At 40.7% G+C, this 57,671-nt stretch carries 58 protein-coding genes, 1 tRNA gene, 3 pseudogenes and 1 other annotated feature (1 of these 63 running past the window's edge); of the genes and pseudogenes, 59 read left to right on the top strand and 3 right to left on the bottom strand.

What is annotated here, in order from left to right; genetic code table 11:
• From ACSLGF_RS07255 to ACSLGF_RS07135, 25 genes and pseudogenes are all read left to right on the top strand, one after another.
• Positions 1-208, top strand: a pseudogene (locus ACSLGF_RS07255) (terminase large subunit domain-containing protein); its annotated part reaches 419 nt to the left of the window's first position; the annotation flags it as partial.
• Between the two features lie 130 nt (positions 209-338).
• Positions 339-1,253: a GIY-YIG nuclease family protein gene (locus ACSLGF_RS07250; protein WP_456003888.1), complete on the top strand. Its 915-nt coding sequence runs from the start codon at positions 339-341 to the stop codon at positions 1,251-1,253.
• Positions 1,254-1,436: 183 nt separating this feature from the next.
• Positions 1,437-2,522: pseudogene (locus ACSLGF_RS07245) on the top strand (terminase large subunit); the annotation flags it as partial.
• Positions 2,522-2,701: a hypothetical protein gene (locus ACSLGF_RS07240; protein WP_456003886.1), complete on the top strand. Its 180-nt coding sequence runs from the start codon at positions 2,522-2,524 to the stop codon at positions 2,699-2,701. The pseudogene ACSLGF_RS07245 and the gene ACSLGF_RS07240, both read left to right, overlap by 1 nt.
• Positions 2,702-2,705: 4 nt before the next feature.
• A complete protein-coding gene (locus ACSLGF_RS07235; RefSeq protein ID WP_456003883.1) occupies positions 2,706-3,986 on the top strand; it encodes a phage portal protein in 1,281 nt (426 codons plus the stop codon).
• Positions 3,949-4,572: an HK97 family phage prohead protease gene (locus ACSLGF_RS07230; RefSeq protein ID WP_003216716.1), complete on the top strand. Its 624-nt coding sequence runs from the start codon at positions 3,949-3,951 to the stop codon at positions 4,570-4,572. Before ACSLGF_RS07235 ends, ACSLGF_RS07230 begins: the two co-directional genes overlap by 38 nt.
• A gap of 39 nt (positions 4,573-4,611) precedes the next feature.
• Entirely contained in the window at positions 4,612-5,910 is a 1,299-nt protein-coding gene (locus ACSLGF_RS07225) for a phage major capsid protein (RefSeq protein WP_456003880.1), read from the top strand.
• Positions 5,911-5,937: 27 nt separating this feature from the next.
• Positions 5,938-6,345 (top strand): collagen-like protein, encoded by a 408-nt coding sequence (locus ACSLGF_RS07220; protein WP_456003877.1) that lies wholly within the window; start codon positions 5,938-5,940, stop codon positions 6,343-6,345.
• A gap of 12 nt (positions 6,346-6,357) precedes the next feature.
• Complete coding sequence (locus ACSLGF_RS07215; RefSeq protein ID WP_456003874.1) at positions 6,358-6,660, top strand: head-tail connector protein; 303 nt, start codon at positions 6,358-6,360, stop codon at positions 6,658-6,660.
• Complete coding sequence (locus tag ACSLGF_RS07210; protein ID WP_456004116.1) at positions 6,650-6,970, top strand: phage head closure protein; 321 nt, start codon at positions 6,650-6,652, stop codon at positions 6,968-6,970. Before ACSLGF_RS07215 ends, ACSLGF_RS07210 begins: the two co-directional genes overlap by 11 nt.
• Entirely contained in the window at positions 6,970-7,374 is a 405-nt protein-coding gene (locus ACSLGF_RS07205) for an HK97-gp10 family putative phage morphogenesis protein (protein WP_456003871.1), read from the top strand. Before ACSLGF_RS07210 ends, ACSLGF_RS07205 begins: the two co-directional genes overlap by 1 nt.
• On the top strand, positions 7,371-7,790 hold the full coding sequence (gene gp17 / locus ACSLGF_RS07200) for a tail completion protein gp17 (RefSeq protein ID WP_456003870.1): 420 nt from the start codon (positions 7,371-7,373) through the stop codon (positions 7,788-7,790). The genes ACSLGF_RS07205 and gp17 overlap by 4 nt, the downstream gene beginning before the upstream one ends.
• Entirely contained in the window at positions 7,772-8,383 is a 612-nt protein-coding gene (locus ACSLGF_RS07195; RefSeq protein WP_017358184.1) for a major tail protein, read from the top strand. The genes gp17 and ACSLGF_RS07195 overlap by 19 nt, the downstream gene beginning before the upstream one ends.
• 56 nt (positions 8,384-8,439) lie before the next feature.
• Positions 8,440-8,784: a phage tail assembly chaperone G gene (gene gpG, locus ACSLGF_RS07190; RefSeq protein WP_456003867.1), complete on the top strand. Its 345-nt coding sequence runs from the start codon at positions 8,440-8,442 to the stop codon at positions 8,782-8,784.
• Positions 8,785-8,990: 206 nt separating this feature from the next.
• Positions 8,991-13,424 carry a phage tail tape measure protein gene (locus ACSLGF_RS07185; RefSeq protein WP_456003864.1) on the top strand — a complete coding sequence of 1,478 codons (4,434 nt, stop codon included), beginning with the start codon at positions 8,991-8,993 and terminating at the stop codon, positions 13,422-13,424.
• Complete coding sequence (locus ACSLGF_RS07180; protein WP_456003861.1) at positions 13,425-14,261, top strand: phage tail domain-containing protein; 837 nt, start codon at positions 13,425-13,427, stop codon at positions 14,259-14,261. It begins immediately after the preceding gene.
• 11 nt (positions 14,262-14,272) lie between these two features.
• Positions 14,273-16,027, top strand: a complete 1,755-nt coding sequence (locus ACSLGF_RS07175) for a phage tail protein (RefSeq protein WP_456003858.1) — start codon at positions 14,273-14,275, stop codon at positions 16,025-16,027.
• A gap of 41 nt (positions 16,028-16,068) precedes the next feature.
• Complete coding sequence (locus ACSLGF_RS07170) at positions 16,069-17,943, top strand: right-handed parallel beta-helix repeat-containing protein (RefSeq protein WP_456003855.1); 1,875 nt, start codon at positions 16,069-16,071, stop codon at positions 17,941-17,943.
• A gap of 13 nt (positions 17,944-17,956) precedes the next feature.
• Positions 17,957-19,591, top strand: coding sequence for a BppU family phage baseplate upper protein (locus ACSLGF_RS07165; protein ID WP_456003852.1), 1,635 nt, complete (start codon positions 17,957-17,959; stop codon positions 19,589-19,591).
• 15 nt (positions 19,592-19,606) lie between these two features.
• A complete protein-coding gene (locus tag ACSLGF_RS07160) occupies positions 19,607-19,888 on the top strand; it encodes a hypothetical protein (protein WP_456003850.1) in 282 nt (93 codons plus the stop codon).
• Positions 19,885-20,064: an XkdX family protein gene (locus tag ACSLGF_RS07155; protein WP_144468793.1), complete on the top strand. Its 180-nt coding sequence runs from the start codon at positions 19,885-19,887 to the stop codon at positions 20,062-20,064. The genes ACSLGF_RS07160 and ACSLGF_RS07155 overlap by 4 nt, the downstream gene beginning before the upstream one ends.
• Positions 20,065-20,122: 58 nt before the next feature.
• Positions 20,123-20,335 (top strand): BhlA/UviB family holin-like peptide, encoded by a 213-nt coding sequence (locus tag ACSLGF_RS07150; protein WP_099682843.1) that lies wholly within the window; start codon positions 20,123-20,125, stop codon positions 20,333-20,335.
• 20 nt (positions 20,336-20,355) lie between these two features.
• The gene (locus ACSLGF_RS07145) at positions 20,356-20,619 is read left to right on the top strand and encodes a phage holin (protein WP_456003846.1); all 264 of its coding nucleotides are present in this window, start codon (positions 20,356-20,358) and stop codon (positions 20,617-20,619) included.
• A gap of 63 nt (positions 20,620-20,682) precedes the next feature.
• Positions 20,683-21,504: a peptidoglycan recognition protein family protein gene (locus tag ACSLGF_RS07140; protein ID WP_456003843.1), complete on the top strand. Its 822-nt coding sequence runs from the start codon at positions 20,683-20,685 to the stop codon at positions 21,502-21,504.
• 163 nt (positions 21,505-21,667) lie between these two features.
• Positions 21,668-22,132: a hypothetical protein gene (locus ACSLGF_RS07135; RefSeq protein WP_456003840.1), complete on the top strand. Its 465-nt coding sequence runs from the start codon at positions 21,668-21,670 to the stop codon at positions 22,130-22,132.
• Positions 22,133-22,304: 172 nt separating this feature from the next.
• Here ACSLGF_RS07135 and ACSLGF_RS07130 read toward each other — a convergent pair whose 3' ends face one another.
• Both ACSLGF_RS07130 and ACSLGF_RS07125 read right to left on the bottom strand, forming a co-directional pair.
• Complete coding sequence (locus ACSLGF_RS07130) at positions 22,305-22,496, bottom strand: hypothetical protein (protein ID WP_456003838.1); 192 nt, start codon at positions 22,494-22,496, stop codon at positions 22,305-22,307.
• 70 nt (positions 22,497-22,566) lie between these two features.
• Complete coding sequence (locus ACSLGF_RS07125) at positions 22,567-23,505, bottom strand: hypothetical protein (protein ID WP_456003836.1); 939 nt, start codon at positions 23,503-23,505, stop codon at positions 22,567-22,569.
• Between the two features lie 156 nt (positions 23,506-23,661).
• On the opposite strand from ACSLGF_RS07125, the gene ACSLGF_RS07120 reads away from it, so the two are divergent.
• The 20 genes and pseudogenes from ACSLGF_RS07120 (at position 23,662) to ACSLGF_RS07025 (ending at position 37,635) form a co-directional block, all read left to right on the top strand.
• Entirely contained in the window at positions 23,662-25,185 is a 1,524-nt protein-coding gene (locus ACSLGF_RS07120; RefSeq protein ID WP_456003834.1) for a recombinase family protein, read from the top strand.
• Positions 25,186-25,219: 34 nt separating this feature from the next.
• Positions 25,220-25,306, top strand: a pseudogene (gene gerE / locus ACSLGF_RS07115) (spore germination transcription factor GerE); the annotation flags it as partial.
• A gap of 149 nt (positions 25,307-25,455) precedes the next feature.
• Positions 25,456-25,896, top strand: a complete 441-nt coding sequence (locus ACSLGF_RS07110) for a MarR family winged helix-turn-helix transcriptional regulator (RefSeq protein ID WP_003216546.1) — start codon at positions 25,456-25,458, stop codon at positions 25,894-25,896.
• Positions 25,897-25,903: 7 nt separating this feature from the next.
• Entirely contained in the window at positions 25,904-26,722 is an 819-nt protein-coding gene (racE, locus tag ACSLGF_RS07105) for a glutamate racemase (RefSeq protein ID WP_456003831.1), read from the top strand.
• Between the two features lie 101 nt (positions 26,723-26,823).
• Positions 26,824-27,885, top strand: coding sequence for a GerMN domain-containing protein (locus ACSLGF_RS07100; protein WP_456003830.1), 1,062 nt, complete (start codon positions 26,824-26,826; stop codon positions 27,883-27,885).
• A 151-nt stretch (positions 27,886-28,036) separates the two neighbouring features.
• Positions 28,037-28,765 carry a ribonuclease PH gene (gene rph, locus ACSLGF_RS07095; protein ID WP_099726947.1) on the top strand — a complete coding sequence of 243 codons (729 nt, stop codon included), beginning with the start codon at positions 28,037-28,039 and terminating at the stop codon, positions 28,763-28,765.
• Between the two features lie 10 nt (positions 28,766-28,775).
• On the top strand, positions 28,776-29,378 hold the full coding sequence (locus ACSLGF_RS07090; protein WP_456003827.1) for an XTP/dITP diphosphatase: 603 nt from the start codon (positions 28,776-28,778) through the stop codon (positions 29,376-29,378).
• 14 nt (positions 29,379-29,392) lie between these two features.
• On the top strand, positions 29,393-29,917 hold the full coding sequence (locus ACSLGF_RS07085; RefSeq protein ID WP_456003825.1) for a YfcE family phosphodiesterase: 525 nt from the start codon (positions 29,393-29,395) through the stop codon (positions 29,915-29,917).
• 121 nt (positions 29,918-30,038) lie between these two features.
• Positions 30,039-30,112: transfer RNA gene (locus ACSLGF_RS07080), tRNA-Arg, on the top strand.
• A 159-nt stretch (positions 30,113-30,271) separates the two neighbouring features.
• Entirely contained in the window at positions 30,272-30,679 is a 408-nt protein-coding gene (locus ACSLGF_RS07075) for a hypothetical protein (RefSeq protein WP_456003823.1), read from the top strand.
• On the top strand, positions 30,648-31,139 hold the full coding sequence (locus ACSLGF_RS07070) for a site-specific integrase (RefSeq protein WP_310426494.1): 492 nt from the start codon (positions 30,648-30,650) through the stop codon (positions 31,137-31,139). Before ACSLGF_RS07075 ends, ACSLGF_RS07070 begins: the two co-directional genes overlap by 32 nt.
• Before the next feature lie 36 nt (positions 31,140-31,175).
• The gene (locus ACSLGF_RS07065; RefSeq protein WP_456003821.1) at positions 31,176-31,568 is read left to right on the top strand and encodes a DUF4241 domain-containing protein; all 393 of its coding nucleotides are present in this window, start codon (positions 31,176-31,178) and stop codon (positions 31,566-31,568) included.
• 175 nt (positions 31,569-31,743) lie between these two features.
• Complete coding sequence (locus ACSLGF_RS07060) at positions 31,744-32,214, top strand: hypothetical protein (RefSeq protein WP_060596906.1); 471 nt, start codon at positions 31,744-31,746, stop codon at positions 32,212-32,214.
• 18 nt (positions 32,215-32,232) lie between these two features.
• Positions 32,233-32,568, top strand: a complete 336-nt coding sequence (locus tag ACSLGF_RS07055) for a DUF4288 domain-containing protein (RefSeq protein WP_060596905.1) — start codon at positions 32,233-32,235, stop codon at positions 32,566-32,568.
• 274 nt (positions 32,569-32,842) lie between these two features.
• Positions 32,843-32,992: a teichoic acid D-Ala incorporation-associated protein DltX gene (locus ACSLGF_RS07050; RefSeq protein ID WP_223251640.1), complete on the top strand. Its 150-nt coding sequence runs from the start codon at positions 32,843-32,845 to the stop codon at positions 32,990-32,992.
• A 14-nt stretch (positions 32,993-33,006) separates the two neighbouring features.
• Positions 33,007-34,512 (top strand): D-alanine--poly(phosphoribitol) ligase subunit DltA, encoded by a 1,506-nt coding sequence (gene dltA, locus ACSLGF_RS07045; RefSeq protein WP_456003819.1) that lies wholly within the window; start codon positions 33,007-33,009, stop codon positions 34,510-34,512.
• Entirely contained in the window at positions 34,509-35,693 is a 1,185-nt protein-coding gene (gene dltB, locus ACSLGF_RS07040; protein ID WP_456003817.1) for a D-alanyl-lipoteichoic acid biosynthesis protein DltB, read from the top strand. The genes dltA and dltB overlap by 4 nt, the downstream gene beginning before the upstream one ends.
• Positions 35,694-35,714: 21 nt before the next feature.
• Entirely contained in the window at positions 35,715-35,951 is a 237-nt protein-coding gene (dltC, locus tag ACSLGF_RS07035) for a D-alanine--poly(phosphoribitol) ligase subunit 2 (RefSeq protein WP_456003814.1), read from the top strand.
• The gene (dltD, locus tag ACSLGF_RS07030; RefSeq protein ID WP_456003812.1) at positions 35,951-37,117 is read left to right on the top strand and encodes a D-alanyl-lipoteichoic acid biosynthesis protein DltD; all 1,167 of its coding nucleotides are present in this window, start codon (positions 35,951-35,953) and stop codon (positions 37,115-37,117) included. Before dltC ends, dltD begins: the two co-directional genes overlap by 1 nt.
• 95 nt (positions 37,118-37,212) lie before the next feature.
• Positions 37,213-37,635, top strand: a complete 423-nt coding sequence (locus ACSLGF_RS07025; RefSeq protein ID WP_456003810.1) for a YkvA family protein — start codon at positions 37,213-37,215, stop codon at positions 37,633-37,635.
• 77 nt (positions 37,636-37,712) lie between these two features.
• Here ACSLGF_RS07025 and ACSLGF_RS07020 read toward each other — a convergent pair whose 3' ends face one another.
• Positions 37,713-38,756 (bottom strand): lactonase family protein, encoded by a 1,044-nt coding sequence (locus tag ACSLGF_RS07020; RefSeq protein ID WP_456003808.1) that lies wholly within the window; start codon positions 38,754-38,756, stop codon positions 37,713-37,715.
• 433 nt (positions 38,757-39,189) lie between these two features.
• On the opposite strand from ACSLGF_RS07020, the gene ilvE reads away from it, so the two are divergent.
• The 14 genes from ilvE (at position 39,190) to yihA (ending at position 57,539) form a co-directional block, all read left to right on the top strand.
• On the top strand, positions 39,190-40,104 hold the full coding sequence (gene ilvE / locus ACSLGF_RS07015; RefSeq protein ID WP_099726958.1) for a branched-chain-amino-acid transaminase: 915 nt from the start codon (positions 39,190-39,192) through the stop codon (positions 40,102-40,104).
• 8 nt (positions 40,105-40,112) lie between these two features.
• Positions 40,113-40,360: a binding site (T-box leader), on the top strand.
• 122 nt (positions 40,361-40,482) lie between these two features.
• Entirely contained in the window at positions 40,483-42,207 is a 1,725-nt protein-coding gene (ilvB, locus tag ACSLGF_RS07010; RefSeq protein ID WP_456003806.1) for an acetolactate synthase large subunit, read from the top strand.
• Positions 42,204-42,722: an acetolactate synthase small subunit gene (gene ilvN / locus ACSLGF_RS07005; RefSeq protein WP_034321175.1), complete on the top strand. Its 519-nt coding sequence runs from the start codon at positions 42,204-42,206 to the stop codon at positions 42,720-42,722. Before ilvB ends, ilvN begins: the two co-directional genes overlap by 4 nt.
• 18 nt (positions 42,723-42,740) lie before the next feature.
• Positions 42,741-43,769 carry a ketol-acid reductoisomerase gene (gene ilvC / locus ACSLGF_RS07000; RefSeq protein ID WP_099726960.1) on the top strand — a complete coding sequence of 343 codons (1,029 nt, stop codon included), beginning with the start codon at positions 42,741-42,743 and terminating at the stop codon, positions 43,767-43,769.
• Entirely contained in the window at positions 43,756-45,309 is a 1,554-nt protein-coding gene (locus ACSLGF_RS06995; RefSeq protein ID WP_099726961.1) for a 2-isopropylmalate synthase, read from the top strand. Before ilvC ends, ACSLGF_RS06995 begins: the two co-directional genes overlap by 14 nt.
• An 18-nt stretch (positions 45,310-45,327) precedes the next feature.
• Positions 45,328-46,425, top strand: coding sequence for a 3-isopropylmalate dehydrogenase (gene leuB, locus ACSLGF_RS06990; RefSeq protein ID WP_456003802.1), 1,098 nt, complete (start codon positions 45,328-45,330; stop codon positions 46,423-46,425).
• Between the two features lie 41 nt (positions 46,426-46,466).
• Positions 46,467-47,882 carry a 3-isopropylmalate dehydratase large subunit gene (gene leuC, locus ACSLGF_RS06985; protein WP_456003800.1) on the top strand — a complete coding sequence of 472 codons (1,416 nt, stop codon included), beginning with the start codon at positions 46,467-46,469 and terminating at the stop codon, positions 47,880-47,882.
• Between the two features lie 13 nt (positions 47,883-47,895).
• A complete protein-coding gene (gene leuD, locus ACSLGF_RS06980) occupies positions 47,896-48,495 on the top strand; it encodes a 3-isopropylmalate dehydratase small subunit (RefSeq protein ID WP_456003797.1) in 600 nt (199 codons plus the stop codon).
• Positions 48,496-48,620: 125 nt separating this feature from the next.
• On the top strand, positions 48,621-49,628 hold the full coding sequence (gene ddcA, locus ACSLGF_RS06975; protein ID WP_456003794.1) for a DNA damage checkpoint antagonist DdcA: 1,008 nt from the start codon (positions 48,621-48,623) through the stop codon (positions 49,626-49,628).
• A 240-nt stretch (positions 49,629-49,868) separates the two neighbouring features.
• Positions 49,869-51,143 carry a trigger factor gene (gene tig / locus ACSLGF_RS06970; RefSeq protein ID WP_456003791.1) on the top strand — a complete coding sequence of 425 codons (1,275 nt, stop codon included), beginning with the start codon at positions 49,869-49,871 and terminating at the stop codon, positions 51,141-51,143.
• Between the two features lie 251 nt (positions 51,144-51,394).
• Complete coding sequence (gene clpX / locus ACSLGF_RS06965; protein ID WP_456003788.1) at positions 51,395-52,660, top strand: ATP-dependent protease ATP-binding subunit ClpX; 1,266 nt, start codon at positions 51,395-51,397, stop codon at positions 52,658-52,660.
• A gap of 137 nt (positions 52,661-52,797) precedes the next feature.
• Complete coding sequence (gene lonB, locus ACSLGF_RS06960; RefSeq protein WP_456003785.1) at positions 52,798-54,459, top strand: ATP-dependent protease LonB; 1,662 nt, start codon at positions 52,798-52,800, stop codon at positions 54,457-54,459.
• 171 nt (positions 54,460-54,630) lie between these two features.
• A complete protein-coding gene (lon, locus tag ACSLGF_RS06955; protein ID WP_456003782.1) occupies positions 54,631-56,955 on the top strand; it encodes an endopeptidase La in 2,325 nt (774 codons plus the stop codon).
• Positions 56,952-57,539 (top strand): ribosome biogenesis GTP-binding protein YihA/YsxC, encoded by a 588-nt coding sequence (gene yihA, locus ACSLGF_RS06950; RefSeq protein WP_456003779.1) that lies wholly within the window; start codon positions 56,952-56,954, stop codon positions 57,537-57,539. The genes lon and yihA overlap by 4 nt, the downstream gene beginning before the upstream one ends.
• Positions 57,540-57,671 lie beyond the last annotated feature (132 nt).

Raw genomic sequence — 57,671 nt, 5'->3', positions numbered from 1 at the left:
AACAAAAACTGAGCAAGCCAAAATATGTTGGAATGAAATTAAAGCTCAAATCAGCCAGTGCGAATTGCTTAATGTGCCTGAACAAAAGTACCGTGTAGCCTATGGTCAAATAGAACATCTTAAAACGTTGTCAAAGATTGAGGCATTATCTAAAGATGCTGGGAAGACAGGAGACGGTTTTAACCCGCAGTGCGGCATTATCGATGAAAAATTTGTCGCCTAACTTAGAAATAAGTTAGTGAAAATCAACCAAAAACGGTGAAGTCTAAAAACCATATTCTTTATTTATTGATACATTAACGATAAAGTAAAGGTATCATAGTAATTGGAGAGACCTTATGAAATCGGGAATTTATTCAATAACAAATATGTGTAACAGTAAAATTTATATCGGACAATCAGTTAATGTGAAAAGAAGATTAAATGACCATAAATACTTATTAAAAAAAGGTAAACACCATAATACTTATTTGCAACGAGAGTTTAATAAATTTGGAGAAGATAATTTTGTTTTCGCTATTGAAGTTTTCTGTCCAATAGAAGAATTAGACTTACAAGAACGGCAACTCATTAATAATAGAGATTCTATGAACCGAAAAAGAGGTTATAACCTTGAGAGTGGTGGAAATGCCAATAAGAAATTTTCCGAACAATTAAAAGAAACTCGTCGAGGAAACGGAAATCCTATGTATGGTAGAAAGCATTCAAAAGATTTCGTTGAGAAAATCACGCTATCTAACAGAGGCGCTAGTGATTTGTTCAACAAGAAAGACATAGAGGTAATGAAATTATTGTTTTTAGAGGGCAAAAAACAAAGCGAAATAGCAAAGGTATTTGGAGTTGAATTATCAACAATAAATAAAATTATTAATGGTGTTAATTGGTATTGGGTAAGGGAAGATCTTCAAATCAAAATTGAACAAAAAATTAAAACTGATAAAGATATAAAGATGAAAACAAAACGCGATGAGAGAAAACGAATTGACACCTCAAAAAAAATTATACAAGAGAGAAAAGAAAATGTACGAAAAGATTTTTTAGAGGGTTTGACCAAAGATGAGATAATGAAGAAACATAGTATCTCGAAAACGACTTATGTTAGAATGACATCTGACCTTTATAACCAGCGAAAACAAATGATTATAGATAAAGTTTTCGAATTAAAAAATATAGGATTGATGAATAAGGATATCGCAGAAAAGTTGGGTCTACACAGGACTACTGTTACTGAATATTTAAAGAATGGTTCATGATAATACCGTGGTAAGCGAGAACATCACTCGCCACCGTAACGCATAGGGGTTGAGCGCTAAGAGAGCAAAAATGCCCCCACGAGTGGTTGACACCTTACTATTTAGTTAAAGGTGAAAATGTATGCTGACCTTGCAGGAAACTGTAAGAAGTAAAGGATAAAAAGCCTTTACGATAACAAAGTGGAATATCACGCACATAAAACATCAGAAATCTATGATGTTTTATCATCAGGGATGGCAACAAGAACACAACCACTCATGATGATTATTACGACAGCTGGATTTGAATTAAATAATCCTGCGTACCGAGTAGAGTACCAATATGTTTCTAAAATTGTTGATCCAAACAATGTAGAAACAAACGATCAATATTTTGTCATGATTAATGAACTTGATCCAGATGATGACATCAAAGATGAACGAAATTGGATTAAAGCAAATCCGATTGTTGCCGCAAATGAACATGGATTGAATTTCTTGCGTGGAGAGTTAGAAGTGGCCCTTGCAGTTCCAGAAAAAATGCGTAATTTCTTAACAAAAAACATGAACATCTGGGTTAACATGCGTGATGGTGGATATATGGACATGCAAGCGTGGTCTGATTGCGGGAAACATGAGAGTCTTCCAGATCTTTATGGTAAAGAGTGTTATGTAGGCATCGACTTGTCAAAACGCATCGACTTAACTGCTGCAAGTTTTGAATTCCAACTTGAAAACGGTATGTATTTTGTGACATCACATGGGTTTATGCCGGAAGACACATTTCATGAGCGTATGAAAACAGACCGTGTCCCTTATGATCTGTGGGTCAAGAAAGGCTGGCTCACGCTTACTGATGGTGCTGTCGTTGATTACGATTATATACGTGCCTATATCAAACGACTTGAGGAAGAAAAAGGTTGGAAAATTAAAGAGATTGGTTATGATCCATATAACGCCACGCAGTTTGCGCAGCAGATGGAAGCTGATGGATACGTCATGATCGAGATTAGGCAAGGGGTGCAAACCTTGTCCGAGCCGACAAAGGATTTTCGCGAGAAAGTCAAAGCGCGAAAGATCATTCATGATAATAATGACCTTCTGACTTGGGCGATGGGTAACGCTGTGACAAAGATTGACGCGCAGGAGAATATCATGCTTGATAAATCAAAATCGTCACAACGTATTGACCCAGCAGCTGCACTCATTAACGCTCATGTGAGAGCTAGTCAAAATGATGATCATTTAGATTTGAATGAGTATATTTTGTCAGGAGGCTTTTCATTCTAATGAAAAATATCATAAAAAAAATTATGATTTTTCTATTCTCAATCTTAAATGACCTAGTATTTTTTGCTGGGGCAATCTTTATTACAATAGCAGCTTATAAAATACATGAAATCATCGGTCTTTTAGTGACTGGTGGTTTTTTTATATTTATAGCAATTTTAATGAGCCGAAGGAGGTGATTAATTGTTATTAGAAGGTATGTTCTCTAAAAGATCAGCAGATTCAGACAGTGGCTGGGGGATGTCGCAGGTCCCGCAATGGGTGTTTGATATTTTCGGTGGTGGTAAAACAGCAAGCGGAGAGAAAGTGAGTGAATCGACCTCGTTAAAACATCCTGATGTTTTTTCTTGCATCAATGTTTTGTCAGATGATATAGCAAAACTATCTGTCCATATGTTTCGGAGGCTGGGAGAGAATATTTCAGGAGAGCGTGACCATCCTGTTTTTAAATTGCTCTATTTAAAGCCCAATCAATATATGACAGCTTTTACTTGGAAAAAAGTAATGATGACGCATGTTTGTACGTGGGGAAATGCATATTCTTTGATTCTTTCAGATAAAACAGGTGATATTAAAACATTAATCCCTCTTAATCCAGCGAATACACATCCTTATCTCGATCCAAACACAGGTATATTGTGGTACGAAACAATCATCAATAACAAACGAGCTGAATTGCATGCGGAAGAAGTTCTGCACTTTAAAGGAATGACGGAAGACGGAATAGTAGGCCTCAGTCCAATTCAGGTGGCAAGGGAACATATTGGTGCTCAATCTGCTGCAACAAAGTTTAATGCAAAATTGTACAAAAATGATGCAACACCAAGAGGTATCTTAAAAATCCCAACCCTTTTACAACCAGAAGCCAAAGAAGTTGCAAGGAAAGAATGGCAAAGGGTAAATGCGGGTGAAAGTATTGCGATTGTTGATGCTGGTCTTGATTATCAATCTATTTCAATGCCTCTAAAAGATGCCGAATTTGTAGAGTCTATGAAATTCAATAAGGCTCAAATTGCTTCCATATTCAAGGTCCCTCTTCATAAGATAAACGAATTGGACCGCGCTACATTCAGTAATATCGAACATCAATCTATAGAATATGTGAAGAACACTTTACAGCCGTGGATCGTTTCCTTTGAACAAGAAATTAATACAAAGCTGTTTACTGATGCTGAAATCGGACAAGGGTTATATGTTCAATTTAATGTTAATAGTGAATTGCGCGGTGATTCAAAATCAAGAGCTGAGTTCTATGAAATTATGGAACGAATAGGGGCTATGAATATAAATGAAATTCGTGCTCTTGAATCGAAGAATGCTATTCCTGATGGAAACAGACATCTAGTTTCACTTAACTACACTTTCTTAGATATGTTAGATCAATATCAGATGGCTAAAGCAGGCCATAAAGGAGGTGATCCGAATAATGCCGAAGGAAATCAGACAGCTAACGACGGAAATTGAAGTTAGGTCACTTGATGATGAAAACAAAAGTGAATATGTAGAAGGTTATGCCCTTAAATTTGAAAAATGGTCTGAGCGTCTTGGGTGGTTTAAGGAAATCATCAGCCGTGGAGCGTTGGACGAAGCAGATATGTCCAATGTAATTGCTTTATTTAATCATAAAATTGATTATCCATTAGCAAGAAACACTGTTTCAACGGGCGCTGGTAGTCTCCAATTAACTGTTGATGCAATTGGGCTGAAATTTAGATTTGAGCCAACAGACACCACTTACGGACAAGATTTGATGAAGAATTTGAGAGCAGGCGTGATCAATCAATGTTCTTTTTCGTTTTCTCTTGATCATTCAGGTGATGAAGAACCTGATGAATGGACAAGAAATGAAGATGAAAAGTTATATGAGCGCCGAATCAATCGAATCAATCGCATTTTTGACATTTCACTTGTTACAACTCCTGCATACAGCGATACGGAAGCTGTTGTAGGAGAAAGAAGTCTAGAAAAAGTAGAAGTTTTAAAAAGACAAAAAAACACATCAAATAAGAGGATTGAGCTGGAACTAGACTTATTAGACCTGACTATATAGTGGGTCTTTTTTTATGCTCAAAATCAAGGAGGAAAATCTATGCCAGTAATGATGAGTAAAGAGGAACGTCAATTGCGCCAGCAGTTCACACAGAAAAAGCAAGAAGCTAGGAATTTAATAAGTGAAGGAAAAGATGAAGAAGCACGCTCTATGCTTGATGAAGCAAAGTCTCTGCAAAAAAGAATTGAAATGATGTCTGAGGAAAGAGAGCTGGATGCACCAGACATTCAAGAAGACAGACATTATGTACCGGAACAAAAAAGAGATCCTGAATCTGATTTATCTGAGGAAGAACGCAGTTTAACAGGAACCCAAGAATATAGAAACGCATGGTTCAAGGTTTTGACTGGCCGTGATGATGAATTGGGGAACGAAGAACGGAAAATGCTGCAGGAAGTTCTAAAAGAAAATAGACAACTTTCATCCACAAATGATAAGGATGGCGGGTATACAGTACCGGATGATATTTCAAAACAGATTATTAAGTCCATTCAAGAATTAAATTCTGTACGTAACTTGGTACGGGTTGTACCAAAGACGGCACCAGGAGGCAGCTATCCAGTAAGAAAGGGAGCTGCTGGAAAGTTATACAACATTGCTGAAAAAGAAGCGATCAAAGAACTCAAAAATATGGAGTTTGACCAAATCACATATAACGTCAAAAAGTTTGCCGGCTTTTTACCCATCCCAAACGAATTATTGAATGATTCTTTCCTTAATTTTGTGAGGGAGATTGTTGAATGGCTCTCTGAATCTGCAACTGTAACTGAAAATGATGAAGTCTTTTATGGAAAAGGCGGAGAAAACAACGTAGAGGGAATTATCACAAGCAAGAAATTTAAATCTCTCAAAGCCCCTTCTCTTATTACAATTAAGTTCTTGAGAAAAGTTAAAAATCAAATCAAAAGAGGCTATCGCAAAAATGCAAAATGGGTCATGAATACAGAGGCATTTGAAACATTAGCAAACATTGAAGATAAAAACGGCCGCGGGATTTTAGCCGAGGACCCACGCAATGAGGATAGCTTCCTTTTATTCGGAAGACCTGTTGAAGTGTATGACGAGATTGTCACAGACGATAAACAAAAAACGCATATTCTATTCGGTGATTTTAAAAATGCATACTTTATGTTTGATCGTCAAAAATTCGAGATCAAATCAACTGACATCGGCTCAGATGCATTCCTAACAGATCAAACATATTTCAGAGGTATTGAACGATTTGACGGAAAAGTAGTTGATCCAGAAGCCGCAGTAATTGTTACTGATTTAGTTGTAGGTGAAGAAGCAGAAGTTGAAACACCTTCTGAAGATAAGTCCGTAGACGCTGGAAAATAAACAAAAATTGAAAGGAATTGATCTATCATGGCTAAAGATTATTTGTTTGAAAGTAATGGAGTATACACATCTGCAGAGGCGGGAGAAGACGGTAAACCTATCACGCCTGTTTATTTAAAAGGAAACAGTGAAGAAAACCCTCTCTTCATTCAAGGGATGCAAGGTGAAAAAGGACCAAAAGGTGATACTGGTCCTCAAGGTCCAAAAGGAGAAAAAGGCGATCCAGGAGAGCAGGGGCCGAAAGGTGATAAGGGTGAAGCTGCTGTAATTGAGGAAGGCACTATTAAAAATGAACACCTAGCTGATAAATCTGTCAATTCTCGTACTATCGGTACTGGCAGCGTCATGTGGGAAAATCTCAATTCAGCTGTAAAAGACTTGATCACCGAATTGCAAAATAGAGTAGAAGCTTTAGAAAACCCAAAATCTGAATAAAGGTGATGCCGGATGACTGAGGCAGAGCAAAAAGAGCTTGAAAAAGCGAAAAAATACCTCCGCATTGATGGTGATGCGGAGGATGATTTGATTTTACATTTTATCGCTGCAGCAAAAGAGTACATCACGAATGCAACGGGTCTGAAATTTCCTAATAGTTCAGCCCGAGCAGAGCTGGCAGTCATGTCATTTACAACACATTGGTATGAGAACAGGCAAATATCTGGCACGACATCAAATCTTGACGGGGTGCTCACAACAATGGTCAATCAACTCAAATACTTGGTTGTGGACGGTGAAAAAGATGTTGAATGACATGAGGCATCGCATTCAGTTCCAAAAGAAAAAAGAAAAGAGTCGTTTGCCTGTCGATGGTGACAATGGCTGGAAAACCGTGGTTGAGTGTTGGGCTAAAGCAGAGGGTTTAAAAGGTGCTGAATATTATGCTGCAGCTGCCATTCAAAAAGAACATACAATCAAATTCACCATTCGTCATCGTGAAGATATTGACGAACATATGAGACTACTTTTCAAAGGGAAAACTTACGAAATTGAATCTATTACACCCAATTATTCAAGACTTCATTTCCTCACAATTAGAGCTAGAGTAAAGGCGGCGAAGTGATGTTTAATTTACAAATCGACGGCTTAGAGGAATTAGAGAATGCGATTGGCAACATGCAAAGAAAGGTCAGCAAGATGCATAAAGAAGCTCTCACAGCTGGCGCAACAGTGATAAAAGATGAACTTCACCCAAATACACCGAGATCAGACAAGGCCCAAAAACACATGCAGGATGATCTTGATATTACCCGGCTTCGCACTGATGGTGACGGGGTGAAATATGTGGCTGTTGGTTGGCCTAAATCGAAGTCGCGGAAGGATACTCAATGGAGAATCCATTTCCCTGAATTCGGCACCTTACATCAGCCTGCGCAAAAATTCTTTACGCGTACTGTAGAAGGAAAATGGGACGAGGCTATACGCAAAGTCGCAGGTAAATATCGACAGGCGTTGAGTAAACTATGATCAATCAAAATTTAATAAGGCGTGCAGATTATTGCAAGAATGCCATTTTTGAAGCGTTGGAGAATGATCCAGCGCTTTTGTCTTTAATAGACCAAGGTGACATCCATGAGCTTGCAGTGCCAGAGGGTACAAAGTCGAGTCCGCCGTATGTCGTGTTGCAAGAAATCAACTACAAACCGATCAAATGGGCTGATAACAGACCCATACAAGATAGCGCAACCTATCAAATAGATATTTATCATAATGCCGATCCACAACCCATCATGGCTGCAATTGGTGATGTGATGGAGCGTTTAGATTTTGCCCCAACGATACCCATTTCTGATTTTTTAGAGAAAGAGAGGTTAATCAGAAAAGGATATCGTTTTGAAAAAAATATAATACTAGGAGGATTACTATGGAGTACAGTTCAGTAACTGGTTTAAAAAACGCTCGGTTTGCACCCTTAAAGAAACAAGGTAAATTATATGTGCCTACGGAGATTTTAAAATACGAATATGCAATCAATATGAAAGTGGAAACTGAGACATCAACTGAAAAGCAGTATGCAGATGACAAACTGGTTGATTTGGTTGTTTCTACAGGTTCTACAAAACTAGAAATTGAAATGCGGGATCTTCCTATGGAAATTCTCGCGAAGCTGCTAGGCATTGAGCCGGACGAGAATGGTTTGTACTTGTACAAGAAGAACATTATTGCGCCGTGGGTGGCAATGACGTTTGAAGGTCCTAAAGCAAATGGAAAATCTCGTCATGTCGGATTAGTGAAAGGGCGTTTTTCATTACCAGGTGATGAGTGGAAGACAAAAGAAGAAAAGACAGACTTCCAAACGGTTAAATTATCTGCTGAATTTGTTGATCGTGAGCAGGATGACGTTTTCAAGGTTGTCACTGATGAAGATGCTGAAAACTTTAATCTTGATGCTTTTTACAAATCAGTTTTTGGTGATGCATACAAAGATGACAAAACAGAAAACAGCAGCAGCGTTGATATTGGAAAAGGTGCTTAAGAGGGCTGAAAAGCTCTCTTTTTTCATTGGAAAATAAAAAATAAGGGGGAGTCACTATGACTCAAAAACAAATTTCTATCTCTATTTGGTTCGAAGAAGAGAAAAAACACAAAACGTTTATTGCGCCAAGAACAAACGCAAAAACACTTTATGAGGCATTTGAGTTAGATGAAAAAGCAGCGGGTGCCGATAATGCGAAAGAACTTGTTAAAAGTCTGAATGAACGAATCAAATTCATTGTACGTGTATTTCAGAATCAATTTACTTTCGATCAGTTTCAAGAAGGCTTTCAATCCTTTGAAATTGCGGATGCGGTTAGAAAAATCATGATGGAGATCATGGGCTTTAAAGCAGCAGAAACACAGGAAGAAAAAGATTTTTTGCCCGACATGAAGGCGTAGAGGAGCCTTTAAAAAACGGAAAAGATCAATTAAATAAAATCTATACCAAATTACTTGAGCAAGGCTGGAAGATGCATGAAATTGATCAAATGGATATTTTTCATTTCTTAGAATTGAACGCTGAATCAAGCAAAGCAAAAGAAGTGACGATTGATCAAATATTCTAAGTCTTGAAATCTTCGTCAGGGAAGCGGGGTGGTACATAAATGACTCAAGCAATCGGCAATATGGTCGCCAAAGTCAATCTGGATGACTCGGGTTTTAATAGAGGTATAACAGGGCTTCAAAGGCAAATGCGTCTTGCTAATTCTGAATTTAAAGCGGCTACTGAGATTTATAAGAATACCGGTGATCGAGCAAAAGAATTGCAAGCCAAAGTTGATGGACTTAACAATAAATATCGTATTCAAGGTAAAGTAGTAGAAGAGCACCGTAAACGTTATGAACAATTGGTCAGAGAAAAAGGGCGCGATAAAAGAGAAACGCAAATTCACGCTCGAAAACTCAATGAGTCCATCGCTGTCCATCAGAAGTTAGAAAAAGAGCTTCGTCAGGTTTCTAATGAATTTGAGCATTTGCAAAGCACCAGCAATAAAGCAGCTGGTGTTTTTTCTGTTTTTAAGAAGAATGCTGGGGAAGTATCAGAAGAATTGCAATCTGTCTACTCTGCTGCGGGAATGGCAGGGAAGGCATTAACAGGTATCGGTGTAGCAGGCACCGTTGCCATTGGCGGTGCGGTTAAAGTGGCCGCAGACTTTGAGAAATCTATGAGCAGGGTCGGTGCCGTAGCGAATGCATCGAATGACGAAATGGGCCGTCTCACAGAAACGGCGCGTCATTTAGGTGCATCAACACAATTTACAGATAGCCAAGTCGCAGAAGGCATGCAATACCTTGCAATGGCTGGTTATAAGACAAATAACATTATCGGTGCCATGACGGGATTGCTTGCTACTGCGGCAGCAGGGCAAACAGATTTAGGTGTAACGTCAGATATTGTATCAGACATCTTAACGGAGTTTCATATTGCTGCAGAAGATACAAACCGGGTAGCAGATGCAATGACTTACACTTTCACAAACTCTAACGCCACACTCCAACAGATTGGCCAGACAATGAAATATGCGGGGCCAGCGGCAAAAACAGCAGGTGTCAGCATGGAAGAGTTAGCGGCCGCAACGGGTATCATGGCGAACAGCGGAATTAAAGCGGATATGGCGGGTACCGCATTACGATCCACATTAACAAGGCTTGCGGCACCTCCAAAGCCAGCTGGTAATGCGATTCATGAGCTTGGCCTTAGTATTACTGACGCAAACGGCCGTATGAAACCTTTATCGAACATAATTGATCAGATTAACGAAAAGACGAAGAACTACACAGAAACCGAAAAAATCCGTATTGCTAAACAATTGGCTGGTCAACATGCCTTATCTGGTTTTATCACTTTGCTTCATGCAGGCGGTGATAAGATCGACAAATTCACAAAGGAAATAGAGAACAGTGGCGGTGTAGCTGAAAAAGTTGCAAAAGGTCAAATGGACAACCTTGCCGGATCTATGGAATACCTCAAATCTGCAACAAATAACGCAGTCATTACATTAGGGAATCAATTTATCCCCGTTATTCGAGCTACAACAGACGCGGTAACAAAAGTTGTGAATTGGTTTGATCACCTGCCTCCTTCTGTTATGCAAACAATTGCCGTTACTGGAGCAGCCGTAACAGCTTTCAGTCTTTTAGGTGGGGCTTCTTTATTGTTATTGAGTCTCATTCCTAGAATGGCCGAAGGGTGGAGAGTGCTTAGAACTGCTGGCACGTATCTGACAGGCACTGTCAGAGGATCATCAGCAAGTCTAGGAGTATACGCGACACAAGTGACTGCAGCGGGAGTTGCTTCACGAACTGCGGCAACTGGTATTAATACAGCGGCAGCATCAACAGCCGTTATGTCCACTCGTATGGGGCGTTTACAACAAAATACAGGTCTAGCGACGACTCGAATTGGCCGTTTAAATCAGACAACAACAAGAACATCAAGGACAATGCGTGGTCTTGGAGGTGCGTCTCGAATTGCTGGCGGCGGTTTAATGATGTTTGGTGGACCAATGGGTATGATTGGCGGTCTTGCGCTCTCTTTTCTTCCTGAGATACTTAAATTTGGTAAAGGTATAGTCATGGCAGGAGTAAACGCCGTAAAAGGCGCAGGAGGATTTTTGAAACTTGCAAAGGGCGGTTTTGGCCTGTTTAACATCCTTAAAAAAGGCGCAGGTGTTGTAAGTGCGCTCAGAGGCGGCTTATCGTTGCTTGGTGGTCCTGTAGGGATGTTAATAACGGGTGTCACGCTTTTAGGTGAAGCAGGGTTTAAATATTATGACAACCTACAAAAACGGGTCTTACCAGCAACAATAGATTTTGGCGATAAAGTATCTGTATCCACTTCTAAAGCTATAAATGCTTATACAGATATGGAGACAAAAGCCAATGCAAAACTAGACAGCCTTTATCGAAATCAAACAAAGATCACAGATGATTTAGCCAAAGATATGACAGGTAAATTCTCAGAGATGGCAGGCACGTTGAAAAAAGGTTACCAAGACAGTGCTGATAAAGCTCTAGATGTGTTAGGGAAATTCTATGCAGAAAATGATTCCCTTAAGGGTAAAGATGAACAGAAAATTCTTAATAACATCAAAGAAGGTAATGAGAAAAAGCAAAAGGAAATAGAGAAACACGAGAATAAAGTAAAAAAAATATATGAAAAAGCAGCTAAAGAACATCGAGAATTGACGAAAAAAGAGTGGGAAGAAGTCAAAAAACATACACAGGAAATGAACAAAGAAATTGAAACGGCTCTTTCAAAAAGCAAGGATGAACAAACACTCATCTCCAAAAAGCTAAAAGAAGAGTCGTCTAATTTATCTGCAAAGCAAGCTGCCGCAACGGTGAAAAATAGTAAATCAGCAAAAGACAAAGTCATTAGCAATGCTGAAAAACAATACAACGCTGTTGTAAAAGCTGCAGATGACCAGCGTTACGTCAAAGGCACTATTAGCCAAAAAGAACATGATGCTACAGTAAAGGCAGCGGAAAAACAAAAAGAAAAAACAATAAATGAAGCTGAAAAAAGTCATAAGGGCGTTGTGAAAGAAGCAAAGAAACAAGCACAAGGACATATCGATCAAGTTGATTGGGAGACTGGCGAAGTGCTAGATGGATGGAATACATTCCTTGTTGATTTAGCTGGTGTCGTCAATACCATTACTGGCGGTATCAATAAAGTTCTCGAATTCATGAATGCGAAGACAATCCCAGAGTGGAAACCTAAAGGATACGCAAGTAAAAAGAAAGGCGCCAAGCATTCATATGCGAAAGGTACTGACTACCACCCGGGCGGTCGTGCGCTGGTTGGTGAGGAAGGATATGAGCTTGCTCACACTCCTGGTATTGGAACATATATGGTCGGCGTTGGAGGTCCTCAAATTTGGGATTTACCGCGCGGAACATCAGTCTTGCCACATGACGAGACCAAAAAAATCACTTCACAGGGATTACCGGGTTATGCAGGCGGTGTTGGCGACTTCTTTAAAAAGGGTGTTAAAAAAGCTGGTGAAGTAGTCGGCAAGGTGAAAGATTTTGGATCAGATATGTTTGATCTTGTTATGGCCGGACCAAAGAAAATCATCAGCAATATATTCGGCGGTCTTATCCCGTTTAAAACTGGAAAAGGGATAGACGGGCTTGGAACAGGTATTTTAAAGACAATTCAAAAAGGCGCTTTAGGATTTTTAACAAAATCGTTAGGTGATTTTGGAGGAGATGGGGGATCATTTAAAGGTGTAGGCGGTAGTGCTGCAGTCAAAAAGTGGGTTGCACAAGCTATCAGCATTACTGGTATTTCTCCCTCATACGCAAAGGCTCTCGAAACAATAGCGATGAAGGAATCAAGTGGAAACCCGACCTTAGTTAACCGATGGGATAGCAATGCAAGAGCGGGGCATCCATCACAAGGACTTATGCAGTTTATCCCGACAACGTTTGCCGCCTATAAAAAACCCGGTTATGGGAACATCAAACACCCGGTACATCAAATTGTTGCGGCTATTAACTATCTTAACAAGCGTTATGGCGGCATCTACAATCATCCGGGACTAAAATCTATGGCGCGTGGTGGACCTTACATCGGTTATGCATCTGGTGGTGTCATTGACAATCATCAAATCGCACAGCTGGGTGAAAACGGATGGCGTGAATATGCAATCACGACTGAGCCTAAGTATCGTAAACGCTCTTTGCAGTTGTATTCTAATCTCGGCAAAGAGCTTGGAGTGCCAAGTTTTGGGGATGGTATGATCTCCACTGCTTTACAGATGCTTGATCGCATTAGTAACAAAGGAGACAAGCCTCAGAGCAGGCAGCAAGATGGGGCTGATATGAGGCAGATGATCGAAAATCAAAACAAGCAAATTGGTCTTATGGCTCAACAAATAGACCTGCTGTCTCAGGGATTAATAATGATGCAAAAAGGCTTTGAACAGTTAATCTCCAAAGATAGCAACAACTACATGGATGGTCGAAAGCTAGATCAAACGACAGGTGAACGTTTTAGAAAAGAAGCATTTATGAGTGGGGTGAGGTAGATGGAATTATATATTGATTTTAACAATGGATTGGGTGAACAAAGCCTAAATGACTTGCTTCCTCATTTCCATCCGTTAAGCCTGACACCTGCCTCACCAATCGTAGAATTTGAGACGGTGTCATTACCACGAATTAACGGTATTGTATTGCCGCAACATCCGCGGGATGTGAAGTACAAAGAAAGACAGATTCAGCTTGAAATATATATGAACTCAATCATTGCTGAAAATTTCTACAGCTATAGAAGTGAATTATATGCTTTATTAGTTAAACCGTTCCCATACTACATTTCATGTGACCTGCTTCCAAACAGAAGGTTTTTAGTGACATGTGAGGGGAATTTCACTACTCCAAAGGAAAAAGAAAAGAACCATGTTGTATTTAGTGTTGAATTCACCGATGTTTTGGGTGCTGCTGAATCGAAAAGTACATCGCTTAATCCTCAAACATTTGAGGGTGAACGATGGAGTCCCGGAATGAATATCGAGATACGTGACGATCTAGAGTATTCATTCAAAAACAAAAAAACGTTCAGCATCTATAACATTGGAGATTTTAGAATCAATCCATTGCGTCATGATTACCAAGTGACGCTGAAAGCTAAGGGAAAAGGTGTAACCATCATCAATCACACGAACGGTGAACGTCTGAAAATAGAAGATGAATTGACTAAGTCACGTGAAGTTTCTTTTATTAAACAGTACACCGTTTCTAACAAGAAACGTCTTAAAACATCAGGCAGACTTCCATCACTTGATATTGGCCGAAACGACTTTGAAATACAAAACGCAAGCGCAATTGAAATTGTTTTTAACACAAGATTCTATTATGCATAAGGAGGGATGACATGGCTGCGGCTGATTTCATTAAGAAACTGGCACCGGGTGCGCAGAAAGTCTATAAAAAATATAATGTGCTTGCGAGCCTTGTCATCGCTCAAGGGTGCTTAGAGAGTGGATTTGGATCAAGTGGTCTATCTAAACAAGCTAACAACTTATTTGGAGTCAAAGGAACTTATAACGGCAAATACGTATTAATGTGGACCAGTGAGCAGGACAAAAAAGGGAGCGTCACCAGAATACAAGCTAAATTTAGAAAGTATCCATCATATGCGGAGAGCTTAGTTGATCTTGGGAGTCTATATACACGTTTGAGTCGTTACAAGGCAGTGGTTGGCGAAAAAGATTATAAAAAGGCAACTGAAGCCGTTTTCAAAGCTGGATATGCTACTGATATGAATTACCCTTCAAAACTCATCAGTATCATCGAAAAATACAATTTGACAAAGTACGATGATGAAAATATTCCTGATGTTCCAGATGAACCAAACGAGCCGGAAACACCAACGGGTCCTGATTATCCAAGCAAGGAATACGATGGAAAGGACATGCCACTCAATCAAAATTTGCCGTCTGATGTGGATTTTCCACAGCTTCACGTATCAAGCAAGGATGGAAAGGATGTCATAGAAATAACGGGTGTGTCTGTTGATTTTACAGCCGATCCAACAGGTAAAAAATCATTCAGTTTCACATTGCCTCGCACTCAAGAAAATGCCGCAGAGTTTGAGCTGTTGGTTGTGGACAACATTTTATATCTTGATGAAAAGAAATATAATCATCAAAAATACTACATTACAAATGTGAGTCTTCATCAAGAGAATGGGATGCTGACAAAAACAGTTACAGCTGCGCATATCTTCTCCGTCCTGTTGATTAATAACAGAATTGAAAAAACAGTTTCTAAGAAATTAAGCATTAAAGAAGCGCTTGATATTGCTCTCAAAGGAACTGATTTCAAATATGTCATTCATGCAAAAGATGGAGAAATTCCATCTGCGGAACAGGAGAACTTCGGTGAGAAGAATTCCACAGAACTTATGGATGAAATTATCGAAGATTATGGCATAGAGTTAGACGTGGATAATTACAAAATCCATGTTTACAAAAAGATGGGCCAAAAAATAGACTTTGTGCTTGATAGTCGCTATAACATGCCTGGGATCACAATCACGACAGATTCCCAGAATTGTACCACTCGTGCATGGGGATATGGTGCTCAAAAAGAGGTGGATTCCGTCTCTAAATCAAAGGATGACAAAACAACAGAAGATGGTAAAGAAGTAACGAAAGATGAAGAGAAAGAGCCTGAGTATGTATTTGAACCAGTTCTTTATATTCATCCTGATGAAGATAAATTTCTCATAGAAGGCAAACCACGCTGGGCGGAACCAATTAAAGATGAGAGATACAAGAAAGCTGGTAGCATCATTTCTGCGTTAAAGAAACATGTTAATCCTTACCCAGAAATGACTGTGGAAGTAGAATTCCAAAAAATCTATGAACCGAAATTGCTTGAAATTGAACAAGATTTTTGGTTAGGTGACACGATCCACGTCATCGCCGACACTGCAGACGGAATAACCTTTGAGGATGATCTTAGGGTCGTATCAATTCAGCATAACCCTCTCAATCCGTATAGTAGCCCAACGATAACATTTGCGAACTTTCGCAAGGACATACAACGAATAACAGTAGATCAAGTAAAACAAGTGAAAAACTTACAACGATATATAAACGACATGCTCAAGACGCTTAGATAGGGTCTTTTTATTTTTGCCAAAAAAGAAAGGAGAGTGAGAACATGGTGAGGCTTAGAAAGGACTATGATACTAGACGAAACTCGAAATACGCAGAGCAGCTGCGAGAAGATATGCAGTCTATAGAAAATCATTTGAATCAGAATGCAGATGATTTGAAACGACATAAAACAGGCGATATAGCTCATACGTCTAATCAAATCAAACACGGATTGTATTCTGTTGCGAATCGAATAGACAACATGTGGTCAAGGATAATCAATCTAGTATTAAATCACGATGGAAAAGACGTAAAAGAAGTCGTTGATATTCGTGTCGCTAGGGATGCATCTATTCATCCCACAGCAAAAGACAGATTAGACTATGACTTTCAAATTCTTGAGCAAGAAATAGAAGACGCTACCGTTTCCCTGAACCTAAAAAGGTTTATTAAAAAGTACGGAAGTTTTACGGCAGGATTCAAGGCAGCTCTTAGCCTTGCAAAATTATATCCTGTGCACATTGTTGTTCCTCCTGGAAAATACAAATTAATGGAGACAGCACGCATCTATAAAAACACTCACTTAACCTTACAAGCTGGCGCAGTTATTAGGCGCGGATTTATAGGATCAATGCTTGTAAATGGTGACAAAGACGATCAAACAAAAGGTTATGAGGGACACGGAAACCTACTGATCGACGGTCAAGGGGTGCTTGATAGCGCAGGTGGTGAAATCAAAGAACAATGTTCAGTCTTGGGATTCGCTCATGCTGAGCGCATTATCATCCGGGACATCACGATCAAAGATGTGTGCGGCGGTCATGCCTTTGACTGCGCAGGCAATAAGCACGTCTTAATAGAAAATGTCTGGTTTAAAGGTTTTGCTGATTATAAGGGAGACAGGTGGTTTTCTGCTGCAATTCAGCTGGACTTGATGAGATTGGCAGGTAACTTTGGAGCTTTTGGAGCTTATGATCAAACAGTCAGCAAGCATGTCACTATACGAGACTGCTATTTCAGCAGATCCGAAAATTTAGGGGGATATGCGCGCGGTGTAGATTCACACACCAGCACTGATGGTTATTGGTATAGTGACATCCGTATAGAAAATAATGATTTTGAGGACACGACTGAATACGCAATATCAGGAAACAAATGGGAAGATGTTCTGATAGACAGAAACAGATTTAAGAATTGTGCATCTGGTGTGAGGCTTATGATTCCTAGAGTAGAATCAGTTTACACACAAGACGCGAACGGCAATCCTACAAACAGGGTTAACAAGGTAAAGCGTCTTTCAGTCAAAGATAACACTTTCACAAACATTAAAGTGCGTCATGCTATTCAGATTTACGGCCGTAAAGGGATTCAAAAAATTGATGACGTGGATGTTTCCGGCAATAAAATCAATGGCGTAAAGGTCAAGCATGCTATTCACTTATCAGATGTGGATGGCTTTTCGGTGTTTAATAATCAATTTAGAGACATCAAGCATCACGGGGTGCTCTTAACTCGCTGCAGCAATGGCAAAGTCGATTTAAGCGTTGGACGAGACATCGAAGGAAACGGCGTGCGTGTGGAATTAGGCTGTAAAAATGTTGATATAACAAACACAACTTTACGTGAAGTTGGATATTCGGGGATTTCTGTTTCAGGAGATTCAGAAAATATTAGCGTAGATTTCAGTGACATTGATAATGCGGGAAAAAGAACTTCCACTTCTAATCCCTATTACGGAATTATTTTGATGGACGGGGTCACCGATTCAGCAGTTCGATTCAACAAAGTGCGTGGAAAGAAATGCAGATACGCGATGTATTTTACTAGCAAGTGTTCTCGTATTCAGCATTTTGGAAACAGGCTTAAAGGAGCTGGCGCAGAGGGCAGCTTAAAAGACAACAGCGTTGATCCTATTAAGACAATAGAGAATGTGACATAAGAGAGGTGATAACATGATTCGGAAGAATGGTCCACTTGATTTTGATGTAAATGCCTATACTAGTTCAAGCATTACAACCAATATTAATTTTTGGACGCAGGATCGCCAGACAGCAAGGTTAGTATTTAAACTTTCTAAAGATGGAGTCCCTTTGCCTCTAGCAGCTGTCACAGGAAAACTTGTATTAGTTATGTCAGACGGCAGCCGATTCATTAGAGACGTAACGATAGTTGATAGAGTGAACGGTCATGCGGAGTATATCTTGTCAGACAAAGAGATTAAGCACTACGGCATAGTACAAGCTGAGCTAAGTTTGTACTATGCGAATAATCAATCTATGTCCGTGCACCAATTCTCTTTCCAAATATCTAAGTCTCTTATAGATCAAGACATTGTGCCAATCACTGAGTATTATGTGGACGAGTTCGAGGCTTTAAGAGTAAAGATAAATGAGCTTTACGATGAAGCGATCCTAACGATTGATGAATTAAATGCCAAGTTCGAGGACTTGGAAAAGATCGAAACAAAACAAGGCGCACAGGCTAAAGTAGACGCAGCACTTTTAGCAGCCAAGAAATACACAGATGAACATGCAGAAACACCTGAAGGGGCACAATTAAAAGCAGATGCAGCACTTGAAGCATCCAAAAAGTACGTCGATCCTCACATTGAAAACAAAAAGATTCACGTAACAGAATCAGAAAAAAGTAGTTGGAATAAGGGGCAACTGTATAGATTGACTCAAAATAATGGTAAGCCTATTTATAAAGGGGTAAGCGAGACCACCGACTATAACGAGATAACCGATACCGGTCTTTATCTTATCTATAACAAGGGTTTAAACGCGCCTCAATTTATTGATGGAGCCTTTATGATTGTAGTCAGTTATAAGACTACCCTATTACAAACTATCTATGATACAGCAGGACGGAATTCGTATTACAGAATTAAAAAAACCGATTCTTCATGGACTGAATGGACACGTGTTCTGACTGAGGAAGATAAGGTAACCGAGGCTGAAAAAGACAAATGGAATAATAGTCAGCTATATAAGTTGACGACAGATCTAGGTACAAGTCAGTTGCTTCCGAACGGCACAGACATATTAACGCTGCCTTCCGGCTACTACTATGCGGTAGGCACAAACGTAGTCAATATGCCAAGTAAAACCGATTCATCGTGGTTTAACATTTATGTTTTTGACAATAGCAACAATCGTAAAACACTCCATGTGATAAGGAGCGCAGATAATAAGCATTGGTGGGGAACGACTCATACGGACGGATCGTTCAGAGGATGGAAACGGATGCTGACGGATGATGATTCAATCAGCACATGGAACCAGGTAACGTTAGTCGCTGGAACAGTAAAACAATTTGCGGGAAACCCTCTCAAATTCTCAATACGTCTAAACACTTTACACCTTCGGGGGTCTTTTGAGGGCATACCAGCGAACGATACTATCATTGCTCGTTTTGCTCAAAAACCGTCAGCTAAAACTGTGTTTGTCGGCGCAACGGTAGGGTCTTATGGATCTGCTAGATTTACACTTGATACAGACGGCTCTTTACGTTTTGATGGGATGTCCGCCAATGACAACTCTTATGTGAGCAGGTTCGAAATTAACGAATCAATCCCGTTGTGGTAAAGGAGGGGAAGCATCATGCACATTTATTACTATGACGAAAATTTTAAATATCAAGGCGAAGATGTAATTGATTATGACGAGCTGCCAAAGAACGCTACGGATGTACGGCCGAAAAAAGGTTTATATCTTCCTGAATATGATGCGAACAAGAGAGAGTGGTTTGAATCAGCATCTAAAGAGTATATTGAGAGCTTGCAGCCTAAAACGCCTTTACCCAATGATATACCCACACTTAAAAAACAAATGGCTTTACTCACATTGCAGGTATCGCAGATACAGAGGGGCGGGGCATCATGATTTATCCAACGGCGGCCGACATAAAAGTATTTTGGGATTGGGGCGTGTATACGCCTGAAATAATGAGAGAGTACGTTTCATTGAAAGTTATCACTAAAACAGAATTTGAAGAGATCACAGGATTGAAGTTTGATAAGCCTGCTGTCTCAGTGGATTTAGGAACAACAGCATCTTAACAGGTGCTTTTTATTTTGCCTTCTTTAAGGGGGTGGACAAAATGAGGGAGTGAGTATGGTGGAGATGGATTTGGCTCAATATTTAATGACACAAGGACCGTTTGCGGTTCTTTTTTGTTGGGTGCTGTTTTATGTGCTCAATACAACTAAAGAGCGAGAAAACAAGCTTAACGAGCAAATAGATGCTCAAAACCACGTTTTAGAAAAATTCAGTGAGAAATATGACGTTGTCATTGAAAAACTAGATCGTATCGAAAGAAACCAAAAATAAAACGAAAAGAGGAATTTAATATGAAAAACTTTGACAAAGGCACGGTCATTCGCACGGTGCTTCTTTTTATTGCATTAATCAACCAGGCACTAATCATGTTTGGCAAACCTGTTTTGCCGATTGATGAGGATCAAGTCACTTCATTGGCTGACACATTGTACCTTGCGGGATCAATGATTTTTACAATTATCACAACCTTGGTGGCATGGTTTAAAAATAACTATGTGACCGACAAAGGCAAGTTGCAAAAAGAAGTCCTAAAACAAAAAGGGTTAACAAAATAAAGGGCTGCCCCAGGCGGTTCTTTTTTAATACCAAAAATACGAATTTTAAGGGAGTAGATGAATGTGACAATCAAAGTGAAAAAGAAAATGGTCCCTTCCAGTAGATACAGCTTAAAATGTCCGAACAAAATGAACGCAGAATACATTACAATCCACAATACAGCGAATGACGCAGCAGCAGAAAGTGAAATTAACTATATGATCAATAACCTAAGTTCGACGAGCTATCATTTTGCAGTGGACGATGAAGAGGTGATCCAAGCAATACCCTTAGACCGCAATGCGTGGCATTCAGGTGACGGCACAAATGGTACTGGTAACCGCAAGTCAATCGCCATTGAAATTTGTTATAGCGAGTCCGGCGGTGCTAGATACAAAGCCGCAGAAAAATTGGCCATTAAGTTTGTAGCGCAGTTACTTAAAGAACGTGGTTGGGGTGTTGATCGAGTTCGCAAGCATCAAGACTGGAACGGAAAGTATTGTCCTCACCGTATCCTTGGAGAAGGTAGATGGAACTCATTTAAAGCAGCCATTGAAAAAGAACTGAAGACATTAGGTGGAAAAACTTCTGTTTCCAAACCTAAGAAAACATCAACAACAACAAAACCTAAGAAAAAAGCATCTAAGAAGGCGTACAAGCTTCCGTCAGGCATCTTTAAGGTAAAAGCACCTATGATGAAAGGAACGGCTGTAAAGCAAATTCAAGAAGCTCTAGCGGCTGTATATTACTATCCAGACAAAGGCGCCAAAAATAACGGCGCTGATGGCTATTACGGACCAAAAACAGCGGATGCGGTCAAGCGGTTCCAGCTCATGCATGGTCTTGCTGCTGATGGTATCTATGGACCGAAAACGAAAGCGAAACTCGAAGCACTCTTGAAGTAAAGTGAAAAGCAAAAGCCCTTCCTTATTGGAGGGGCTTGTTTTGTTTGTCGTAAATTACATACTTTATTACTAATCCACCTTAGGCATTCGGTTATTTGTAACTATGGAAATTACTGTATATTTTAAGTTATGCTTAATCTGTATTTAAAGGGGAGGGTTTTATTTGAATAAAAAATGGATAAAAAGAACATCTTTGTCCATTGTAGCTGCGTTGGGTATCTCCTGTACGCTTGGAGAGTTTGCAGATGCAAAAGCTAATCAGCCACAATATGAACAAAAAACACCGTCTGAATCATTTACAAAAAACGATCCTGAATTATATCAAGGCGCGTTAGATCTTGGCCTAACTGACAATGACATCTTTAAAATCGACAGTCTTTTCGACAAAAAAGATAAAGCCACAGTACATAATCCTATACTTGTTGTGATCGGTATAATTACTGGGATGACCGCAATTGTGGGGAGTGGATATGCTGCTGGTCGCTATATCGCCAATCAACTTTACAAGCGCAAGCAGTTAACGAAATCAACTTATAAAAAACACAGATGGGGTTTCAGAGCAGCATTAGTTCCGGTTATCGGAATTGCAGCTACATTTGGCTTTGATGACTACTATATGGATATTTAACATGTTTGAGTATATTTTGATTTTACTTATAGTTGCAACTTTGTTATTTACAGTCAGTGAGGTTTCGAAAATCAAGAAAGAAAATAAATCCATCAAAAATGAAATTGAGGATTTAAAGAAAAACATAAACAAATAAAAATTGTTGGCCGTCCTCTTGGGCGGCTTTTTTACATTACTTGAACCGCCATTCCTTCTTCTGTTTATCCCACGTCATTTCCTTACGAGAAACTAAGTTTTTAACCGTCTTACGAATCGTTGGCTCATCTTTACCCGTTTTCCTTTTAAGGTCATCCATCGAGGGATTCTTTCCGAATCTGCTCATGTTGTAGATGATTCGGTAAATTTTTCTTTCAAGATCGGTCACACCGTACCCTTCTATAAAAGAATGTATGTTCGATTATAAATGTAAATAAAAAACCCTTCAAGTCGAAGGGTCATCTTAAAGAAGATACTTTATCAGTGATTATCATATGTTCTCCTGAACGTTCGTATGAGAATTTAGCTAATGTTTCATCTTCATCTATATAAGGAACTTTCCAAAATACAGCGATTTGGTTAATCGTGTTATTGTCAGTTCCAATTTTTGAAGCTAAATCATCACTAAACATTTCCACCATATTATAAGAAGTTTGAGCAGAATTTTTAAAATCAAACGAGAGGTAAACAAGAGCGATTAGTTTGTTATCTTGGTCAGTACTCATATCTTGATTAATTTCGATCTTTTCAATTGAGGCAGCCTTGTAATTATCCTCTACAATAGATTCAATTTCATATTCCGCCTCTCTTTTCAAAGTAGACAGTTCTTCATCCTTCTTTTTAGTAACTCCTGCAGCGTTGTTTTTTTTACTTTTTTGTTTAACTTTCGAGGAATTCTTAATTTTAAAATTAATTTCTGCAGTAGCTACGCGACCAGAATCACTAACATTAGGACCAGAAAGATTAGTACCATCTTTTCCGAAAATCTCTCTAACATGGTCAGTTTGCAGATTTTCGGGTGACGTTTCTACATAAGCAATATACTTCCCCCCTTCAAACTCCTCGCCTTCTTCATTAGAAAATTCATAATCAAACATTCCACCTTCTTTAACATTTACATCAGTAGAGAAGTCGTGATAATAGGTTGAACATTCCGGACATTCTAGATCAATTGATAATGCTGTATCTTTAGGTAAATTGCTTTTTCCGCTAATGAGAATTTTTTTATTATCTTTAATTTTTTTATTCAAGGTGATCTTTACGTTTAATTTTTCTTTATTTTCCATGATTTCTTCTTTTTTACTAGAGTTACTAGTGGATGTGTTATCTTCTTTGCCACAAGCAGATAAGAATAAGGTACATAAAATCATAAAGAGAAAAGTTTTAATAAGATTCAATACAGACCCTCCGAAACAAATATTTTCCAAATGAGTATACCATAATATGTAATTGGAAAAAGGAGAAATAATATTTTTTCAAATTAAGAATATTACGGAATTGATGGTCAGGATGTTATAATTTAGTAAGAACAATTCACAATTGGGGTGTGTTATATGCATTTCGGCAAAGAATCAGTTGAAGAAATCATCAAATATGACGATTACCCTTATAAGGTCTACACAAGGGTTTCGACAGACCGAGACGAGCAAATAAGTTCTAAGGAAAACCAAATTGACGTTTGTCGATATTGGATCGAGCAACACAACTATGAATGGGATGACCGTTCTGTTTTGTTAGACGACGGTATAAGCGGAACCGTCCTTGAAGATAGGGCAGCAATGAAATACATTTTTTCATTGGCAGAAAAGAAAGAAATAAAAATGGTTATTTTTAAATCCATCACACGTCTTGCACGTGACTTAAAAGATGCGTTATACATAAGAGAGATTTTAGTGTCTAATGGAGTTCGTGTCGTTACACTCGAAGAAGACTATGACAGCCTTTACGAAAGTAAAGCGTCAATGAAGTTTGAAATGTCAGCTCTTTTTGCTGAGCAGTTACCTAAGTCTATGTCAGTCAATATAAGTGGTGTACTTGCAGCCAAAGCCAGACGTGGTGAGCATTCAGGAAGAGTGCCTTACGGTTACCAGAAAGATGGTAAACACCTAGTAATTAATGAAAGTGAAGCTCAAGTTATAAGATTAATTTTTCATCTTTATAATAACGAGGGATTGGGCCATAAAAGGGTTACATACGCTTTGCAAGAAAAATGTAAGCTAGGTGAAATACCACCTCCAAAAAAACGTAGTAATTGGCAGCTCACAACAGTTCAAACCATTTTGAGAAACCCTATATATTGCGGCGTGCATATAGCTAATAGGCATACTACAATAAAAGTTGATGGTCGAAAAAAATTCATTCGGAATCCACCCGAAAAATGGACCGTTTACGAAGACTTTTGCCCGCCGATTGTCTCAAGAGAGGATTGGGAAAAAGCAAATAATAAACTGACTGTCAATAAAAAAACTAAATTCACACCGTGGAATGAGTTGAGACAATTACTTATTTGTGGTAAATGTGGTTCTAATATGGTGATTATCCAAACAAGCAGAGCCAAACAAAATGGTGAAAAAACGTATTGGAAATACGTTAAATGCAGTAATTACAGAAGAGCTGGTCAAGAAGGTTGTGTTAACCATGTTCCAATTACTTATGAAGAGGTCAGGGACTTAGTCATTGAAAATCTAATCGAATTCTCCAAGGATATATCACATGATTACAGAAAAAATGCAATTGAACAAAAAGAAAAACAAATGAAGTCTGTTAAAGTAGAGTTGAAATCTTTAGAAACACAGAATAAAAGATTGCTGGAACTTTATTTAGAAGATCAGATTATTTCAAAAGCCGAGTTCCAAACAAAGCGCAATGAAATTCAATCTAATATAATTAAACTTGAACAGAGTTTATTTTCCTTACAGCAGGTGCATGATGAGAAAAGTTCAATGATGGAAATGCAAGCGGTTCTTCGAGAGCTTGAAGACAAAGAGAAAGATTTAAAGCATGTGTTCGATAAGCTCATTGATCATATTGTTATCCACCCAAACGGAAAAATGAATTTTCATTATAGATTTAAATGATCCTGTAAGTTATACTCATTTGTAAAAGGTATGCATAACAAATGCCATGCAAAAGCTAGGAGTTAAAGGTCGTTCACAGGCCGTAGTCGAGCTTCTGCGTATGGGTGAGCTAGAGCTCTAACGTCAGCCGGTTTTCCTTCCGCATCGGGGAGGAACCGGTTATTTCTATGTGATTTCCTTGAGTCTCTTCTTGCATTTTCTTTGAAAAACGAGGAAAATAGGAATGTACATTTTAATCAAAGTGAGATGCTATAGTGAGGTATCAATGAAATGGAAACGAATGAGTTCGACCATGTTGCAGAGATTGAAAAATCATTGCGTCACATTGCCGCAATTATTAAGCAAAAAGGCAGAGAAATCCTGAATCAATATACGATTACACCACCTCAATTTGTAGGGCTTCAGTGGCTTTATGAATTCGGAGATATGACAATAGGTGAGCTATCACAAAAGATGTATTTGGCTTGCAGTACGACAACCGATTTAATTGATAGAATGGAAAAAAGTGAACTTGTCGAACGGGTGAAAGATCCTTCTGACCGCCGCGTGGTTCGCATTCATTTATTGCCTGAAGGCGAGCGGATCATTCAAGAAGTGATTGTCAAACGCCAAGAATACGTCAGTGAACTTCTAGGGGCTTTCTCAGAAGAAGAAGCCATCGTTTTCAACCAATCTTTAACGAAACTACAGCAGCAAATGAAAAGAAAATGAGGCGATTTTGTTGGATCAACCAATCGGCGTCATTGATTCCGGCGTTGGCGGTTTAACCGTTGCGAAGGAAATCATGAGGCAACTGCCAAAAGAAAAAATCATTTACGTAGGCGATACGAAACGATGTCCGTATGGCCCTCGGGAAGAAGAAGAGGTTCTACAATATACATGGGAAATGGCGCATTACTTATTGAGACATCATCATATTAAAATGCTTGTCATTGCATGCAATACCGCCACTGCCATTGCACTTGATGAAATCAAAGCAACGCTCGATATTCCGGTTATTGGTGTGATTCAGCCCGGAGCCCGCACAGCGATCAAGGTGACAAGCAATCAGCATATTGGTGTCATCGGAACAGTCAATACGATCAAAAGCGAGGCCTATAAAGAAGCACTGCTTTCTTTAAAAGCAGGTCTAACGGTTCAAGGTCTGGCTTGCCCGTTGCTTGTCCCATTTGTCGAAAGCGGTACGTTTTTAGATCATACAGCAGATGAAGTCGTGAAAGCCTCTCTTGAACCGATGAAAGAAACAGGAATTGATACGCTCATTCTTGGCTGCACGCACTATCCTATTTTAAAAGAGCCGATTCAGCGCTTTATGGGCAGTGATGTAAGCATCATTTCATCAGGGGATGAGACAGCTAGAGAAGCAAGTACCATTCTTTCATATAAAGGGCTGTTAAATGCTTCTAAAGAAGCGCCTGTTCATACATTTTACACAACAGGGCAGCAGCAAAACTTTCAAAACATTGCTCGTGACTGGTTCGGCTACCTGCCAGGGAAGGTCGAGACCGTGTCGCTTGAGCAGGTATATCAGCAATAACCCGCTTCTACTTGAAGTGGGTTATTTTTTTATGAAAAGGGTCTAATCCGCAGGGGGAGCTCGTATACATAGTAGTACAAACTACTAGAGGAGGGTGAAGTATGCTGAAAAAAGGAACTACAGCAGCTGTGACGTGTATTGCGTCAGCCATGCTTTTATCAGGATGCGGATTGTTTCAAACAGACCAAGCGAAAACAGAGATTGATCCACCACAAAACGTCACATATGTGAAAGAAAATAAAGAAGACAAACAAACAGCCAAAGAAGGAAAAGAAGAGAAGCAGGCAGATACGGTTATGAGAGAATTATATTTAATTGATAAAAACGGTTATGTCGTGTCTCAATCCATTCCGCTGCCGAAAAACGAAGGAAGTGCCAAACAAACCCTTGAATATCTCGTGGATGGAGGACCCATCTCCAACCTGATGCCAAATGGATTTAGAGCCGTCTTGCCAGCTGACACGAACGTATCTGTCGATATTAAAGACGGAACGGCGGTTGTGGATTTTTCAAATGAATTCAAAAACTATAAAAAAGAAGACGAACAGCGCATTTTGCAATCTGTCACTTGGACGTTAACGCAGTTTGATTCGGTAGCCAAAGTCAATTTGAAGATGAATGGACATGAATTAAAAGAAATGCCTGTGAACGGCACCCCGATCTCAGATGATTTAAGCAGAGAGGACGGCGTTAATATTCAGCACGAGGCTGCCGCTGACATGACATCAACAAAGCCAGTGACCGTTTACTACTTATCTGAATCTGATGAGCAGACCTATTACGTCCCAGTCACAAAAAGAGCGCCAAAAGACGAGGATGATCCAATTACAGCAGCCATAGATGAGCTCGTCTCTGGGCCAAGCAAAACAAGCCATTTGCTCACAGACTTTGATCAAGATGTGAAGCTGAATGATGTACCAAAAGTAAAAGACGGTCATGTGACACTTGATTTCAATGAATCCATTTTTGGCAGTGCCGATGAAAAGAAAAAGGTCATTTCACAAAAAGTTCTTGATAGCATTGTCCTCACATTAACAGAGCTGCCGGATGTGAAAAGCGTATCTGTGAAGGTTAACGGCAAGGCAGAGCTTGTGAATGAAAAAGGGGCAGAGCTCACAAAGCCAGTTTCAAGACCAGAACAAGTGAATACAGGTAGTTTTTAACGTCACACATTGATATAATGGAGAAAAAGAGGCATGCATATTCGCTGCCTCTTTTTTATTCCAAGCGGTTAGAATCAATCAAGGTTGTCAAAGTTAGTAGGAGAACCCCGCTGGCACCCGCGCGGAATGTATATCGTAACGGAGGTAAATCATGAGATTAGATGAAAGACAATATGACGAATTAAGAAAAATTGAAATAGAGGCAGGCTACATCACGCATCCAGAGGGCTCTGTCTTAATCTCAGCGGGAAATACGAAGGTGATTTGTAACGCATCCATCGAAGACCGCGTACCTCCTTTTTTAAGAGGAGAAGGAAAAGGCTGGATCACAGCAGAATATAGCATGCTTCCAAGAGCAACCGCACAAAGAACGATTAGAGAATCTTCTAAAGGAAAAGTTACAGGACGTACAATGGAAATTCAGCGCTTAATTGGACGAGCACTCCGCGCAGTCGTTGATTTAGAAAAGCTTGGTGAACGCACAATTTGGATTGATTGTGATGTGATTCAAGCAGACGGCGGAACACGGACGGCGTCCATCACAGGTGCTTTTGTCGCCATGACACTTGCGATTCAAAAGCTTCGGGCTGAAGGAGTCATGAAAGAAAACCCAATCACTGATTATTTAGCGGCGATATCCGTCGGAATTGATTCTAAACAGGGACTTCTGTTAGATTTAAACTATGAAGAAGATTCTTCGGCTGAAGTGGATATGAATGTCATCATGACAGGCGCTGGACGCTTCGTTGAACTTCAAGGCACAGGCGAAGAAGCGACATTTTCAAGAGAGCAGCTAAACGGATTGCTTGATCTAGCCGAAAAGGGCATCAAAGAATTAATTGAAAAGCAAAAAGCAGTGACAGGAGAAGTCATCGAATAACTAGAAGGGTTTGATCAGGATGAAAACAGCGATCATTGCAACGCATAATCCGGGCAAAGCGAAAGAATTCAAAGCCATTCTTGAGCCAAAGGGTTTCACGGTCAAAACACTAGCAGACATCGGATTCTCAGAAGAGATCGAAGAAACAGGACAAACCTTTGAGGAAAATGCGCTCATCAAAGCCGAGGCCATTCAGGCCAAAGCAGGTGAAATGGTGATTGCAGACGATTCCGGTCTGTCGATTGATTATCTTGGCGGGAAACCTGGCGTTTATTCAGCGAGATACGCTGGTGAGCATAAAGACGATGCCGAGAATGTGGAAAAAGTGCTGAGCGAGCTCAAAGGAATTGAAAAAGAAGACCGCACAGCCAGATTCAGATGTGCCCTTGCTGTCAGCATACCGGGCAAAGAAACAAAGACGGTAGAAGGATCAGTAGAAGGCTTCATCGCAGAAGAACCAATCGGCGAAAACGGCTTTGGATACGACCCGATTTTCATCGTCAAAGACAAAGACCAGACGATGGCCGAGTTATCACCAGAGGAGAAAAACAAGATCAGCCATCGAGCGGTCGCGCTTCAAAAGCTTTCATCACTGCTAGACGCAAATGAATAAGGGGGAATGAAGCCATGAAGATACTCATCATTAGTGACAGTCATGGACTCACAGACGACCTTCAAACCATCGCCAAACGGCATGCGGCTGAGGTAGACATGATGATTCACTGCGGAGATTCAGAACTCGAAACGAACCACCCAGCACTCGAAGGATACAAAGTCGTCAAAGGAAATTGTGACTTTATGGGCGATTTTGAAGAAGAGCTCCTGCTCCCCCTTGATGGAGGCGGAAAACTATTTCTCACCCACGGACATCTGCATGGCATCAAACAATCCTTGCTTCAAGTCTACTACCGTGCAGAAGAGCTAGGCGCAGACATTATCTGTTTTGGCCACTCGCACATCCCAGGCAGTGAGCTGCTAAGAGGAAAGCTCCTCATTAACCCAGGCAGCGTGCACCTGCCAAGAGTGCGAAAAGAGCGCAGCTATGCTATACTGACACTAGATGGAAGCGAAGCAAACGTACAATTTTACACGGACGAGGGTCTAGCGATACAAGACCTCGAAAACACCGTGACATTGGAAGGTATTTCATAAGGGTGCAGCATCTGCCCCTTATGAAAAAAACTTTCGAAAAACCGTTGACTTTAAAGAACAATAGTAATATAATAAATCTTGTCGCTGAGGTAATCGAGCGCAGTGCACTACATAACAACATGTCCCAGTAGCTCAGCAGGATAGAGCAACGGCCTTCTAAGCCGTCGGTCGGGAGTTCGAATCTCTCCTGGGACGTACAGTTTTACAATCTCAAGCCTTGATATGTCAGGGTTTTGGGCAGAGGAGGGATGCTAACACAGATTAGAACACTGTGGGAGCATCTCTTTTTTTATCTCCTACAATATTTCTGAAAGGTTCTACTACCTCTAATTTATATTTAATGGAGGAGACAGGATGACTAAGAAGAAGGATATCTTTAATGTAGTTGCATACATTAACCTTTTTAATCAAGGAAAGGGAGCATCTGTACCAGAAAAGTCTTTAGGTGGTTCAGAAAAAGGAACAGCATCAAACAAGAAAAATGGCAGAGACTTAGATAATGTATTGGATTTTATAATTCAGCAGATGAAGGTAAGTGGATATAGAGGAAGAACTATTACTGACTATATCAGGTATATGACTCAATTTAGGAAAATCACAAATGTAGAATACCTTGAGGAAATTACAACAGACACTATTTATTTATGGCTTGATTCAATGCAAGTATCCAATCAGACTAAATTGACAAGGTTAAAATGTCTAATGGCAATTCTAGGAAAGTGTTTCAATAATGGATGGCTCAAGGTTTTGGCATGGCATTAATATTAAAGTTGATAAACAGGTCAAGAAAGATGCTAAGAAAAATGATGTAATGGTTTTACTCGCTTTGTTAGACTTAAATAGCTTTATAGGCTTGAGGGATGCTGTGGCAGTTTTGACTCTGTATAGAACAGGAGTTAGGATAAATACATTAGGACAGCTCCAAGAAAAGCATATTGATTTTGAAAAAAAGCTATTATGTATGAACGGCACAATACTAAAAAACCACAAATTATTAAAGTTACCTCTTGATGATGAGCTATTGCATCTGATGGAAATTCTAATTATGCAGAATAACAAGATAAGAGAGTATTATGGACAGACAAACTCTTATCTTCTTATAAGCTACAAAGGGACATCATTAGATACAAAGTCAACTAATAATGCCATATCTAAGCAGCTCCATAAATATTCTAAAAGGTATGGGTTGAATAACATTAATCCTCATGCTCTTAGAAGGTGATATACAAAGAGCTTATTGGATAAAGGGGCTATAATCTTGCATTATATTCTGTATAATTTTTATCGTCGTCTTCTAGTCCATTATCTGTTTCATAGAGTGCATCTGGTTTTAGAAGATGAGTTCTTTGGCTACGGTGTGAATACGGGAATGGGTTGTTTCATGGATGCGGAAGCAGCACGATATTTACAAGCTTATGAGGATAAACGACATAAAGAAGATAATGATTTCTATCTTTATGAAGAATTTGCAGAAGCCCTTGAGCAAAACTACAAGCATACATGGGACTGGCTCGTTACCCGTTTTCATGACAAGGTGGACATTGCCATGTTTACAACAGGCATCGGTGACGGTATGTACCCAAGCTTTTGGGGGCTGGATGAAAATGGAGAACCCACCTGTCTTGTGACGGATTTTTTTATAATGGATTGATGAGATACCCATGAAACTATGGGTTTTATCAAGATATAATGGAGGAAATATTCACAGAGACGTTAATATAAAACAAATTTTCTTAAATTTACCTTAAGATCGTTGAAAATCTAATTAATATAATATAATATTTTTATTCAAGTAAATTTCTAATAAACTATAAGGAGTATTTAACATGATGAAAAAAATAATTTCCACACTATTAGCTCTATCCGTATTTACCTTTGTTTTACAAGCACCAGCAAAGGCATCAGAAAATGAAACTGTTGTAATTAACACAAATGATTTTGTATCATCTGAAGGAGAATTAAATCCTGATCAACTTGCAGAAACTAAATTTGCCATCCCACTTCCTTTCTTCTTTATTCCAGGGTTAGGACAAGCTGCAGTATTAGCAACTGGTGCTGTCATTGTAGGTGGTATGATATTTTCTTCAAACTCTTGGGAGGCTCAAGTTGTCAAACATCATAAAATGACAGCAGACCAATTCATCTCTAAGAATAGAAAAGGGTCAATCAGAAAAGAGTTTCCAAGTGAATACTTAAATAAAACGATAGAACAAATCAACAAAGACGCAAAAAAAGGAAAAAAGAATGCTAAAAAAGCTAAAAAACTGTTAACAGACAACAGATTTAAGAAAAAATGAAATGAAAGGTGATAATTTATGTACGATATTTATTCTGTAAAAGTTTTATTTGAATCAACAACTTCGCCACGATTAAGCCCTGAAAAAATATTTGAAGAGAGAATTTTTCTAATAAAAACAAAAAAACCAGATGAAATTGAAAGTATCATACACGAAAACTTTCCAGAAGAAACTTATGAAAATTCAGAGGGTGGAATGACTACTAACAAAGTAGTTGCAATTTTAGATACCTTTGAATTAGTAGATAATTTAGAAGAATCAGTTCATCTAAAAGAAGTTTATAGTCGTTATCTTGTGTTTGATAAAGAAACGTCTCCAGAAGAAGCTATTGAAAGATATTCTCTAGATAAATAAAATTCACACAAATTCGAAGTAATTGAAATCAAAGCCATCTAGGCAAACTAGGTGGCTTTTGCGTTTATTCGACAGCTTTCACCAATTTTAAGGCAAATTTAAGCTTCCATTTCATTTCAAATACATTAAATCTTTGTTACAATAAGACAGCTTTGCCTAAGGTACGTTCATATTTTCGACATCTTTTTTTTATGATTTCTTAAAATTTTTATGTTTTGATATGAAACCTTTGGATGATTCGTGCGTCTTTATAAGTGTCAAAAGAAAAGAGGTTATCAATATGCTATTCAAAAAGCTATCAGAAAATAAGTCTGTAAAATGGATAGGATATACAAGTTTTTACTTACTTATTTTTCTATTATTGTTTTTTATTTACGGGTTCCATACAGCAAATACGGGATCATTCATTTACAACGATTTTTAATTGGAGATTAGACTATGAAACTATTACACACGATTCATGAATACCAACAAACGAAACCTACACAGCCAGCATTTGTGTCTCAACATGCTTCGATCACATATGATGAGCTTTGGCATCTATCAGACCAAATGGCTGGTGCGATTGATGCAGTCGCAACTGACAGTGCACCTGTCATTGTATACGGTCATATGGAGCCAGAGATGCTGATTTCTTTCTTAGGCAGTGTGAAATCAGGCAGACCTTATATTCCGGTCGACATCTCAATACCTGTCGAGCGTATTGTCTCGATTATTGAAAGCTCAAAAGCCAGTCTATTGATTTGTGCAAATGAGCAGACAGTACTGGATGTAGAAGAACACATTGAAGTGAAGAGTGCGGCATCGCTTTTAGCACTTGAAAAAGAAGCACCGCCATCCACGCAGTGGGTTCAAGGTGATGATGTCTTTTATATCATTTATACGTCAGGCAGTACCGGAAAGCCTAAAGGCGTTCAAGTAACAGCCAGCAATTTAGAAAGCTTTACAGAGTGGATGTGCAGCGATTTCCCTATTGGCGAGGGGCGCACGTTCTTAAATCAAGCACCATTTTCTTTTGACTTATCGGTGATGGATCTGTATCCAGCGCTTCAATCAGGCGGCACGCTTTACTGTTTAGTGAAAGATCTCGTCAATAAGCCGAAGGATATGTTTGCAGCACTTGGTCAATCTGACGTTGAGGTGTGGACATCAACACCTTCCTTTGTGCAAATGTGCTTAATGGACCCTTCCTTTACTGGGGAGCTTTTACCAGAGCTGAAAGTCTTCTTGTTCTGCGGCGAGGCACTTCCTGTATCTGTAGCAAGTGCACTCATTGAGCGTTTTCCAAAGGCGCAGGTCTTTAATACGTATGGTCCGACTGAAGCTACTGTTGCGATCACATCGATTGAAGTCACGCAGGCGATTCTTGATCAGCACGATTCTTTACCAGTAGGCTATGCCAAACCGGATACAGATATCGTCATCTTAGATGAGGAAGGCAAGACCCTTCCTGATGGTGAAAAAGGGGAAATTGTCATCGTGGGGCCAAGCGTCAGCAAAGGCTACTTAGGTGAACAAGCCTTAACGGATCAAGTGTTCTTTGAATACGAAGGCCGCCCTGCTTACCGAACAGGTGACGCAGGTGTGAAACAGGATGGCTTAATTACGTGCCACGGCCGTCTGGACTATCAAATTAAGCTGCATGGATACCGGATGGAGCTTGAAGAAATTGAATATCATGTGAGCGAGACAACCTATGTCAATGCTTGTGTGATTGTGCCGTTCCAGCCAAACGGTCATGTGGAGTATTTAATTGCAGCGATTGTCCCAGCAGCGCATTCATTTGAAAAAGAATATCAGCTGACAAGTGCGATTAAGAAAGAGATGGCAGATTCACTGCCTGCGTACATGATTCCAAGAAAGTTTGTCTATCTTGAGCAGTTGTACATGACGCCAAACGGGAAGGTTGACCGTAAGAGAATCGCGAAAGAGGTTCTTCTATGATTCCGTTTAGTTCATTCTTTTTCTTCATTCTCATTGGTATTCTTCTTTTGCCGACGATCATTCTTGGTCTTCGCGGCAAAAGAATGCAGGGCTACAACATGTTTGCAACGGTTGTGGCGCTCACGCTTATTTTCTCAAAGGATGCACATGGCGCACTGCTGCTCTTCTTATTCACAGTGTGGCAAGTCTTGATCATACGCCTGTACCTTGCGTACCGGCTAAAAGCGAATCAAGCATCTGTATTCTATATAGCAGTGGTGGCATCTATTTTGCCGCTTGTGCTATCAAAGATCTTACCGTTCTTTTTAACTCATCAGCCGCATCACCCGCCGCCAATGAACTGGCTGAGCTTTTTAGGGATCTCGTACTTAACATTTAAAGGTGTTCAGTTAATTATTGAGACAAGAGACGGCTTGATTAAGAAGAAAATGCCGATTCATCGTTTGGTCTATTTCATTGTCTTTTTCCCGACGATTTCATCAGGTCCGATTGATCGTTACCGCCGTTTTGAAAAGGATATGGATACGCCGCCTGAAAAGGGAGCATACAGTGATCTTCTATACGCAGGTATTCATAAAATTTTTATCGGCTTCTTATATAAGTTCATTATTGGATATCTGATTCACACGTATATTCTGATGAATATTCATCATATTAGCAGCAGTCACTTTGTTCAGCAGTTGACGTATATGTATGCCTACAGCATGTATTTGTTCTTTGACTTTGCTGGCTATACATCGTTTGCTGTGGGTGTGAGTTATATCATGGGCATCAAATCACCAGAAAACTTTAATAAACCGTTTATCAGCCGGAACATTAAAGACTTCTGGAATCGCTGGCACATGTCTTTGTCCTTCTGGTTCAGAGACTACGTGTTTATGAGATTTGTGTTCTTTATGACAAAAAAGAAGTGGATCAAGAACCGGATGGCCGTATCGAATATTGGGTATTTTGTCCTCTTTTTATTGATGGGTGCTTGGCATGGACTCGCACTTCAATATATTATTTACGGACTATACCATGCAGTTGTTATGTCCGGTTACAATTTATTTGAGAAATGGAATAAAAAGCACAAGTGGTGGCCGGATAATAAGGTCACAATGGTTGTGTCGATCATTATTACATTCCATGTGATTTGTTTCGGATTTTATATTTTTTCAGGAAAACCATTTCATCATTAATCATTAAGGGAGTAGAAAATTATGGAATTTAAAAATCAAGTATACAGTATTATTGCAGAGGTTTGTCAGGACGACGTTGTGAAAGAAAATCCAGAGATTGCGATTTTTGAAGAAGGTCTTCTTGATTCATTTGGTACAGTAGAACTGCTTATGGCGATTGAAAGTCAGCTGGGAATTACTGTTCCGATTACAGAGTTCGATCGTGATGTGTGGGATACACCGAACCACATTGCTGAGCAGCTGGCAGAGATGAAGTAATGAAAAAGCGTTTTTTTGGGCCGCTTATTTTAGCGGCTGTTCTATTCATTGGTGTTCTTCTTGTACCAAATGCATGGCTCTCACATCTGATCCCAAAAGACAAATTACAAAAGTCAGCTACAGAATTAGATCCAGGGATGTTTCAAGGGCTTTATTTACAAGATGAAATGCTAAAAGATCCAACTTATTTGCCGATCTATGGATCTTCTGAACTATCACGTTTTGATCCATATCACCCTTCGAATTTCTTTCATGAGAATCCTCAAGGGTTCACACCTTACCTTGTTGGAAAAGGTGGATCGCAATCATTAATTCATGCGATGAACTTCGCAGCGCACATGGATGAATTAAAAGGGAAAAAGCTCGTATTTATCGTGTCCCCGCAGTGGTTTGTGAAAAGGGGATCTGATGAGAATCACTTTGCACCTAACTATTCAGCGCTTCAAGCACTTGATCTAGCCTATAATAAAGACATTGATCCTGCTGTGAAAAAAGAGCTGATGAAGAGAATCATGACGTTTAAAGCAGTGAAGAACGACATGGTCATCACAGAGCTTTTTAAAGCAGAGCTTTCTGGGAACAAATTTGCTTTTGGCGCAATTTCGCCAATTGCGAAAATGTATTATGGCATGCTTCAAAAGAAAGACATCTACTATACGATTGGATCGGGGCATAAGCGCAAGCTTCATCCATCTCCTTCAGTCAAAGGAAAAACTTGGACTGAGCTTGAAAAAGAAGCGAGCGTACTAGGTGCGAAAAAAGCAGGGGACAACCCGTTTTATATTAATCAGAAACTGTTTGACCGTAAGCTAAAACGGATCATGAAAAAGATGAAGGATTCCCGTGAAGACAACTCTTATGCGGAATCACCAGAATACAAAGATTTTCAGCTCATGCTGGATATTTTAAAACAGGCAGGGGCAAAACCTTTGTTTGTGACGATTCCTGTAAACGGAAAATGGTATGATTACACCGGTTTCCCTAAAGAGGGACGTACAGAGTATTATGAAAAAATCAATCGTCAAATTCGAGATAACGGGTATGAAGTCGCAGATTTGACTTCACATGAGTATGATCCCTATTTCTTTAAAGATACGATTCATGTGTCTTATAAAGGATGGGTGTATATCGATAAGGCGATCGAAAAGTTTTACAAAGAGCAGTAGAATGCAGCGGCTTTCTGCTGCTTTTTGTTTGTCGAATGGGCGGATATCTTGTATAACTAAGGTGAAAGGGATATGCTGAATATGGAGGCGATATGATGAATCGTTCTGAGAAAAAGGAACTATTAAAGCGTTCGAAGAAGCATTTTAATGATCACGCCTTTTGGGAAAAGTTAAAAAAGACGGCACAAAAAGCTGGGGTCTCTCTTGTCTATGCTGTGCTATTACTTTACTATACATTGCAAAAACCCGAAGTACCTGTGAAAGCGAAGACGCTTATCATTGGAGCGCTCGGATACTTTATCCTTCCTATTGACCTGATACCTGATACTTTGATTGGTGTCGGGTACACAGATGATTTAGGCGCGATTACATTTGCTCTCCTTCAAGTCGCGATGTACATTGATGACGATGTAAAAGGAAAAGCGAAAGACAGGCTGGCAAAATGGTTTGGTGAAAAATCCGATACGTCTTTAATAGATCAAAAGCTTGAGGATGGCAGTATGCCGTCTGTACGCTGAAAAGAAAGCAAAGGGCTAAAATCAATTTTAGCCCTTTGTCAACAATCTGAAGTCTCCACACACGGAGGCTTTTTTCATTATCCTAAAAATTTCACGCAAACTGGATCAGGGACGGTAATGTCTGATTGTAAGACAGTGAGTCGTCCTGTTTCCTTGTCGCGTTTATATAATACAAGGTTGCTAGATTCTTGGTTTGATCCGACGAGGAATTCTTCTGTTGGATCAAGCACAAAGTCTCTAGGCCAGTTTCCTTCAGATGAAGCAATCTCGACAAGACTTAATTGGCCTTCAGCGTCTGTTTTAAAAACCGCAATGCTGTCATGTCCACGATTTCCCGCATAAACAAATTGACCGTCTGAAGAGACATGAATGGCGCTGCCTTGATTGTTCTCTGTAAAGTCGCTTGGAATGGTCGCAATCGTTTGGACTTCTTCAAAATGACCATCTTGAAAGTAACGAAGAACAATGATCTCTGAGCTTAGCTCTGTCATCACATATGCCACTGGCTGCGTTGGGTGGAAAGTGATGTGACGAGGCCCGCTGCCTGGTTTTGTTTCACATGTATGCGTGAGCTCCAGCTTGCCGCCTTCTCTCGTATACGTATAAATACCATCCGTTCCAAGGTCAACAGCCACTGCATATGTTTCATCTGGTGTAAGCCCCATAAAGTGAGTGTGCGGTTTTTCCTGACGGTCTTCGTTTGGTCCAGTTCCTTCATGCTGCGCCTGTGATAGCGTGCTGATCACTGAGCCATTTTCAGCATCGATTTCATACATCTCTGCTGTTCCTTTATGATAGTTCGCTGTAAAAGCCGTTTTCGTTTGACTGTCAACGCTGACGTGACAAGGAGAAGCGCCATCGGCAAGCTCTTGGTTGATGAAACTAAGTTTGCCTGTTGTAGCATCAATTTGATACGCAGCAAGACCGCCCTGCGATCCTTTTTTCACCACAGCGTACACAAACTTTTGATCCTCTGACACGGTTAAATATGTAGGATTTTCGAGCTCAGCAGCGACTTCTACTTGTTCAATCTGCTGCTTGTCCGTATTTAATGTAAAGGAATAGATACCTTTACTGTCTCCCTTTGTATACGTTCCGATATAACCTCTGATGTTAGCCATGTATTGCCCTCCTTCTATAAGATGCTCTCATTCTATCATAAATTCATAGGAAAACGCTTTAGAAAGGCATACCGAAGGAAAAAACGAAAGTGATGAAATCTGACAACGTTCATCAAAAAGAATGGTAAAAAATATCACAAAAGTTTGTTCAAATCAAAACCGTTCGTGTAAAGTAAATAAATTGAAGAAAAAATACAAAAAATTTTAAGTTTTTTCATTCCTTGTCTAGCAAAGGTGTAAGCGTATACATTTTGTTTTGATTAGTCTAAATTGTCTAATAATTTTAAAAATGCTGTTGACACTGTATGGAAAGCGGCGTAAGATGGGTTCAACAAAAGCTAAACAAACACGCTGAGCAAGCGTCAGACACTTCAATATAAAATGTCTGAAAATTCAACTACTTTTTGTTTGAAAGAGAGGGTGCTCACTGAAAATGGAAGACCAAAAGGAACAGTGGATCTTTTTAAACGATGAACTCGTGAAAAAAGAGGATGCGAAAATTTCAGTTTATGATCATGGCTTCTTATATGGTGACGGTGTTTTCGAAGGAATACGCGTGTATAACGGAAATATCTTTCGAATGAAAGAACATTTAGATCGCCTGTATGATTCCGCCAGATCCATTATGCTGAACATTCCATATTCACTTGAGGAACTCACTGAAAAAATGATTCATACAGTTGAAAGGAACGGCCTAAAGGATGCCTATATCCGCCTTGTTGTCTCAAGAGGTGCGGGTGATCTTGGTTTAGATCCTAACAACTGCGGGAGAGCCAACACAGTGATCATTGTAGAGCCGCTGGCCATCTTTCCAAAGCACCTATATGAAACAGGTATTGATATTGTGACGGTACCGACGAGACGAAATCGTCCAGATGTACTTAGTCCAAAAGTGAAATCATTAAACTATTTGAATAACATTCTTGTCCGAATTGAAGCCCATATGGCCGGTGTGAGCGAAGCGCTGATGCTGAACGATCAAGGGTACGTGGCGGAAGGTTCTGCGGACAACGTGTTTATTTATAAAAAAGGCAAGCTTTATACACCGCCAGGCTATATCGGCGCTCTTGAAGGCATAACACGAAACGCCATCATGGAGATCGCAGAAGACTTAGGCTACGAAGTGAAAGAAGAACCATTCACAAGACATGATGTGTATACAGCAGAAGAAGTCTTTCTGACAGGAACCGCTGCCGAAGTCATTGCCGTTGTAAAGGTTGACGGCCGAACAATCGGTGAAGGAAAACCAGGGTTCCACACAAATAAACTTCTTGAACAATTCCGCAAACGAGTGGTTGAAGAAGGAGAAAAAGTAATCTTTACAGATGAAAACATTCACGCAAGCTAAATAGATATCGATAAACGTTGAAGAGGACTAGTAGCTTTAGAGTCAGTATCTACAGAGAGCCGGTGCTAGCTGGAAACCGGTGTTACTTTCTAAAGTGAACTCACCTCTGAGTGTCTGCTTGAAATGATAGTAGGGCAGACCGAGTGACATTGCTTCACTCGTTACCAAAATGGATGAAAGATGTCCATGAGACGGCAGAATGATTTGCCGTGAACAAGGGTGGTACCGCGAAAAACAAAGCTTTTTCGCCCCTTTGACCTAGTGAAAAGTAGTGTCATTGTGGGGTGAGAGGGCTTTTTTATATGGTCTCAAATCTCTATCTTGAATAGAAAAGGATGAAAGGACTTGACTGAAGCAAGACAAAGAGGAGGAAATCAAATGGGGACAAATGTACAAATGGAGACGGAAAAGTCAAAAGCACCACAAACGATGAACGGTGCACTCATGTTAATTGAAGCACTCAAAAGAGAAAAAGTAGAAGTCATTTTCGGATATCCAGGCGGAGCGGTTTTACCGATTTACGATAAAATTTACGATTCTGGTTTATTCCATGTCCTGCCAAGGCATGAGCAAGGGGCCATTCACGCAGCAGAAGGGTACGCAAGAGTATCTGGTAAACCAGGCGTTGTCATTGCAACGTCAGGACCTGGCGCGACAAACCTTGTCACAGGAATTGCAGATGCGATGATTGATTCACTTCCTCTTGTTGTATTCACAGGGCAGGTGGCAACCTCAGTCATTGGCTCGGATGCTTTCCAAGAAGCGGATGTGCTCGGCATCACAATGCCAATCACAAAGCACAGCTACCAAGTAAGACGTCCAGAAGAGTTGCCAGGTGTCATTAAAGAGGCGTTCCACATCGCAACAACAGGCAGACCTGGTCCAGTCTTGATTGATATCCCAAAAGATGTCGCGGGCATTGAAGGAACGTTTGAATATGATCAGCCCATTGATTTACCTGGTTATCAGCCGAAAATCGAGCCGAACTATTTGCAAATCCGCAAATTAGTAGAAGCTGTAAGCAGAGCGAAGAAACCAGTCATTCTAGCAGGAGCTGGCGTTCTTCATGGGAAAGCGTCGGAAGAATTAAGGCAGTATGTAGAGCAGCAGCAAATTCCGGTCGCTCATACGCTGCTTGGACTTGGCGGGTTCCCGGCAAAGCATCCTCTTTTCCTTGGGATGGCTGGCATGCATGGCACATATGCAGCGAACATGGCCCTTCATCAATGTGACTTGCTCATTTCAATTGGAGCTAGATTTGATGACAGAGTAACAGGCAACCTCAATCATTTTGCCAAACATGCGAAGGTAGCTCATATTGACATTGACCCAGCAGAAATTGGCAAGAACATTCACACCCATATCCCGGTTGTTGGAGACAGTAAGCTAGTGCTTGAAGAGCTGATCAAGCAGGACGGGAAGCAAGGGGAAGCAGACGAGTGGAAGAGCCAATTAGATGAGTGGAAGGAAGAATATCCGCTCTGGTACGTCGAAAACGAAGAAGAAGGCTTTAAGCCTCAAAAGCTGATTGAATATATTCATCAATTTACAAAAGGTGAAGCCATTGTGGCAACAGATGTCGGGCAGCATCAAATGTGGGCTGCTCAGTTCTACCCATTTGAAAATGCAGATAAATGGGTAACATCTGGCGGGCTTGGCACAATGGGCTTCGGATTACCGGCAGCCATTGGTGCGCAGCTAGCTGATCAAGAGGCAACCGTTGTGGCCATTTTAGGAGACGGGGGTTTCCAAATGACCCTGCAAGAACTTGCCGTTATCCGTGAGCTGAACCTTCCAGTCAAAGTGATTGTTCTGAATAATCACAGCCTTGGAATGGTAAGACAATGGCAAGAGATTTTCTACGAAGAACGCTACTCATATTCTAAATTTTCAGAGCAGCCGGACTTCGTCAAATTATCAGAAGCTTATGGCATTAAAGGAATCAGAATCTCATCAGACGAAGAGGCGAAAAAGCAGCTTGAAGAAGCGCTAATCTCTAGAGAGCCTGTTTTCATCGATGTCAATGTAGCGAGAGATGAAAAAGTATTCCCGATGGTTGCACCGGGGAAAGGACTTCATGAGATGGTGGGGGTGAAACCTTGAAAAGAATTATTGTGTTGACTGTATTAAATCGATCAGGCGTACTGAACCGAATCACTGGCCTTTTTACAAAAAGACACTACAACATTGAAAGCATTACGGTCGGCCATTCTGAGATTCAAGATGTATCACGCATCACGTTCGTCGTCCATGTAGACCAAGAGAAAGACATCGAACAGCTGACAAAACAGCTGAACAAACAAATTGATGTCCTCAAAGTAACAGACATTACAAACCAATCAATCGTTCAGCGAGAGCTGGCTTTGATAAAAGTCGTATCTGCACCATCATCTAGAATGGAGATCACAGGGGTCATTGAACCGTTTAGAGCTTCTATTGTAGATGTGAGCAGAGAGAGTGTCGTCATTCAGGTGACAGGTGAGTCTTCAAAAATTGAAGCACTCATTGAATTACTTAAGCCATACGGCATTAAAGAAGTCGCCAGAACTGGCACCACGGCCTTTGCGAGAGATAATCAGCAAAAGCCGCAATCAAATAAAACAATTTCAATTGTCTAAACAAAAGGAGAGAGTCAAATGGTAAAAGTATATTATAACGGTGATATTCAAGAAAACGTATTAAATGGTCAAAAGGTTGCCATCATTGGTTACGGTTCACAAGGTCATGCACACGCACTGAACTTAAAAGAAAGCGGCGTAGACGTGATTGTCGGTGTGAGAAAAGGTGGTTCTTATACAAAAGCTCAAGAAGACGGCCATCAAGTGTTCACAGTAAAAGAAGCAGCAGCACAAGCAGATGTGGTGATGGTATTACTTCCAGACGAACAGCAAAAGAAAGTATATGACGAAGAAATCAAAGATCAATTAGAAGCTGGCAACTCACTTGTATTCGCACATGGATTTAACGTCCATTTCCATCAAATTGTTCCTCCAAGTGACGTAGATGTGTATCTTGTGGCACCAAAAGGTCCAGGGCATCTTGTGAGAAGAACGTATGAGCAAGGCGCTGGTGTACCTGCACTATTTGCCATCTATCAAGATGTATCTGGTCAAGCGAAAGACAAAGCACTTGCTTATGCGAAGGCAATTGGCGGAGCAAGAGCGGGCGTTCTTGAAACGACTTTTAAAGAAGAAACGGAAACGGACCTATTCGGTGAGCAAGCAGTTCTTTGTGGAGGTCTTACTTCACTAGTGAAAGCAGGGTTCGAAACGTTAACAGAAGCTGGTTATCAGCCAGAGCTTGCATACTTCGAGTGTCTGCATGAACTAAAACTGATCGTTGACCTTATGTATGAAGAAGGACTAGAAGGCATGAGATATTCAATCTCTGATACAGCACAATGGGGTGACTTCGTATCAGGACCGCGCGTTGTTGATGCAAAAGTAAAAGAATCAATGAAAGCAGTCTTGACTGACATCCAAAACGGAACATTTGCAAAAGAATGGATTGTTGAAAACCAAGTGAATCGTCCACGTTTCAATGCCATCAATGAAAGTGAAAGTGAGCACCAAATTGAAATCGTTGGAAGAAAGCTTCGTGAAATGATGCCTTTCGTCAAACAAGGAAAGAAAAAGGAAGCGGTGAGCGTCGGTGCGGAAAATTAATTTTTTTGACACAACACTTCGAGATGGAGAGCAATCACCAGGAGTGAACTTAAATGCACAAGAAAAGCTAATCATTGCAAAGCAGCTTGAGCGCCTTGGGGTTAATATCATTGAAGCGGGTTTTCCCGCTTCATCCCGAGGGGATTTCTTAGGTGTACAAGAAATTGCAAGAACAATCAAAAACTGTTCAGTTGCAGGGCTTGCACGTTGTGTGAAAGGTGATATTGATGCTGCATGGGAAGCATTAAAAGATGGGGCTCAACCAAGAATTCACGTCTTTATTGCGACTTCTGACATTCACCTGAAGCATAAACTAAAGAAAACACGTGAGGAAGTTGTAGAACAGGCTGTTTCAATGGTGAAATACGCAAAAGAACGCTTCCCAGTTGTCCAGTGGTCAGCAGAAGATGCGTGCCGTACAGATCTTGCTTTCTTAGCAGAAATTGTAGAGAAAGTCATTGACGCTGGGGCAAGTGTGATTAACTTACCTGATACAGTTGGATACCTAGCGCCAAAAGAGTACGGAAATATCTTTAAATATATGAAGGAACACGTTCCAAATATCGACCGCGTGAATTTATCGGCACACTGTCATGATGACCTTGGCATGGCTGTGGCAAACTCACTTGCAGCAATCGAAAATGGAGCAGATCAAATTGAAACAGCAGTCAACGGTATCGGAGAGCGCGCAGGGAACGCCGCTTTAGAAGAAATTGCAGTGGCTCTTCATATTCGAAAAGACTTTTATCAGGTCGAATCAACAATTCAATTGAATGAAATTAAGCGTACAAGTGATGTAGTGAGCAAATACTCTGGAATGATTGTGCCGCGCAATAAAGCAGTCGTTGGCAACAATGCTTTTGCACATGAATCAGGTATTCACCAGGATGGTTTCCTCAAAGAAAAAACAACCTATGAAATTATTTCTCCAGAGCTTGTAGGTGTCACAACAGATGTGCTTGTCCTTGGAAAACACTCCGGAAGACATGCGTTTAAAGACCGCTTGAAAACACTAGGCTTTAAGCTAACTGAAGAAGAAATCAATAAGTTCTTCGAAACATTCAAGAACTTAACAGAGAAGAAGAAAGAAATCACAGATGATGATTTGATTTCTATTATATTAGAAGAAAAAGTAGCAGACCGAAAAATTGGCTACGAATTTGAAAGCCTTCAAGTACATTATGGTACAGAACAAATGCCAACAGCAACGGTTTCTCTTAAAAATCAAGAAACGCAGGAAGTCATTCAAGAAGCAGCTACAGGTGCAGGCAGTGTAGAAGCTGTGTACAACACGCTTGAGCGCTGTATGGAGGAAAGAATTCATTTGCTAGACTACCGTATTCAATCAAATGGAAAAGGCAGAGACGCGCTAGCAGAAGTATATGTCACTGTTTCAATAGAAGGAAAAGAAACAGCAGGCCGCGGTGTGGCGCAAGATGTACTGGAAGCATCGGCTAAAGCTTACGTCAATGCAGTGAACAGGCATTTAATCTTTAAATCAAATTTGTTTGAAATTGAGAAACATCACGCGATCTCATAGGAAAGGAGGAAGGTCCTCATGAAAAAGAAAATTGCACTTTTGCCCGGCGATGGAATCGGACCGGAAGTCGTAGCATCAGCAGTCGCTGTCCTGCAAGAAACAGCGGCTCAATTTCAACACGAATTCGAATTCGAAACTGCGCTCATTGGCGGTATAGCGATAGATGAAAAAAACAACCCGCTCCCACAGAAAACAGTAGATGTGTGCAAAAGCGCAGATGCGATTTTATTAGGAGCAGTTGGCGGACCAAAGTGGGATCAAAACCCGCCAGAACTTCGCCCGGAAAAAGGCTTGCTCGCCATTCGTAAACAGCTGGACTTATTTGCAAACATCCGTCCTGTCAAAGTGTTCGATAGCTTAAGCGAGGCGTCGCCGTTAAAACAAGATCATATTAGCGGAGTAGATTTCGTCATCGTTCGTGAATTAACAGGCGGCTTATATTTTGGTGAACCAAGCGAGCGCTATACGGATGATGAAGGAAAAGAAGCTGCTGTTGATACACTCCTTTATACAAAGGAAGAGATTGTCCGTGTATTAAAAGAAGCGTTCGACATGGCCTTAACGAGACGGAAAAAAGTGACGTCTGTAGATAAAGCGAATGTTCTTGCGTCTAGTAAACTATGGCGGGATGCGGCAGAAGAAGTTGCATCCCAATATCCAGAAGTCGCATATGAGCACATGCTCGTTGATAATGCCGCCATGCAGCTTATTTATAAGCCCGCTCAATTTGATGTCATTGTGACAGAGAATATGTTTGGCGACATTTTAAGTGACGAGGCTTCTATGATTACTGGTTCACTCGGTATGCTGCCATCTGCTAGTCTATCAAGCACAGGCCTCCATTTATATGAGCCGATTCATGGTTCAGCACCCGATATTGCGGGGCAAAACGTCGCAAACCCTCTGGCAACCATTTTGTCAGCAGCCAGCTTGCTTAGAACATCCTTTGCATTAGAAGATGAAGCGGCTGCAATAGAAGAAGCCGTGGAAGCTGTTCTTGCCTCTGGCAAACGCACAAAGGATTTAGCGGCAAAAGAGGGAACATATCAAACGACTGACGATATCACCACAGCAGTTGTAGACGCACTGAAACAACGTACGAAAACAATTGTATAAATAGAAATCTTGTTGAATTAGGTAGAGGGAGGAAAAGGGTTATGCCTCGAACAATCATTGAAAAAATATGGGATCAGCATGTTGTCAAAAGCGGCGAGGGAAAACCAGACCTTTTATATATTGATCTGCACTTGGTGCATGAAGTGACATCACCTCAAGCATTTGAAGGATTAAGACAAAAAGGGCGCAAGGTGAGAAGACCTCAAAACACGTTTGCGACGATGGATCACAACATCCCGACTGTGAATCGATTTGTGATCAAAGATGAGATTGCTAAAAAGCAGGTGAGTGCTCTAGAGCGCAACTGTGCTGAATTTGGTGTCCGTCTAGCTGACCTTCACAGTGTAGACCAAGGAATTGTCCACGTCGTTGGACCAGAGCTTGGTTTGACACTTCCGGGGAAAACAATCGTTTGTGGAGATAGTCATACATCAACTCACGGCGCGTTTGGCGCACTTGCCTTTGGGATCGGTACAAGTGAGGTTGAACATGTGCTTTCCACACAAACACTTTGGCAGCAGCGTCCGAAAACTTTAGAAATTCGAGTAGACGGAAAGCTTCAAAAAGGGGTAACAGCCAAAGATGTCATTTTGGCAGTCATTGGTGCACACGGCGTGAAGTTCGGTTCAGGTTATGTCATTGAATACACTGGGGAAGTATTCAGAAACATGACGATGGATGAGCGGATGACCGTTTGTAATATGTCGATTGAAGCAGGCGCAAGAGCAGGATTGATTGCACCTGACGAAGTGACCTTTGAATATTGCCGCGGACGCAAATATGCACCGCAGGGCGAAGACTTCGAAGCAGCCATTAAAGAATGGAAAGAACTAAGAACAGATCCGGGTGCAACTTATGATAAAACCATTGTTTTAGATGGAAATGAGATTTCACCAATGGTCACGTGGGGAATTAACCCAGGGATGGTGCTGCCTGTGGATGCATCGATCCCGGGACCTGAGGATTTTGCACAAGAAGATGATCAAAAAGAAGCGCTCCGAGCTTACGAGTACATGGGTGTTCATCCGCATCAGCGTATTGAAGACATTACGATCGAGCATGTCTTTATCGGCTCATGTACGAATTCACGAATGACTGATTTACGCCAAGCAGCTTCTATGATTGAAGGACAAAAAGTAGCTGATCATGTCAGAGCGATTGTGGTGCCTGGCTCTCAAAGTGTTAAACTGCAAGCAGAAGAAGAAGGTCTTCATGAAATTTTCCTTGAAGCAGGCTTTGAATGGAGAGAATCTGGCTGCAGTATGTGCCTCAGTATGAATAATGATGTGGTGCCAGAAGGCGAACGCTGCGCGTCCACGTCAAACCGTAACTTTGAGGGGCGTCAAGGGAAGGGTGCAAGAACGCATCTTGTCAGCCCGGCAATGGCTGCAATGGCTGCAATACATGGCCGATTTGTCGATGTCAGGAAGTTTAATCAAGAGAAAACAGTCGTGTAAGGAGTTGTCATAGATGGAGCCTTTAGTCACTCATAAAGGGAAAGCCGCTGTGCTTAACCGTATAAATGTAGATACAGATCAAATTATTCCGAAGCAATTTTTGAAAAGAATTGAACGAACAGGATATGGCCGGTTTGCCTTTTTTGACTGGCGGTATTTAGCCGATGGCAGCCCCAATCCTGATTTTGAGCTGAATCAGCCAATCTATGAAGGAGCATCCATTTTGATCGCAGGAGAAAACTTCGGCTGCGGATCATCTAGGGAACATGCACCTTGGGCACTTGATGATTATGGTTTCAAAATTGTCATCGCGCCATCATTTGCAGATATTTTCCATCAAAACTGCTTTAAAAATGGGATGCTTCCGATTCGTCTTGATTATGATGTGTGGAAAACATTTGCAGCATCATATGAGTACAAAGGGTATGAGATGACGGTTGATCTGGAAAAACAGCAGATTCAAGACCATGAAGGGAATATGACCCCTTTTGAAGTAGACCCTCACTGGAGAGAAATGCTCCTGAATGGCTATGATGAGATCTCATTAACGTTATTATTAGAAGATGACATTCAGGCCTTTGAAGAAAAGCGCAGCAGCTGGCTGCGTGCATAAACAACGAGAAGCCGTCCGCCCGAGGTGTGACGGCTTCTTTTTTGCATGAAAACCTCTCGTTACTTGTGTTTACTAACCTTCGTTGGTAAACTGATAAAAAATATGCGCCCGAAAGGAACGTAAGCATGAAACATGACAAGAAGAAAGATAATGTCATTTTGTTTCCTGGTCTGAAAGAAAGACTGATTGAAAAAGGAATGGCAGCATTAAAAGATAAGCAGTATCAAGAAGCGCTTCAGTTATTTTCAGAAGCGAAATTTTATGATGACGATGAAGAATCCGATATTCACCTCGGCATGGCGATTTGTTTTCTTGAGCTGGGTGAGCTGCAGGATGCAAAGCGTGTTTGTGAAAAGATGTTAAATGAAGGGTATGGACACTATTTCACCGTGCTTCAAGTGTATATGACCATCTTAATTCAGCTGAAAGAATACGAGGAAGTCAAACAGACGATTGAGGCTGTACTCGAGGAGAACCACCTTCCAGCAGAAAGCGCGGAGCATTTTTACAAGCTGCTCGAATTTAGCAGAAAGATGATTGAATCGCCTGAAGAGATCTTAGACGAAGACGAGAGTGATAGCGGTGATATCAATATAGATGATATGCTGGAGCGGCCAGAAGAGCTGGTACAGTTCATCCATTCGCTGAAAGACCGGAATATTACACCGCATATGGGTCTATTAAATACGATCTTACAAAAACCGGATGGAAACCCTTTGGTCAAATCATTGATCCTGCAGCTTCTGTCAGATCATGATGTGGCAAAGCCGGTTCATGTGACGAAATTCGGTGATTCTTTAACACTTGTTCCTTCTGAGGCTGTAAAGCCAGAGCAGATGCCGCTTCTTCAGCAAGTCCTGCGTATGCTCGATGACACGCTCGGCAATGAGAACCCAACCCTTTATCAAGGCGTGGAGGAGTTATGGCGCCGGCACTTATTTGTGCTTTACCCATTTCTTCCTAAATACACAGATCCGAATCTTTGGGCAGCGGCACTTCATAAAGTCGGCTATGAAATGCATGGAATCGAGATTGACCTCGAAGAATTGCATCTATTGTATGAATTTAATGAACGAGAGCTGAGAGAAGCTTGCACAATGCTGAAAGATATTGAAGAAATTTCTTATTTGTAATTTGTCGATTTAGTTGAAAGACGGACTTGTTATGTTATAATATAATGGTTGTATTTGTGCATATATAGTGCAGTTGTAAGATTCCAACGGTTGAAAGACGATATGTATAATCAAGTCAAATGTTGTATACATAATACCGCTTCTTTAGCAGAGTGCGTGGTTTTTGATTGGACGAAGTCTTTATGATGCTTTAGAATGTAACAACGCACAATCTGAATAGATTTTTGGAGGGAAACACACATGTCAGTAAAATGGGAAAAACAAGAAGGTAACGAAGGTGTCTTAACTGTAGAAGTTGACGCTGAAACATTTAACAAAGCACTTGATGATGCATTTAAGAAAGTTGTCAAGCAAGTATCTATCCCTGGATTCCGTAAAGGGAAAGTACCACGTGGTCTTTTCGAGCAGCGTTTTGGTGTAGAATCTCTTTATCAAGATGCATTAGATATTCTTCTTCCAGTTGAATATCCAAAAGCAATCGACGAAGCTGGTATCGAGCCAGTTGACCGCCCTGAAATCGATGTTGAGAAAATCGAAAAAGGCGAAAGCTTAATCTTCACTGCAAAAGTAACAGTGAAGCCTGAAGTGAAACTTGGTGACTACAAAGGTCTTAACGTAGAAAAAGACGATACAACTGTCACTGATGAAGATGTACAAGAAGAGCTAAAAGCACTGCAAAATCGTCAAGCTGAGCTTGTTGTCAAAGAAGAAGGCGCAATCGAAAACGGCGATACAGTTGTTCTTGATTTCGAAGGATTCGTTGATGGAGAAGCATTCGAAGGCGGAAAAGCTGAGAACTACTCTCTTGAAATAGGTTCTGGTTCATTCATCCCTGGTTTCGAAGAGCAATTAGTTGGTCTTGAAGCTGGCGCTGAAAAAGACGTAGAAGTGACATTCCCAGAAGAATACCATGCTGAAGACCTTGCAGGTAAACCAGCTGTATTCAAAGTGAACATTCATGAAATTAAAGCAAAAGAACTTCCAGCACTTGACGATGAGTTCGCTAAAGATGTTGATGAAGAAGTAGAAACTCTTGCTGAATTAACTGAAAAAACAAAGAAACGTCTTGAAGAAGCAAAAGAAAACGAAGCAGAAGGAAAACTTCGTGAAGAGCTAGTAGCGAAAGCTTCTGAAAATGCGGAAGTTGACATCCCACAAGCGATGGTTGACACAGAGCTAGACCGCATGATGAAAGAATTCGAACAACGTCTTCAAATGCAAGGGATGAACCTTGAGCTTTACTTCCAATTCTCTGGTCAAGATGAAGATGCGCTGAAAGAGCAAATGAAAGAAGATGCTGCTAAACGCGTGAAATCTAACCTCACACTTGAAGCAATTGCTGCTGCAGAAGACTTACAAGTGTCTGACGAAGAAGTGGAAGAAGAACTTTCAAAAATGGCTGAAGCATACAACATGCCAGTTGAAAATATCAAACAAGCGATTGGATCTACTGACGCAATGAAAGAAGATCTAAAAGTTCGCAAAGCAATTGATTTTCTTGTAGAAAACCGTTAATATGGTGCATAATAATAAAACAGGGCGCGAGTGACTCGTGCCTTGTTTTGTACAATTTTTGACTTATCATCGCTTCTTTTGGAAACGATAGTGTAAGTCGCATCTTTCTGTTATACATATCTCAATGTGCAGTGTTAGAAACACATCATTACCGTCTTTTAGGAAAGTATGGTAAAATGCATACATACTGGACCCAGAAAGGTAGCTGACTGTTAGCTACAGGCAAGTGAAGAAGAATAAGGGGTGAAAGAATGTTTAAATTCAACGAGGAAAAAGGTCAATTAAAATGCTCGTTTTGCGGAAAAACGCAAGATCAAGTGCGTAAACTGGTCGCAGGACCTGGCGTATATATATGTGATGAATGTATCGAGCTTTGCACGGAAATAGTTGAAGAAGAGCTCGGTACTGAGGAAGAAGTTGAATTCAAGGATGTTCCGAAGCCTCATGAAATTCGGGAAATTCTTGATGAATATGTCATCGGACAAGAGAATGCGAAGAAATCCTTAGCTGTAGCGGTCTATAACCACTATAAACGGATCAATTCCAACAGCAAGATTGATGATGTTGAACTTTCGAAAAGTAATATTTCTATGATTGGACCAACAGGAAGCGGTAAAACATTACTTGCTCAAACGCTTGCTCGTATTTTAAATGTTCCATTTGCGATTGCAGATGCAACATCATTAACTGAAGCAGGTTATGTTGGTGAAGACGTAGAGAATATTTTACTAAAGCTGATCCAAGCAGCGGATTATGATGTAGAAAAAGCGGAAAAAGGCATTATCTACATCGATGAGATCGATAAAGTAGCAAGAAAATCAGAAAACCCTTCTATCACTCGTGATGTATCTGGGGAAGGTGTACAGCAAGCCCTTTTGAAAATTCTTGAAGGAACAGTTGCTAGCGTACCGCCTCAAGGTGGACGTAAGCACCCTCATCAAGAATTCATTCAAATTGATACGACAAATATCCTCTTCATTTGTGGTGGAGCCTTTGACGGCATTGAGCAAATCATCAAACGCCGCCTAGGTCAAAAAGTCATTGGATTCGGTGCGGAAAATAAAATCGAAGACCTTGAAAAAGAAGTCCTTCTATCAAAAGTACTGCCGGAAGACTTGCTTCGCTTCGGTTTAATCCCAGAATTCATCGGTCGTCTACCGGTTATTGCAAGCTTAGAGCCGTTAGATGAAAAAGCACTTGTAGAAATCTTGACGAAGCCTAAAAATGCGCTAGTCAAGCAGTATACAAAAATGCTTGAGCTAGACGATGTAGAGCTTGAGTTTGAAGAAGATGCTCTTAGCGAAATTGCGAAGAAAGCAATTGAGCGTAAAACAGGAGCTCGTGGTCTTCGCTCAATCATTGAAGGCATCATGCTTGATGTGATGTTTGACCTTCCATCTCGTGATGATATTGAAAAATGTGTCATCACTGGTGCAACGGTTGCCGATGCTGAACCACCGCGTCTTGTGTTAAAGGACGGCACAGTCGTTAATAAAGATACAAAAACATCTGCATAAGAGAAGTAATCACTCCTGAATCTTTTTGATTCAGGAGTTTTTTATTTATCGTGGAAGACGTGTTTATTCCGTCCAGCTCTAGGAAATACTAGCAGACAGAAACCAATACATACGATAGATGAAGGAGGGAGCACCGATTGAGCTGGACAGGAATCGTACTATTCATACAGCTGTTCTTTGGTATCGTCATCGGGCTGTACTTTTGGAACTTACTGCGAAATCAGCGCACACAAAAGGTGACGATAGACAAAGAATCAAAGAAAGAAATGGAAGCACTCAGAAAGATGCGATCGATCAAATTGAGTGAACCTTTATCAGAGAGAGTCCGGCCAAAGGGGTTTCAAGATATTGTAGGGCAGGAAGACGGCATTCGTGCACTAAAAGCGGCACTATGCGGACCTAACCCTCAGCATGTCATCGTCTACGGACCGCCGGGTGTTGGAAAAACAGCCGCTGCCCGTCTAGTCATGGAAGAAGCGAAGCGTCACGCTGATTCTCCGTTTAAGAAAGATGCGGTGTTTGTAGAGCTTGATGCCACAACAGCGAGATTCGATGAACGAGGCATTGCAGACCCCTTAATTGGCTCCGTGCATGACCCGATTTACCAAGGGGCAGGGGCAATGGGACAAGCAGGCATTCCGCAGCCGAAACAAGGAGCAGTCACGCATGCTCATGGCGGGGTTCTGTTTATAGATGAGATTGGTGAACTGCATCCAATTCAAATGAACAAAATGCTCAAAGTGCTTGAGGATCGGAAAGTATTTCTAGACAGTGCCTACTACAGTGAAGAAAATACCCAAATCCCAAATCACATTCATGATATTTTCCAAAATGGGCTGCCGGCTGATTTTAGATTGATTGGTGCGACCACAAGAACGCCGGACGAAATTCCACCAGCGATTAGATCAAGATGTTTGGAAATATTCTTTAAAGACCTTGATCAGCATGAGCTGAAAATCGTCGCTGCCAAGGCTGTCCAAAAAATTCAAAAGGAATTAAGTGAAGAAGGGATAAACCTGTTAACCTCCTATGTGAAAAATGGACGTGAAGCGGTCAATATGGTACAGATCGCAGCTGGTATGGCTATCACTGAAAACCGAAAAGACATCACGATAGCTGATGTAGAATGGGTCATTCATTCAAGCCAGTTAACGCCAAGATATGAACAAAAAGTATCGGAAAAGCCAAAAGTGGGGGTAGTAAATGGCCTTGCCGTTTATGGACCGAATAGCGGGGCCCTGCTTGAGATTGAAGTGAATATATGTAAGGCGCTGGAAAAAGGAAGTATGAACATTACAGGTATTGCAGAAGAGGAAAGCATTGGCAACCAGTCTAAATCCATCAGACGAAAAAGTATGGCCAAAGGCTCGGTTGAAAATGTATTAACAGTACTTAGAAACTTAGGCATACGCACAAATGAATATGATATCCATATTAATTTTCCAGGCGGTGCCCCCATTGATGGGCCGTCTGCTGGGATTGCGATGGCCACTGCGATTTTCTCAGCCATTCATCAAATCCCGATCGATCATCTAACCGCCATGACGGGTGAAATTGGATTGCAGGGTCAGGTGAAGCCGATCGGTGGTGTCATACCGAAAATTAAGGCAGCCAAACAAGCTGGTGCCAAAACAGTGATTATCCCTTATGACAACCAGCAATCGATCTTAAAAGAGATTGAAGGCGTTACCATTGTGGCTGTGAAGCACTTCCAAGAGGTGTTGGATCAGTGTTTGGTGAATCCGCCAGACGAGAAGAAAGATGGACTAGAAGGCGAAATGAAAAGAAAATCTGTTTAATCCCCATCACATATGGGGATTTTTTAGTGAAATAGGTCTTTTTTTCTTTTTCAAGATAAAAAGAAAGGGTATACTACGATAAGATCATCATTTCTCAGGTCTTTTACATTGTACAAGACTGAAACAGGTATATTATAATGATTCATACTAGTGACGGAGGTGTCAATCAACATGGCAGATGAAATCAAAAAGAATGTTCCGCTCCTTCCATTGCGAGGTTTGCTTGTTTATCCAACAATGGTCTTGCATTTGGACGTTGGACGCGAGAAGTCTGTTCAAGCATTAGAACAGGCAATGATGAACGATCATATGATTTTTCTAGCAACGCAGCGGGAAATTTCAATAGACGAACCAGGTGAAGAAGAAATTTTCAAAGTCGGCACCTACACAAAAATTAAACAAATGCTGAAGCTGCCAAATGGAACGATTCGTGTACTTGTTGAAGGCTTAAATCGAGCACAGATCGAATCATATGTGGAGCTAGAGGACTATACGTCAGTCGATATTAAAGAATTGGCAGAAGAAGAATTAAAGGACGCAGAAGCAGAAGCACTCATGCGTACTTTGTTAGATCACTTTGATCAGTACATAAAAATTTCAAAAAAAATCTCAGCTGAAACATACGCAACGGTGACGGATATTGAGGAACCGGGAAGAATGGCAGATATCGTCGCTTCTCACCTGCCGCTCAAATTAAAAGACAAGCAAGAAGTACTGGAAACAGTAGATGTCAAAAAACGGCTGAACCGGGTGATCAGCCTGATCCACAATGAAAAAGAAGTGCTGGAGATTGAAAAGAAAATCGGACAGCGCGTCAAACGTTCAATGGAACGAACGCAAAAAGAATATTATTTGCGTGAACAAATGAAAGCCATTCAAAAAGAGCTTGGAGACAAAGAAGGAAAAACAGGTGAAGTCAGTACATTAATGTCTAAAATCGAAGAGTCCGGCATGCCGGAGTCTGTTCGTGAGACCGCGTTAAAAGAACTGAACCGCTATGAAAAAATCCCTTCAAGCTCTGCCGAGAGCTCTGTGATTCGAAATTATATTGATTGGCTGATCAATCTTCCGTGGGGCGTCTATACAGAAGATCGTCTAGACTTAAAGCTTGCAAGCCAAATTTTAGACGATGAGCACCATGGGCTGGAAAAAGTGAAAGAACGTGTGCTTGAATATCTTGCTGTACAGAAGCTGACAAATTCATTAAAAGGACCGATTCTTTGCTTGGCAGGACCTCCTGGAGTAGGGAAAACGTCACTTGCAAAATCCATTGCAAAGTCACTTGATCGAAAGTTTATTCGTATCTCTCTTGGCGGTGTACGTGATGAATCTGAGATTCGTGGGCATAGAAGAACATATGTAGGTGCGATGCCGGGCCGTATCATTCGTGGTATGAGTAAGGCAGGCACCATGAATCCGGTGTTCCTTTTAGATGAAATTGATAAGATGTCCTCTGACTTTAGAGGGGACCCGTCATCTGCTATGCTTGAAGTGTTAGATCCAGAGCAAAATCATAACTTTAGCGATCACTATATTGAAGAGACATTTGATTTGTCTCAAGTGTTATTTATCGCCACTGCCAACAATTTAGCAACCATTCCAGGTCCACTTCGTGATAGAATGGAGATTATCACGATTGCAGGGTATACAGAGGTTGAAAAAGCAGAGATTGTGAAAGATCATCTTCTGCCGAAGCAGCTAAAGGAGCACGGATTAAAAAAAGGGAACTTACAGCTTCGTGAAGCAGCGATTTACGATATGATTCGCTACTACACAAGAGAAGCAGGAGTTCGCGGGTTAGAGCGTCAGCTTGCGGCGGTTTGCCGAAAAGCGGCAAGAGCGATTGTGGCTGAAGACCGCAAACGCATCACGGTGACGGAAAAGAACTTATCTGAATATCTCGGAAAAAGACTTTACCGTTATGGTCAGGCTGAAACGACAGATCAAGTGGGTGTTGTCACAGGACTTGCGTATACCACAGTTGGCGGAGACACCTTATCCATTGAGGTATCACTCTCGCCGGGTAAAGGCAAGCTTTTGTTAACAGGTAAGCTCGGTGATGTCATGAGAGAATCTGCGCAGGCGGCATTCAGTTATATCCGTTCAAAAGCAGATGAACTGAACATCGATCCTCATTTTAATGAAAAGCATGATATTCATATCCATGTTCCAGAGGGTGCGGTTCCAAAGGACGGGCCATCAGCTGGTATTACCATTGCAACGGCTCTTGTATCAGCACTCACAGGACGTCCTGTGTCAAAAGAGGTTGGCATGACAGGAGAGATTACGTTAAGAGGAAGAGTGCTTCCGATTGGCGGATTAAAAGAAAAAGCATTAGGCGCACATCGCGCAGGGCTGAAAACCATTATTCTTCCAAAGGAAAACGAGAAGGATATTGATGATATTCCTGAAAGTGTGAGACAAGGACTAACCTTTATTCCGGTCTCGCATTTAGATGAGGTGCTTGAGAAAGCGTTAGTAGGAGAGGGAAGATGAAAGTAACAAAATCAGATATCGTCATTAGTGCGGTGAAACCAGAGCAATACCCAAGCGGGGGACTGCCTGAAATCGCTCTTGCTGGACGATCAAATGTTGGGAAGTCCTCGTTCATTAACTCATTGATTAATCGTAAAAATTTAGCGCGTACGTCTTCTAAACCAGGTAAGACTCAAACGCTTAATTTCTACATTATTAATGATATGCTCCATTTTGTGGACGTTCCAGGCTATGGCTTTGCCAAAGTATCAAAGACAGAGCGTGAAGCCTGGGGCAGAATGATCGAAACGTATATTACGATGCGTGAAGAATTAAAAGCAGTCGTCCAAATTGTGGATCTGCGTCATAAGCCATCAGCAGAAGATGTGAACATGTATGAATTCCTTAAATATTACGGAGTTCCAGTGATCATCATTGCGACAAAGGCGGATAAAATTCCAAAAGGCAAATGGGAAAAACATGCGAAAGTCGTCAAACAGACGCTCGACATTGACCCATCAGATGAACTCATCTTATTCTCTTCTGAAACCAAAAAGGGAAAAGATGAAGCATGGAATGCGATCCTTGCGAAGGTTAACAGCTAAAAGAAAAGGCATCTGCCATGAGGGACTGACCCCCGTTTTTGAGACAGGGATCAAAACACCTTTATACAGCCAATTGCCGATAGTTTATCGGTGATTGGTTGTTTAGTTTCGTTTGAATGCGAATGTTGTTAT

The sequence above is a fragment of the Bacillus sp. A015 genome (assembly GCF_053851875.1).
The sequence above is the reverse complement of the archived record's forward strand: the minus strand, read 5'-3'. Positions and strand labels throughout refer to the sequence as shown.

What these genes read in the sequence shown, in the direction of transcription:
- ACSLGF_RS07250 (WP_456003888.1), top strand. Translation starts at nt 339, where the DNA reads ATGAAATCGGGAATTTATTCAATAACAAATATGTGTAACAGTAAAATT.
- ACSLGF_RS07240 (WP_456003886.1), top strand. Translation starts at nt 2,522, where the DNA reads ATGAAAAATATCATAAAAAAAATTATGATTTTTCTATTCTCAATCTTA.
- ACSLGF_RS07230 (WP_003216716.1), top strand. Translation starts at nt 3,949, where the DNA reads ATGCCGAAGGAAATCAGACAGCTAACGACGGAAATTGAAGTTAGGTCA.
- ACSLGF_RS07225 (WP_456003880.1), top strand. Translation starts at nt 4,612, where the DNA reads ATGCCAGTAATGATGAGTAAAGAGGAACGTCAATTGCGCCAGCAGTTC.
- ACSLGF_RS07220 (WP_456003877.1), top strand. Translation starts at nt 5,938, where the DNA reads ATGGCTAAAGATTATTTGTTTGAAAGTAATGGAGTATACACATCTGCA.
- ACSLGF_RS07215 (WP_456003874.1), top strand. Translation starts at nt 6,358, where the DNA reads ATGACTGAGGCAGAGCAAAAAGAGCTTGAAAAAGCGAAAAAATACCTC.
- ACSLGF_RS07210 (WP_456004116.1), top strand. Translation starts at nt 6,650, where the DNA reads ATGTTGAATGACATGAGGCATCGCATTCAGTTCCAAAAGAAAAAAGAA.
- ACSLGF_RS07205 (WP_456003871.1), top strand. Translation starts at nt 6,970, where the DNA reads ATGTTTAATTTACAAATCGACGGCTTAGAGGAATTAGAGAATGCGATT.
- gp17 (WP_456003870.1), top strand. Translation starts at nt 7,371, where the DNA reads ATGATCAATCAAAATTTAATAAGGCGTGCAGATTATTGCAAGAATGCC.
- ACSLGF_RS07195 (WP_017358184.1), top strand. Translation starts at nt 7,772, where the DNA reads ATGGAGTACAGTTCAGTAACTGGTTTAAAAAACGCTCGGTTTGCACCC.
- gpG (WP_456003867.1), top strand. Translation starts at nt 8,440, where the DNA reads ATGACTCAAAAACAAATTTCTATCTCTATTTGGTTCGAAGAAGAGAAA.
- ACSLGF_RS07185 (WP_456003864.1), top strand. Translation starts at nt 8,991, where the DNA reads ATGACTCAAGCAATCGGCAATATGGTCGCCAAAGTCAATCTGGATGAC.
- ACSLGF_RS07180 (WP_456003861.1), top strand. Translation starts at nt 13,425, where the DNA reads ATGGAATTATATATTGATTTTAACAATGGATTGGGTGAACAAAGCCTA.
- ACSLGF_RS07175 (WP_456003858.1), top strand. Translation starts at nt 14,273, where the DNA reads ATGGCTGCGGCTGATTTCATTAAGAAACTGGCACCGGGTGCGCAGAAA.
- ACSLGF_RS07170 (WP_456003855.1), top strand. Translation starts at nt 16,069, where the DNA reads ATGGTGAGGCTTAGAAAGGACTATGATACTAGACGAAACTCGAAATAC.
- ACSLGF_RS07165 (WP_456003852.1), top strand. Translation starts at nt 17,957, where the DNA reads ATGATTCGGAAGAATGGTCCACTTGATTTTGATGTAAATGCCTATACT.
- ACSLGF_RS07160 (WP_456003850.1), top strand. Translation starts at nt 19,607, where the DNA reads ATGCACATTTATTACTATGACGAAAATTTTAAATATCAAGGCGAAGAT.
- ACSLGF_RS07155 (WP_144468793.1), top strand. Translation starts at nt 19,885, where the DNA reads ATGATTTATCCAACGGCGGCCGACATAAAAGTATTTTGGGATTGGGGC.
- ACSLGF_RS07145 (WP_456003846.1), top strand. Translation starts at nt 20,356, where the DNA reads ATGAAAAACTTTGACAAAGGCACGGTCATTCGCACGGTGCTTCTTTTT.
- ACSLGF_RS07120 (WP_456003834.1), top strand. Translation starts at nt 23,662, where the DNA reads ATGCATTTCGGCAAAGAATCAGTTGAAGAAATCATCAAATATGACGAT.
- ACSLGF_RS07110 (WP_003216546.1), top strand. Translation starts at nt 25,456, where the DNA reads ATGGAAACGAATGAGTTCGACCATGTTGCAGAGATTGAAAAATCATTG.
- ACSLGF_RS07100 (WP_456003830.1), top strand. Translation starts at nt 26,824, where the DNA reads ATGCTGAAAAAAGGAACTACAGCAGCTGTGACGTGTATTGCGTCAGCC.
- rph (WP_099726947.1), top strand. Translation starts at nt 28,037, where the DNA reads ATGAGATTAGATGAAAGACAATATGACGAATTAAGAAAAATTGAAATA.
- ACSLGF_RS07085 (WP_456003825.1), top strand. Translation starts at nt 29,393, where the DNA reads ATGAAGATACTCATCATTAGTGACAGTCATGGACTCACAGACGACCTT.
- ACSLGF_RS07075 (WP_456003823.1), top strand. Translation starts at nt 30,272, where the DNA reads ATGACTAAGAAGAAGGATATCTTTAATGTAGTTGCATACATTAACCTT.
- ACSLGF_RS07070 (WP_310426494.1), top strand. Translation starts at nt 30,648, where the DNA reads ATGGATGGCTCAAGGTTTTGGCATGGCATTAATATTAAAGTTGATAAA.
- ACSLGF_RS07060 (WP_060596906.1), top strand. Translation starts at nt 31,744, where the DNA reads ATGATGAAAAAAATAATTTCCACACTATTAGCTCTATCCGTATTTACC.
- ACSLGF_RS07055 (WP_060596905.1), top strand. Translation starts at nt 32,233, where the DNA reads ATGTACGATATTTATTCTGTAAAAGTTTTATTTGAATCAACAACTTCG.
- dltA (WP_456003819.1), top strand. Translation starts at nt 33,007, where the DNA reads ATGAAACTATTACACACGATTCATGAATACCAACAAACGAAACCTACA.
- dltB (WP_456003817.1), top strand. Translation starts at nt 34,509, where the DNA reads ATGATTCCGTTTAGTTCATTCTTTTTCTTCATTCTCATTGGTATTCTT.
- dltC (WP_456003814.1), top strand. Translation starts at nt 35,715, where the DNA reads ATGGAATTTAAAAATCAAGTATACAGTATTATTGCAGAGGTTTGTCAG.
- dltD (WP_456003812.1), top strand. Translation starts at nt 35,951, where the DNA reads ATGAAAAAGCGTTTTTTTGGGCCGCTTATTTTAGCGGCTGTTCTATTC.
- ACSLGF_RS07025 (WP_456003810.1), top strand. Translation starts at nt 37,213, where the DNA reads ATGAATCGTTCTGAGAAAAAGGAACTATTAAAGCGTTCGAAGAAGCAT.
- ACSLGF_RS07020 (WP_456003808.1), bottom strand. Translation starts at nt 38,756, where the DNA reads ATGGCTAACATCAGAGGTTATATCGGAACGTATACAAAGGGAGACAGT.
- ilvE (WP_099726958.1), top strand. Translation starts at nt 39,190, where the DNA reads ATGGAAGACCAAAAGGAACAGTGGATCTTTTTAAACGATGAACTCGTG.
- ilvB (WP_456003806.1), top strand. Translation starts at nt 40,483, where the DNA reads ATGGGGACAAATGTACAAATGGAGACGGAAAAGTCAAAAGCACCACAA.
- ilvC (WP_099726960.1), top strand. Translation starts at nt 42,741, where the DNA reads ATGGTAAAAGTATATTATAACGGTGATATTCAAGAAAACGTATTAAAT.
- leuB (WP_456003802.1), top strand. Translation starts at nt 45,328, where the DNA reads ATGAAAAAGAAAATTGCACTTTTGCCCGGCGATGGAATCGGACCGGAA.
- leuC (WP_456003800.1), top strand. Translation starts at nt 46,467, where the DNA reads ATGCCTCGAACAATCATTGAAAAAATATGGGATCAGCATGTTGTCAAA.
- leuD (WP_456003797.1), top strand. Translation starts at nt 47,896, where the DNA reads ATGGAGCCTTTAGTCACTCATAAAGGGAAAGCCGCTGTGCTTAACCGT.
- ddcA (WP_456003794.1), top strand. Translation starts at nt 48,621, where the DNA reads ATGAAACATGACAAGAAGAAAGATAATGTCATTTTGTTTCCTGGTCTG.
- tig (WP_456003791.1), top strand. Translation starts at nt 49,869, where the DNA reads ATGTCAGTAAAATGGGAAAAACAAGAAGGTAACGAAGGTGTCTTAACT.
- clpX (WP_456003788.1), top strand. Translation starts at nt 51,395, where the DNA reads ATGTTTAAATTCAACGAGGAAAAAGGTCAATTAAAATGCTCGTTTTGC.
- lon (WP_456003782.1), top strand. Translation starts at nt 54,631, where the DNA reads ATGGCAGATGAAATCAAAAAGAATGTTCCGCTCCTTCCATTGCGAGGT.
- yihA (WP_456003779.1), top strand. Translation starts at nt 56,952, where the DNA reads ATGAAAGTAACAAAATCAGATATCGTCATTAGTGCGGTGAAACCAGAG.